Source organism: Streptomyces sp. NPDC006193 (assembly GCF_040613915.1).
In the GTDB taxonomy this organism is placed as follows: domain Bacteria; phylum Actinomycetota; class Actinomycetes; order Streptomycetales; family Streptomycetaceae; genus Streptomyces.
Map to the genome: position 1 here is coordinate 53,161 of NZ_JBEXTB010000025.1, position 49,058 is coordinate 102,218.

42 protein-coding genes (1 of these 42 running past the window's edge) are annotated in these 49,058 nt (G+C 75.9%); 28 read left to right on the plus strand and 14 right to left on the minus strand.

Annotation, left to right across the window (positions count from 1 at the left end):
* A protein-coding gene (gene dhaK, locus ABZ261_RS21815) for a dihydroxyacetone kinase subunit DhaK (RefSeq protein WP_356861564.1) crosses the window boundary here: on the minus strand, nt 1-410 show its start. Its footprint begins 583 nt before the window's first position; only the first 410 of its 993 coding nucleotides appear in the window; it begins with the start codon at nt 408-410; the stop codon falls past the left edge of the window.
* Between the two features lie 454 nt (nt 411-864).
* Here dhaK and ABZ261_RS21820 point away from each other — a divergent pair, with 454 nt between their 5' ends.
* Nucleotides 865-1,215 (plus strand): DUF3040 domain-containing protein, encoded by a 351-nt coding sequence (locus ABZ261_RS21820; protein ID WP_356861566.1) that lies wholly within the window; start codon nt 865-867, stop codon nt 1,213-1,215.
* 60 nt (nt 1,216-1,275) lie between these two features.
* Here the strand turns inward: ABZ261_RS21820 and ABZ261_RS21825 are convergent, their stop codons facing one another.
* The gene (locus ABZ261_RS21825) at nt 1,276-1,839 is read right to left on the minus strand and encodes a hemerythrin domain-containing protein (protein ID WP_356861568.1); all 564 of its coding nucleotides are present in this window, start codon (nt 1,837-1,839) and stop codon (nt 1,276-1,278) included.
* 99 nt (nt 1,840-1,938) lie between these two features.
* Nucleotides 1,939-2,832, minus strand: coding sequence for a polysaccharide pyruvyl transferase family protein (locus ABZ261_RS21830; RefSeq protein WP_356861570.1), 894 nt, complete (start codon nt 2,830-2,832; stop codon nt 1,939-1,941).
* A gap of 281 nt (nt 2,833-3,113) precedes the next feature.
* Here ABZ261_RS21830 and ABZ261_RS21835 point away from each other — a divergent pair, with 281 nt between their 5' ends.
* The 14 genes from ABZ261_RS21835 to ABZ261_RS21900 all read left to right on the plus strand — a co-directional run bounded on the left by ABZ261_RS21835 (nt 3,114) and on the right by ABZ261_RS21900 (nt 19,063).
* Nucleotides 3,114-4,121 carry an NAD-dependent epimerase/dehydratase family protein gene (locus tag ABZ261_RS21835; protein WP_356861572.1) on the plus strand — a complete coding sequence of 336 codons (1,008 nt, stop codon included), beginning with the start codon at nt 3,114-3,116 and terminating at the stop codon, nt 4,119-4,121.
* A gap of 30 nt (nt 4,122-4,151) precedes the next feature.
* A complete protein-coding gene (locus ABZ261_RS21840) occupies nt 4,152-5,786 on the plus strand; it encodes a carbamoyltransferase C-terminal domain-containing protein (protein ID WP_356861574.1) in 1,635 nt (544 codons plus the stop codon).
* Nucleotides 5,783-6,778, plus strand: coding sequence for a glycosyltransferase (locus ABZ261_RS21845; RefSeq protein WP_356861576.1), 996 nt, complete (start codon nt 5,783-5,785; stop codon nt 6,776-6,778). The genes ABZ261_RS21840 and ABZ261_RS21845 overlap by 4 nt, the downstream gene beginning before the upstream one ends.
* The gene (locus ABZ261_RS21850; RefSeq protein ID WP_356861578.1) at nt 6,775-7,416 is read left to right on the plus strand and encodes an HAD-IIIA family hydrolase; all 642 of its coding nucleotides are present in this window, start codon (nt 6,775-6,777) and stop codon (nt 7,414-7,416) included. The genes ABZ261_RS21845 and ABZ261_RS21850 overlap by 4 nt, the downstream gene beginning before the upstream one ends.
* Nucleotides 7,413-8,423: a glycosyltransferase family 9 protein gene (locus ABZ261_RS21855; protein ID WP_356861580.1), complete on the plus strand. Its 1,011-nt coding sequence runs from the start codon at nt 7,413-7,415 to the stop codon at nt 8,421-8,423. Before ABZ261_RS21850 ends, ABZ261_RS21855 begins: the two co-directional genes overlap by 4 nt.
* Nucleotides 8,420-9,382, plus strand: a complete 963-nt coding sequence (locus ABZ261_RS21860) for a glycosyltransferase (protein WP_356861582.1) — start codon at nt 8,420-8,422, stop codon at nt 9,380-9,382. The genes ABZ261_RS21855 and ABZ261_RS21860 overlap by 4 nt, the downstream gene beginning before the upstream one ends.
* Entirely contained in the window at nt 9,379-10,611 is a 1,233-nt protein-coding gene (locus tag ABZ261_RS21865) for a glycosyltransferase (protein ID WP_356861584.1), read from the plus strand. Before ABZ261_RS21860 ends, ABZ261_RS21865 begins: the two co-directional genes overlap by 4 nt.
* Nucleotides 10,608-11,336 carry an SIS domain-containing protein gene (locus tag ABZ261_RS21870; RefSeq protein WP_356861586.1) on the plus strand — a complete coding sequence of 243 codons (729 nt, stop codon included), beginning with the start codon at nt 10,608-10,610 and terminating at the stop codon, nt 11,334-11,336. Before ABZ261_RS21865 ends, ABZ261_RS21870 begins: the two co-directional genes overlap by 4 nt.
* Nucleotides 11,333-12,757 carry a PfkB family carbohydrate kinase gene (locus ABZ261_RS21875; protein WP_356861588.1) on the plus strand — a complete coding sequence of 475 codons (1,425 nt, stop codon included), beginning with the start codon at nt 11,333-11,335 and terminating at the stop codon, nt 12,755-12,757. The genes ABZ261_RS21870 and ABZ261_RS21875 overlap by 4 nt, the downstream gene beginning before the upstream one ends.
* Before the next feature lie 1,039 nt (nt 12,758-13,796).
* Complete coding sequence (locus ABZ261_RS21880) at nt 13,797-14,792, plus strand: glycosyltransferase family 9 protein (protein WP_356861590.1); 996 nt, start codon at nt 13,797-13,799, stop codon at nt 14,790-14,792.
* Nucleotides 14,782-15,723: a glycosyltransferase gene (locus ABZ261_RS21885; RefSeq protein WP_356861592.1), complete on the plus strand. Its 942-nt coding sequence runs from the start codon at nt 14,782-14,784 to the stop codon at nt 15,721-15,723. The genes ABZ261_RS21880 and ABZ261_RS21885 overlap by 11 nt, the downstream gene beginning before the upstream one ends.
* Entirely contained in the window at nt 15,720-16,628 is a 909-nt protein-coding gene (locus tag ABZ261_RS21890) for a glycosyltransferase (protein ID WP_356861594.1), read from the plus strand. Before ABZ261_RS21885 ends, ABZ261_RS21890 begins: the two co-directional genes overlap by 4 nt.
* Nucleotides 16,629-16,915: 287 nt before the next feature.
* Complete coding sequence (locus ABZ261_RS21895) at nt 16,916-18,472, plus strand: ANTAR domain-containing protein (RefSeq protein ID WP_356861596.1); 1,557 nt, start codon at nt 16,916-16,918, stop codon at nt 18,470-18,472.
* Between the two features lie 135 nt (nt 18,473-18,607).
* Nucleotides 18,608-19,063, plus strand: a complete 456-nt coding sequence (locus tag ABZ261_RS21900; RefSeq protein ID WP_356861598.1) for an RpiB/LacA/LacB family sugar-phosphate isomerase — start codon at nt 18,608-18,610, stop codon at nt 19,061-19,063.
* Between the two features lie 98 nt (nt 19,064-19,161).
* Here ABZ261_RS21900 and ABZ261_RS21905 read toward each other — a convergent pair whose 3' ends face one another.
* A complete protein-coding gene (locus ABZ261_RS21905; protein WP_356861600.1) occupies nt 19,162-19,527 on the minus strand; it encodes a DUF6479 family protein in 366 nt (121 codons plus the stop codon).
* 172 nt (nt 19,528-19,699) lie between these two features.
* Between ABZ261_RS21905 and ABZ261_RS21910 the strand changes: the two genes are divergently transcribed.
* The 3 genes from ABZ261_RS21910 (at nt 19,700) to ABZ261_RS21920 (ending at nt 23,375) form a co-directional block, all read left to right on the plus strand.
* On the plus strand, nt 19,700-20,074 hold the full coding sequence (locus ABZ261_RS21910) for a ferredoxin (protein ID WP_356861602.1): 375 nt from the start codon (nt 19,700-19,702) through the stop codon (nt 20,072-20,074).
* A gap of 102 nt (nt 20,075-20,176) precedes the next feature.
* The gene (locus ABZ261_RS21915; RefSeq protein WP_356861604.1) at nt 20,177-21,739 is read left to right on the plus strand and encodes an NAD(P)/FAD-dependent oxidoreductase; all 1,563 of its coding nucleotides are present in this window, start codon (nt 20,177-20,179) and stop codon (nt 21,737-21,739) included.
* Between the two features lie 139 nt (nt 21,740-21,878).
* Nucleotides 21,879-23,375 carry an acyl-CoA synthetase gene (locus ABZ261_RS21920; protein WP_356861606.1) on the plus strand — a complete coding sequence of 499 codons (1,497 nt, stop codon included), beginning with the start codon at nt 21,879-21,881 and terminating at the stop codon, nt 23,373-23,375.
* A 117-nt stretch (nt 23,376-23,492) separates the two neighbouring features.
* Here ABZ261_RS21920 and ABZ261_RS21925 read toward each other — a convergent pair whose 3' ends face one another.
* On the minus strand, nt 23,493-23,825 hold the full coding sequence (locus ABZ261_RS21925) for a metalloregulator ArsR/SmtB family transcription factor (protein WP_356861608.1): 333 nt from the start codon (nt 23,823-23,825) through the stop codon (nt 23,493-23,495).
* A gap of 52 nt (nt 23,826-23,877) precedes the next feature.
* Nucleotides 23,878-25,182 (minus strand): phenylacetate--CoA ligase PaaK, encoded by a 1,305-nt coding sequence (paaK, locus tag ABZ261_RS21930; protein WP_356861610.1) that lies wholly within the window; start codon nt 25,180-25,182, stop codon nt 23,878-23,880.
* A gap of 228 nt (nt 25,183-25,410) precedes the next feature.
* Here paaK and ABZ261_RS21935 point away from each other — a divergent pair, with 228 nt between their 5' ends.
* From ABZ261_RS21935 to ABZ261_RS21950, 4 genes are all read left to right on the plus strand, one after another.
* Nucleotides 25,411-26,262 (plus strand): alpha/beta hydrolase, encoded by an 852-nt coding sequence (locus ABZ261_RS21935; protein ID WP_356861612.1) that lies wholly within the window; start codon nt 25,411-25,413, stop codon nt 26,260-26,262.
* 353 nt (nt 26,263-26,615) lie between these two features.
* Complete coding sequence (locus tag ABZ261_RS21940; RefSeq protein ID WP_356861614.1) at nt 26,616-26,858, plus strand: DUF397 domain-containing protein; 243 nt, start codon at nt 26,616-26,618, stop codon at nt 26,856-26,858.
* Between the two features lie 126 nt (nt 26,859-26,984).
* Nucleotides 26,985-27,884, plus strand: a complete 900-nt coding sequence (locus ABZ261_RS21945; RefSeq protein WP_356861616.1) for a universal stress protein — start codon at nt 26,985-26,987, stop codon at nt 27,882-27,884.
* A 395-nt stretch (nt 27,885-28,279) separates the two neighbouring features.
* Nucleotides 28,280-28,777: a hypothetical protein gene (locus ABZ261_RS21950; protein WP_356861618.1), complete on the plus strand. Its 498-nt coding sequence runs from the start codon at nt 28,280-28,282 to the stop codon at nt 28,775-28,777.
* A gap of 15 nt (nt 28,778-28,792) precedes the next feature.
* Here ABZ261_RS21950 and ABZ261_RS21955 read toward each other — a convergent pair whose 3' ends face one another.
* Both ABZ261_RS21955 and ABZ261_RS21960 read right to left on the minus strand, forming a co-directional pair.
* Nucleotides 28,793-30,760 carry a peptidoglycan recognition family protein gene (locus ABZ261_RS21955; RefSeq protein WP_356861620.1) on the minus strand — a complete coding sequence of 656 codons (1,968 nt, stop codon included), beginning with the start codon at nt 30,758-30,760 and terminating at the stop codon, nt 28,793-28,795.
* A 319-nt stretch (nt 30,761-31,079) separates the two neighbouring features.
* Entirely contained in the window at nt 31,080-32,225 is a 1,146-nt protein-coding gene (locus ABZ261_RS21960; protein WP_356861622.1) for an aminoglycoside phosphotransferase family protein, read from the minus strand.
* 330 nt (nt 32,226-32,555) lie between these two features.
* Between ABZ261_RS21960 and ABZ261_RS21965 the strand changes: the two genes are divergently transcribed.
* On the plus strand, nt 32,556-34,052 hold the full coding sequence (locus ABZ261_RS21965; protein ID WP_356861624.1) for a hypothetical protein: 1,497 nt from the start codon (nt 32,556-32,558) through the stop codon (nt 34,050-34,052).
* Nucleotides 34,053-34,143: 91 nt separating this feature from the next.
* Here ABZ261_RS21965 and ABZ261_RS21970 read toward each other — a convergent pair whose 3' ends face one another.
* Complete coding sequence (locus ABZ261_RS21970) at nt 34,144-35,574, minus strand: SpoIIE family protein phosphatase (RefSeq protein ID WP_356861626.1); 1,431 nt, start codon at nt 35,572-35,574, stop codon at nt 34,144-34,146.
* A gap of 361 nt (nt 35,575-35,935) precedes the next feature.
* Between ABZ261_RS21970 and ABZ261_RS21975 the strand changes: the two genes are divergently transcribed.
* From ABZ261_RS21975 to ABZ261_RS21985, 3 genes are all read left to right on the plus strand, one after another.
* Complete coding sequence (locus tag ABZ261_RS21975) at nt 35,936-36,349, plus strand: SsgA family sporulation/cell division regulator (RefSeq protein WP_356861628.1); 414 nt, start codon at nt 35,936-35,938, stop codon at nt 36,347-36,349.
* Between the two features lie 211 nt (nt 36,350-36,560).
* Nucleotides 36,561-37,388, plus strand: coding sequence for a hypothetical protein (locus ABZ261_RS21980; protein ID WP_356861630.1), 828 nt, complete (start codon nt 36,561-36,563; stop codon nt 37,386-37,388).
* A 372-nt stretch (nt 37,389-37,760) separates the two neighbouring features.
* A complete protein-coding gene (locus ABZ261_RS21985) occupies nt 37,761-38,198 on the plus strand; it encodes a flavin reductase family protein (RefSeq protein WP_356861646.1) in 438 nt (145 codons plus the stop codon).
* Nucleotides 38,199-38,227: 29 nt separating this feature from the next.
* Here the strand turns inward: ABZ261_RS21985 and ABZ261_RS21990 are convergent, their stop codons facing one another.
* The 5 genes from ABZ261_RS21990 to ABZ261_RS22010 form a co-directional block, all read right to left on the minus strand.
* Entirely contained in the window at nt 38,228-40,603 is a 2,376-nt protein-coding gene (locus ABZ261_RS21990) for a SpoIIE family protein phosphatase (protein ID WP_356861648.1), read from the minus strand.
* Nucleotides 40,604-41,273: 670 nt separating this feature from the next.
* Nucleotides 41,274-41,654, minus strand: coding sequence for a hypothetical protein (locus ABZ261_RS21995; protein WP_356861632.1), 381 nt, complete (start codon nt 41,652-41,654; stop codon nt 41,274-41,276).
* 464 nt (nt 41,655-42,118) lie between these two features.
* On the minus strand, nt 42,119-43,036 hold the full coding sequence (locus ABZ261_RS22000; RefSeq protein WP_356861634.1) for a MurR/RpiR family transcriptional regulator: 918 nt from the start codon (nt 43,034-43,036) through the stop codon (nt 42,119-42,121).
* A 77-nt stretch (nt 43,037-43,113) separates the two neighbouring features.
* Nucleotides 43,114-44,814 (minus strand): phospholipid carrier-dependent glycosyltransferase, encoded by a 1,701-nt coding sequence (locus ABZ261_RS22005; protein WP_356861636.1) that lies wholly within the window; start codon nt 44,812-44,814, stop codon nt 43,114-43,116.
* Between the two features lie 337 nt (nt 44,815-45,151).
* Complete coding sequence (locus ABZ261_RS22010) at nt 45,152-45,802, minus strand: nucleoside/nucleotide kinase family protein (protein WP_356861638.1); 651 nt, start codon at nt 45,800-45,802, stop codon at nt 45,152-45,154.
* Nucleotides 45,803-45,941: 139 nt separating this feature from the next.
* On the opposite strand from ABZ261_RS22010, the gene ABZ261_RS22015 reads away from it, so the two are divergent.
* Both ABZ261_RS22015 and ABZ261_RS22020 read left to right on the plus strand, forming a co-directional pair.
* The gene (locus ABZ261_RS22015; protein WP_356861640.1) at nt 45,942-46,682 is read left to right on the plus strand and encodes a beta-phosphoglucomutase family hydrolase; all 741 of its coding nucleotides are present in this window, start codon (nt 45,942-45,944) and stop codon (nt 46,680-46,682) included.
* A complete protein-coding gene (locus ABZ261_RS22020) occupies nt 46,679-49,015 on the plus strand; it encodes a glycosyl hydrolase family 65 protein (protein ID WP_356861642.1) in 2,337 nt (778 codons plus the stop codon). Before ABZ261_RS22015 ends, ABZ261_RS22020 begins: the two co-directional genes overlap by 4 nt.
* Nucleotides 49,016-49,058 lie beyond the last annotated feature (43 nt).

Consider the following 49,058-nt stretch of genomic DNA (forward strand, 5'->3'; position numbering starts at 1 on the left):
GCCACGTCGTCGTTGACCAGCACCTTGGCGACCTGGATCCCCTCGTCCTCGGCGAGTTCGGCCGCCATGTCGAAGTTCAGCACGTCGCCGGTGTAGTTCTTCACGATGAACAGCACGCCGGCGCCGCTGTCCACGGCCGCCGCGGCGCGCGCCATCTGGTCCGGCACCGGCGAGGTGAACACCTCTCCGGGGCAGGCGGCGGACAGCATGCCCGGGCCGACGAACCCGCCGTGCAGCGGTTCGTGCCCGGAGCCGCCGCCCGACACGAGCGCGACCTGCCCGGCCACGGGAGCGTCCCGGCGGACGATCACCCGGTTCTCCACGTCCACGGTCAGGTCGGGACACGCGGCCGCCAGACCGCGCAGCGCGTCCGCCACGACGGTCTCCGGCACGTTGATCAGCATCTTCATGCCCATCTCCTAGAAAGCTCGCGGGTGGGTCCGACCGGTGTTTCGCTGTCCGGGCCGGGTGCGGAAGGTCGTCGCCGCCGACGGTGCGGGCGCCCGGCCACGGGTTCCGGCGGAGCTGACGCCGGCGGGACGCCGACGTGGCGGACGGGTCATCGCATCCCCCAGGGCGCCTCGGGGCAGGTGGACGGGGCCTCGCCTCTCAGTATCGGCCTTGTGGCGGCGAAGGTCATGTGCGCCGTGGACGCGGCTTCCCGCCGGATCGCCGGTCACCACGGACGGTGACCGCGGCGGCGCGTCGCCCGACCGGGGGCGCGCGAGTGCCGGTGGGCGCTCGCCCCCCGGGGCGGCGGACCGGCGCCCCGTGCGTCCCCTCGGCCGGTGGGCGCCGCGTCGGCGGCGCCGTCCTGGGAACCCGGGGCCCGCAGGACGGGGGCGCGGAGGAGGTGCCATCGTCGTGGACGACCGGGAGGCGTGGGAGATGCACGACGAGATGCACGACGACGTAGAGCTGTCACCGCGTGAGCGCCGGGCGCTGCTGCGCATCGAGGCGGACCTGCGGCGGGACCGCCGGTTCGCACGCCGTACGGGCCGGCCGCGCCGGGAGAGGCGGCTGCCGCTCGCCGTTTCGCTGCTCGGCATCGCGTCGGCGTTCGTGGCCGTCATGGGCATCCGCACCTCCGACCCCGCGCTGCTGTGGTGCTTCGCGCTGCTGTGGCCGCTGACCCTCTGCCAGGGGTTCCGGCTGCTGTGCCGCATCTCCCGCCCCCTGCCCCGTTCCCGCGGCGGAGTGGCGCCGTGGCTGTGAAGCGCCGGCCGCAGGCGGCGTGAGGGGCCGGGCGCGCACGCCCGGCCCCCGGGGCCGACGTCAGCTCTCCTTGCCGCGTCCCGTCAGCGCGTCGCGCATCCGGTCGACCAGACCGGCGCCCGGGGCCAGCAGCTTGTTGGCCGGGGGCTTGTCCGGCGCCGCCGGGTGCGGACGGGTCGGCGCGGTCTTCTTCGCCCGGCGCACCTTGTCGCCGAGCTCCATCAGGGCATCGGCGGGGCAGGCCGCTTCCAGCTGCGGGAAGAGGTTCTGCTCCTCGTCCGCCACGTGGGACCTGATCTCGTGCATCAGCTGCGTGACGAGCATGTCGAAGCGCGGGTCGTCCGCCGCGCAGCCCTCCAGGTCCTTCATGATCTGTTCGGCCTTGGCATGGTCCTCGAGCTCCTTGTCCGCCAGGGCGTCCCCGCCCGTAAGGTGCTCGCGCACCGCCGGGTACAGGTAGGCCTCCTCCGCGACGGAGTGGCGGACCAGCTCGATCACGGCCTTCTCGGCCAGGTCCTTGCGCTCCCCGGAGCCGGGCGGCAGCGCCTCGATCCGGCCGAAGATCTCCTCGACCTCACGGTGGTCGGTGGTCAGCTCCTGGACGACGTTTCCGCCGTGACCCATCCTCGTCACCTCCTGCGTGAACGCGGCGGCCCGTGAACGGCCGGCCGTCGCCGCGCCGAGTGCCCCGGGCGCGGCCCGCTACACGGTCCGCCGCGCCGGTCAGCGCGTCGAGCGGCAGGCGGCGGCCGTCCGGCCCGCGCCGGACAGCGCCCACTCCCACCAGTGGTCCAGCAGCCGCGGGGTCAGCGCCTCCGCGGCCACCAGCGCGGGCCAGCCCGCGGCGCGGGCCTGGGCGGTGACCTTGGCGCCGCCCGCGACCGGGTCGACCGCGATCACCGGGGTGCCGGTGCGCAGGCCCAGCACCAGGCCGTGCAGGCGGGTGGTGACGAGGACGTCGAAGCGTGAGACGAGGGCGAGGAACTGCTCGGCGGTGGCGCACAGCCGCCAGTCGTCGGTGGCCAGCCGGGTGTCGGCCGGCACGCGGGCGCAGTCCTTGCCCGCCAGCCAGCCGGTGATCCGCTCGTTCACCTCCGTGTGCCGCCGGCGCGCGCCGTACTCGCCCTGCCCGCCGGAGAGGGCCACCCCCGCCACGGGGGGCAGCGGGCCGGCGGGGGCGGTGGCGGCGAGATCGCGCCGGGCCGGGGCGGCGGTGCCGTCCCGCGCGACGATCACGTGGAAGCCGGTCGCCGCGGGGTCGGCGGGATCCACCACCGAGACCCCGCCCGCCAGTCGTCTCAAGGTTCTGAACCTGGTGTGCAGGGCGGCCACCTGCGGCCCGTGCACCGGCCCGCACACGAACAGCAGCGTGTCGTACGCCTCCGGATCCGCGGCCTCCAGTGACAGTTCAGCGGGGCGGAAGCCCGGACTCCATGCCGTGTCGTGGGGGATGCCCGCACGGGTCAGCGCGGCCGACATGTGCTGCTGGGCGAGTACGTCCCCGGCCGTCGCCTCCCCGTCGCGGAAGCTGAACCAGCCGGTGAGCAGCACCCTTTCCGGGGGCCGCCCGGGCCCGCTCAGCGTGCGCAGCACCACTGCCGAGACGTCGTCGCGCATGGGCCTCTCCACCGTGCCGGTGCCGTAGAAGTCGCGCGAGTACCCCTCATTTCGGACAATAAGAATCAAAAGTGTGAAACCAACTGGCAGGGGAACTCAGATCGCGGTGCCGTCCAGCCAGCGGCGGCCCTTCAGCCGGTCCTCCGGTCAGCGGGGACCCGGCCCCTGCCCCTCTCTTCCCAGCGGGCCCGCCGACACCGGACCCGGCGACGCGGTGCGCGCCGAACGCCCAGGCAGGAGCGTTCCCAGGGCGCGGACGACGTGGACGAAGGAACAGCCCCATGACTGGTGACACACCGTTCTCCTGGCGACGCGCCCTCGTGACCGGCGGCGCCGGCTTCCTCGGCTCCCACCTGTGCGAACGACTGCTGGATTCAGGCGTCGAAGTCGACTGCGCCGACAACCTGTGCTGCGGGCGGCGGGAGAACGTCGCCCACCTGGAGGACCGTCCCGGTTTCCGGTACGTCCACTGCGACCTCACCGACCCCGGCTGCCCCGAACTGCTGCCGGGACCGTACGGCCTGGTGCTGCACTTCGCCTGCCCGGCCTCGCCCGCCGACTACCTGCGCATGCCCCTGCAGACCCTCGACGTGGGCAGCCTCGGCACCCGCAACGCGCTGGCGGTCGCCGAACGCGACGGCGCCCGCTTCCTGCTCGCCTCCACCTCCGAGGTCTACGGCGATCCCCTCGTCCACCCGCAGCACGAGGGCTACTGGGGCAATGTCAACCCGATCGGCCCGCGCAGCGTGTACGACGAGTCCAAGCGGTTCGCCGAGGCCCTGGTCACCGCCCACGCCGGCGCCCGGGACACGGACGCCGGGATCGTGCGCCTGTTCAACAGCTACGGACCGCGGATGCGGGCCGACGACGGCCGCGCGGTCCCCACCTTCATCCGCCAGGCCCTGGCCGGCGAGCCGCTCACCGTCACCGGCGACGGAAGCCAGACCCGCTCCCTGTGCTACGTGGACGACACGGTCGACGGGGTGCTGCGGGTGGCCGCCAGCAAGTCCGTGCGGCCGGTCAACATCGGCGGCAGCGACGAGATCACCATGGCCGACCTGGCCCGCCGGATCGTCGCCCTCACCGGCTCCCGCTCGCCCGTCGCGTTCATCGACCGCCCCGTCGACGACCCCGGCCGGCGCCGCCCGGACACCACCCTCGCGCGCGAACTGCTCGGCTGGTCGCCGCAGGTGCCCTGGGAGGAGGGCCTGAAGCAGACCATCGCCTACTTCACCGCCCTGCCGCCGGAACGGCTCCCGCGCGCGCAGCCGCCCGCCCCGCAGTCCTGACCCCGCCCGCCCCGGCCCTGGAGACAGCGCATGCACGTCCTCGGTATCAACGCACTCTTCCACGACCCGGCCGCCGCCCTGGTCACCGACGGCACGGTCGTGGCGGCGGCGGAGGAGGAGCGGTTCTCCCGCCGCAAGCACGGCAAACGGCCCGTCCCGTTCTCCGCCTGGGAGCTGCCCGAGCAGTCGGCCCGCTGGTGCCTGGCGCAGGCCGGCCTCACCCCGTCCGACCTGGACGCCGTCGCCTACTCCTACGACCCGGCGCTCGCCCGCCCCGCCGAGCTGATGGGCCTGCACGACCCCTGGGACCACCTGAGGCAGGAGTACGCCCGCCAGGCCCCCGGCTTCCTCGCCGAGGCCCTGCCCGGACTCGACCCGGCGAAGGTGAGGTTCGTCCCGCACCACGTGGCGCACGCCGCCTCCGCCGGAGCGGTCTCCCCGTACCCCGACTGCGCCGTCCTCGTCCTCGACGGCCGCGGCGAATGCGGCTCCCACCTGGCCGGCCGCTACACCGGCCGCGAACTGACCGTCCTCGGCGCCCAGGAACTGCCCGACTCCCTCGGCCTGTTCTACGAGGACCTCACCCAGCACCTCGGATTCCTGCGCAGCAGCGACGAGTTCAAGGTCATGGCCCTCGCCTCCTACGGCACCCCGCGCTTCGCCGGCCGGCTGCGCGCGTACGTACGCGCCGACGACGCAGGCGGCTTCCGGGCCCGGCCGGTGCCCTGGGCCGAACTCGTCCCGCCGCGCCCCGCAGGCGGCGCCTGGAACCAGGACCACGCCGACCTCGCGGCGAGCGCCCAGCAATGCCTGGAGGACGTCATGCTGGCCCTCGCCCGGTGGCTGCGCGAGCGCACCGGCGAGGACGCGCTGACCCTGGCCGGCGGTGTCGCCCTCAACTGCGTGGCCAACACACGGCTGTGGCGGGAGAGCGGCTTCCGGCACGTGTGGGTGCAGCCCGCCGCCGGCGACGCCGGCACGGCACTCGGCGCGGCGGCGCACGTCGCCGGGCAGAAGGACGCCCTGGCGCCGATGCCGACGGCCGCCCTGGGGCGCGGCTGGAGCGACGCCGAGCTCCGCGCGTGGCTCCAGCGGGCCGCCGTGCCGTACGAGGAGCCCGCCGACATCGCCGAGACGGCCGCCGAGACACTGGCCGGCGACGGCATCGTGGCCTGGTTCCAGGGGCGCAGCGAGTACGGGCCGCGCGCGCTCGGGCACCGCTCGCTGCTCGCCCACCCCGGCAGGGCGGAGAACCTGGAGCGCCTCAACGCGGTCAAGGGACGCGAGGAGTTCCGGCCGGTCGCCCCCATGGTCCTCGCCGAGCGGGCGGCCGAGATGTTCGACGGGCCGCTGCCCAGCCCCCACATGCTGTTCGTGCACGACGTGGCCGCCGAGTGGCAGGCCCGCATCCCGGCCGTCGTCCACGTCGACGGCACGGCCCGCATCCAGACCGTGGACCGGGCCCGGGAACCCCTGGTGGCCCGGATGATCGACGCCTTCGAGCGGCGCACCGGACTGCCGGTGGTGGTCAACACCAGCCTGAACACCGCCGGACGGCCCATGGTCGACGATCCCCGCGACGCCCTGGAGTGCTTCGGCTCCGCCCCCGTGGACCTGCTGGCGCTCGGCCCGTTCGCGGTCCGCCGCGGGAGGGCGTTCGCATGACCGGATCGCCCGCCTACACCGTCGTGGTCCCGACCGTCGGCCGCCCCTGCCTCGCCGAGTGCCTGCGCGCCCTCGCCGACGCCGACGGGCACAGCCCGCACGAGGTGGTCGTCGTGGACGACCGGCCCGAGCCCGACGGCGGCCTGCCGCTGCAGGCGGCCGGGCGGCTCCTGGACCGGGTCCGCACCCTGCGCACCGGCGGCAGGGGCCCGGCCGCGGCCCGCAACGCCGGCTGGCGCACGGTCCGCACGCCCTGGACCGTGTTCCTGGACGACGACGTCCAGGTGCTGCCGGACTGGTCCCACCGGCTCGCCGAGGACCTCCGGAGCGCCGGCCCCGGCGTCGGCGGCGTCCAGGGACGGCTGCGTGTCCCGCTGCCCCCGGACCGCCGGCCCACCGACTGGGAACGCACCACCAAGGGCCTGGAGAACGCCGCCTGGGCCACCGCGGACATGGCCTACCGCACCGAGGCCCTGCAGCGGACCGGCGGCTTCGACGAGCGCTTCCCGCGGGCCTTCCGCGAGGACGCCGACCTGGCCCTGCGCGTGCAGCGGGCCGGCTGGTCCCTGATCCGGGGCAGCCGGGTCACCCGGCACCCGGTCCGCCCGGCGCACTGGTGGGCCTCGCTGCCCGCGCAGCGCGGCAACGCCGACGACGCCCTGATGAACCGGCTGCACGGCCGCGACTGGTGGGACCGCGCCGAGGCGCCCCGCGGCCGGCTGCCCCGGCACCTCGCGGTCACCGGCGCGGCCCTGGCCGGCACCGCCTGCGCCGTGGCCGGGCGGCGCCGGGCCGCGGCCGTCTGCGCGGCCCTGTGGGCGCTGGGCACCGCCGAGTTCGCCCTCGCCCGGATCCTGCCCGGCCCGCGCACCGCCCGCGAGATCGCCGGGATGCTCGGCACCAGCGTGCTCATCCCGCCCCTCGCCGTCCGGCACTGGGTGCGCGGCGTCGTCCGCCACCGGGACGCCGAACCCCTGGGAGGTGCCGCGTGACCGGACTGTCCGCCGTGCTGTTCGACCGCGACGGCACCCTCGTGCGGGACGTGCCCTACAACGGCGACCCCGACCGGGTCCGGCTGCTGCCCGGCGCCGCGGCGGCCGTCGCGCTCGCACGGTCCGCGGGCCTGGCCACCGGGGTCGTCAGCAACCAGTCCGGCATCGGGCGCGGACTGCTCACCACCGGCCAGGTGCTCCGCGTCAACCGGCGCGCCGACGAACTGCTGGGCGGCCTGGACGCCTGGCTGTTCTGCCCGCACGCCCCCGACGCCGGCTGCGGCTGCCGCAAGCCCCGCCCCGGACTGATCCGCGCCGCCGCCGCCCGACTCGGCGTCGAGACCGCCGCGTGCCTGGTCGTCGGCGACATCGCCGCGGACGTGCTGGCGGCCCGCGCGGCGGGCGCCCGCGGCGTGCTCGTCCCGAACCCGGCCACGGCGCCCGCGGAGGCGGCGCGCTTCGCGGCCACCAGCGCCCCCGACGTCCTCACCGCGGTGCGCAGGGCCCTCGCGGACGCCGCCCTCCCGGCCGGCTGGGCCGGACGAGGCCCCTCCCCCCGGGCGGCCACGAGAGGCGCGGGCGGTGCGGGACGGCGGTCCCCGCGGCACGCCCCGGGACCCGGAGGGCGGTGCCGATGAGATCCCTCGTGGTACGTCTCGACAGCTTCGGCGACGTCCTGCTCGCCGGCCCCGCCGTACGCGCCGTCGCCGCCCGCTCCTCCCACGTCACCGTGGTCTGCGGCCCCCGCGGCGCCGACGCCGCCCGGCTGCTGCCCGGCGTCGACGAGGTGCTCGTGTGGGAGGCGCCCTGGGAGGGCTTCGACCCGCCCCCGGTGCGCCCGGCGGACATCGACGCCCTGCTCGGGCGGCTGCGCGACGGCGCCTACGGCACCGCGCTCGTCCTCACGTCCTTCCACCAGAGCCCGCTGCCCACCGCGCTGCTCCTGCGGCTCGCGGGCGTCGGCCGCATCGGCGCCGACAGCGTCGACCACCCCGGCCGCCTCCTCGACGTACGCCACCGCCGGCGGGAGGGCCGGCACGAGGTCGAGGCCGCCCTGGACACCGCCGCCGCGATGGGCTTCGCGCTCCCGCCCGGGGACGACGGCCGGCTGCGCGTCCTGCCTCCCCCGGACACCGCCGGCCTCACCGGCCGCGGCCCCTACGTCGTCCTGCACCCCGGCGCCAGCGCCCCCGCCCGCGCCTGGAGCCCGCACCGGTGCGCAGAGGCCGTCGCCCTGCTCGCCGACGCCGGGCACCGCGTCGTCGTCACCGGCGGCCCCGACGAGACCGCCCTGACCCGGCGGGTGAGCGGCGACGCGGCCGTCGACCTCGGCGGCCGGACCTCCCCGCGCACCCTCGCCGGCGTGCTGCGCACGGCCGACGTCGTGATCAGCGCCAACACCGGACCCGCCCACCTCGCCGCCGCCGTCGGCACCCCCGTCGTCTCCCTCTTCGCCCCGGTGGTCCCGGCCGGCCGCTGGGCGCCGTACGGCGTCCCCGTCATCCTGCTCGGCGACCAGTCGGCGCCCTGCGCGGACACCCGGGCCCTCACCTGCCCGGTGCCCGGCCACCCCTGTCTGGACGAGGTCACCGGGCAGGACGTGGTGCGCGCGGCCCACAAGCTCATCCAGGAGCGGCACTCATGAACATCCTCGTCTGGCACGTGCACGGATCGTGGCTCACCGCCTTCGTGCAGGGCCCGCACACCTACCTCGTCCCGGTCACCGAGGACCGCGGACCCGACGGGCTCGGCCGGGCGGTGACCTGGGACTGGCCCCCCACCGTCCAGGAACGCACCCCCGGGGAACTGCGGGACTGCGACATCGACCTGATGGTCCTGCAACGCCCGCACGAACCGGACCTGGCCCTGCGCTGGACCGGCCGCCGGCCCGGCAGGGACGTGCCCGCCGTGTACGTGGAGCACAACAGCCCCGACGAGTCGGCCGAGCGGCAACTCCACCCGCTGGCCGGGCAGTCGGCCATCCCGATCGTGCACGTCACCCACTTCAACCGGCTGATGTGGGACAGCGGCCGGGCCCCGGCGGAGGTCGTGGAGCACGGTGTCATCGACCCCGGCCCGCTGTGGACCGGCACCCTTCGGCGGGCGGCCGTCGTCGTCAACGACCCCGTCCGCAGGGGCCGTACGACCGGCACCGACCTGCTGCCCCGGTTCGCCCGCTGCGCGCCCCTGGACGTCTTCGGGATGCGCACCGAAGGACTCGCCGGGCACCTCGGGCTGCCGCCCGAGCGCTGCCGCGCCCGGGACCTGCCGCAGTGCGAACTGCACCGCGAGATGGCCCGGTGCCGCCTCTACCTGCACCCCGTGCGCTGGACCTCGCTGGGCCTGTCCCTGCTGGAAGCCATGTTCCTGGGCATGCCGGTGGTGGCCCTCGACACCACGGAGGCCCGTGAGGCGGTCCCCGAGGGCGCCGGGGTGGTCTCCAACCGCCTCGACGTCCTTCAGGACGCCGTACGGGCCTTCCTCGCCGACCCGGAACTTGCCCGCCGCACCGGGCGGTCGGCCCGGGCCGCGGCCCTGGCCCGCTACGGAGAGCGGCGCTTCCTCGACGACTGGGAGCGCCTGATCAAGGAGGTCACCCGATGAGCCGCATTCCGCACACGGCCGGGCGCGTCGCCATGGTCTCCGAGCACGCCAGCCCGCTGGCCGCGCTCGGCGGACCGGACGCGGGCGGCCAGAACGTGTACGTGGCGCAGGTCGCCCGGCAGCTCGCCAGGAAGGGATACCGGGTCACGGTGTACACCCGCCGGGACTCGGCGGGCCTGCCGGACCGGGTGACCCTCATCGACGGCGTCCAGGTGGTGCACGTGCCCGCCGGCCCGGCCGCACCCGTGCCCAAGGACGAACTCCTGCCCCACATGGACGAGTTCGGTGACTTCCTGGCCCGGCACTGGGCGAAGAACCCGCCCGACGTGGTGCACGCCCACTTCTGGATGTCGGGCCTGGCCGCCCTGGCCGGCGCCCGGGAACGGGGCATCCCCGTCGTGCAGACGTACCACGCCCTGGGCACCGTCAAGAAGCGCTACCAGGGCGCCGCCGACACCAGTCCGCCGCAGCGCCTCGCCGTCGAGGAGGCCATCGGCCACGAGTGCGCCCGCATCATCGCCACCTGCAGCGACGAGGTCGCCGAACTGAAGGCCATGGGGCTGCCGGAGGACCGGATCAGCGTGGTGCCCTGCGGCGTCGACCCCGACCAGTTCGCCCCGGTCGCCCGCCCCCGCCCGCCCGGCGCCCGCAGACGGCTGCTGGCCGTCGGCCGGCTCGTGCCCCGCAAGGGCTTCGACCGCGCCATCCGCGCCCTGGCCGGCGTGCCCGACGCCGAACTGCTGGTCGCGGGCGGCCCCGAGGCCGACCTGCTCGGCGCCGAACCCGAGGCCGCGCGCCTCTACGGCGTCGCGGCCGAGCACGGGGTCGCCGACCGGGTGACCCTGCTCGGCGGGGTCGGCCGGGCCCGCATGCCCCGGCTGATGTCCAGCGCCGACCTGGTGCTGTCGCTGCCCCGGTACGAGCCCTTCGGGATCGTCCCGCTGGAGGCCATGGCCTGCGCCACGCCGGTCGTCGCCACCGCGGTCGGCGGACAGCTCGACACGGTCGTGGACGGCACCACCGGCGTCCTGGTCCCGGCCGACGACGACCACGACCTCGCCGCGGTGATCCGCGCCCTCCTCGCCGACCCCGACCGGCTCGCCCGCTACGGCGCCGCCGGCCGGGAACGGGTGCTCGCCCACTACACCTGGGACCGGGTGGCCGACGGCGTGGCCGGGGTGTACGGCGCCGTGTCCTCCATCCCCTCGCTCTCGGGAGTCGTCCGATGAAGACCGTCACCGTCACCGGCACCACCCACTGCGACGATCTCGCCAGGGCCCTGGAGACGTTCCGCGACCGCGGCCCGCTCGTCGAACGCTGGGGAACCGAACTCGCCCGGCGGCTCGGCTCCGGCGCGCGGCTCCTCGTCGCGGGCAACGGCGGCAGCGCCGCCCAGGCACAGCACCTCACCGCCGAACTCGTCGGCCGCTACCGCGACGACCGGCCGCCGTTCTCCGCGATCGCCCTGCACGCCGACACCTCCTCCACGACCGCCATCGCCAACGACTACGGCGTGCAGGAGGTGTTCGCCCGGCAGACCGCCGCCCACGGCCGCCCCGGGGACGTGCTCATGCTGCTGTCCACCAGCGGCGCGAGCGCCAACCTCCTCGCCGCCGCCGAATGCGCCCGACGCAGGGGCATGACCGTGTGGGCGCTGACCGGACCGGCCCCCAACCCGCTGCAGCTCGGCGCCGACGAGGCCCTGTGCGTCGACGCCCCCGTCGCCGCCACCGTCCAGGAACTGCACCTCGTAGCGGTGCACATGCTCTGCGAAGCCTTCGACCGGGCCGTCGAACGCGGCGAGAGGGACCCGGCCGGCGGTACGGGCCGCGCCGACGGGAAGCCGGCGCCCGACGGCAGGCCGGGGGTCGTCGGCCGGCTGGTCGGCCGCGCCCGCACCGTCGGCCGGGCCGCGGCCGGCACGCCCGTCGCCCCGAGGAAGGGACCCGCATGACCACCCCGCACACGCCCCTGGTCGTCGTCGGCGACGCCCTCCTCGACCACGACCTGTGCGGCCGGGCCGAACGGCTGGCCCCGGACGCCCCGGTACCCGTCGTGCACGGTGCCCGGCGCAGCTCCCGCCCGGGCGGCGCGGCCCTCGCCGCCTGCCTCGCGGCCGGCGACGGACGCCCCGTCACCCTGGTCACCGCCCTCGGCGACGACACCGCCAGCGACACCCTGCGGGAGCTGCTGGCCGGCCGGGTCGGGCTGGTGGAGGTGCCGCTGGACGGCGCCCTCTGCAGCAAGACGCGCGTCCTCGCCGGGGACCGGCCGCTGCTGCGCCTCGACGACGGGGACGGACGCGCGCGCGAGGCCACCCGGCACGCGGTGGCCGCGATCGCGTCGGCCGACGGCGTCCTCGTGGCCGACTACGGCCGCGGCACCGCCGACGTCCTGCGGGACGCGCTCGCGCACACCGACGCCCCCGTCGTCTGGGACCCCCACGTCCGCGGCCGGCCCCCGGTCCCCGGCGTCCGCCTGGCCACCCCCTCGGCACAGGAGGCCCGCGCCTTCGCCCGGCGGCTCGACGACGGAGAGGAGACCGGCGGCACGGCCGGACTGCGCACGGCCGCCCGGGACGCCCGCACCCTGGTGCGGGCCTGGCAGGCCCGGGCCGTCGCCGTCACCCTCGGCGAACGCGGCGCACTGCTCTCGCACGGCGAGACCCCGCTGCTCGTGCCCACCCCGGCCGCCGCCCCCGGCGACCCGTGCGGCGCCGGCGACCGGTTCGCCGCCACCGCCGCCGGGCTGCTCGCCGACGGCCTCCTCACCGAGGCGGCCGTCCAGGGCGCCGTGCACGCCGCCACCCGCTACGTCGCCGAGGGCGGCGCCCGCGCGGTCGCCGCCCCGCAGCGGCCGGAGCCGGCCGCGCCGCCCGCGGCCGACGGCGACACCACCGCCGACGCCGTGCGCACCGCCGCCCGCGTGCGGGCCGCGGGCGGCACCGTCGTCGCCGCGGGCGGCTGCTTCGACCTGCTGCACGCCGGGCACGTCGCCCTGCTCCAGGCCGCCCGCCGGGCCGGCGACTGCCTGATCGTCTGCGTCAACTCCGACGACTCGGTCCGCCGCCGCAAGGGCGACGGCCGCCCCCTCGTCCCGGCCGTCGACCGGGTGCGGGTGCTGCGCGCCCTGGAATGCGTCGACGCCGTCGCCGTCTTCGCCGAGGACACCCCCGAACGCATCCTCGGCGAACTCCGCCCCCACATCTGGGCCAAGGGCGGCGACTACGCCCGGACCCGGCTGCCCGAACAGCCCCTGGTGGAAAGCTGGGGCGGACAGGTTCTGCTGCTGCCCTACCTCGACGGCCGCTCCACCACCGGCCTCGCCCGCCGCGCGGCCCGCACCCCCGCGCCCGCCCCGGGACACCCCGAATGACCCCGGCCCACCGCACGCACACCCGGCCCGGCCGAGCGCCCCGGGCACACCGGCCCGGCACCCGTCACCGGCCGACCCGCGCGGTGAGCGTGCCGGCGAAGGCGCCGGTCCGCGGTCCGGGGCGGCCGGTGAGTGTGCCGGCGGAGGTGCCGGTCCGCGGTCCGGGGCGGCCGGTGAGTGTGTCGGCGGAGGTGCCGGTTCGGGGTCCGGGGCGGCCGGGGGGCGTGCCGACGATGGCAGCGGGGGGCCGTCCGGGGCGGCCGGTGAGCGTGCCGGCGGAGGTGCCGGTCCGCGGTCCGGGGCGGCCGGTGAGTGTGCCGGCGGAGGTGCCGGTTCGGGGTCCGGGGCGGCCGGGGGGCGTGCCGACGATGGCAGCGGGGTGCCGTCCGGGGCGGCCGGTGAGTGTGCCGGCGGAGGTGCCGGTTCGGGGTCCGGGGCGGCCGGTGAGTGCGCCGGCGGAGGTGCCGGTTCGGGGTCCGGGGCGGCCGGTGAGTGTGCCGGCGGAGGTGCCGGTTCGCGGTCCGGGGCGGCCGGGGGGCGTGGCGGCGAAGGCCCCGGTCCGCCGTCCTGAGCCGGCCGGAAGCGCGGCCGTCCGGGCCCTTCTGTGCGCCTCGCGCGGGCGTGGCTGGTCGGCCGGCGCGGTGAGCGTGCCGGCGAAGGCGCCGGTCCGCCGTCCTGAGCCGGCCGGAAGCGCGGCCGTCCGGGCCCTTCTGTGCGCCTCGCGCGGGCGTGGCTGGTCGGCGGGCGCGGTGAGCGTGCCGGCGAAGGCGCCGGTTCGCCGTTCGGGGCAGCCGGGGAGCGCGGCCGCCCAATTCTTCACGCGGGCCCCGCGTCGGGGTGGCTGGCCGGCCGGGGCGGCGAGAGTCGAGGCGACGGCACCGGTTCACCCCGCCGAGCCGGCCCGTAGCGCGGCCGGGCCCGTGGCGCGGGCCCGGCGCCTCGGGGATCCGCCCGAGGGCGCGGGGGCCGCCGCGGAGCGGATCCCGGCCCGGCGGACCTCCCTCTCCGGGCGCTCCGTACGCACGTCAGGAGCCGTCCGGTGACCGCCGCCGCCCCGCACCCCCCGACCGTCCTCGTGCTGCGCGCGCTCGGGCTCGGCGATCTGCTGGCCGGTGTGCCCGCGCTGCGCGGAGTCCGCCGGGCCTTCCCCGGGCACCGGGTCGTCCTCGCCCAGCCGCCGGGCCTCACCGAGCTCGCCCTGGCCACCGGCGCGGTCGACGCCGTGTTCCCGGCCGAGGCGCCGCACCGCGCGGTGCCGTCCCTCGCCCACTGGCCGGGCCCGCCGCCCGACGTGGCCGTCGACCTGCACGGCGACGGCCCCGAGAGCCGCGACGCCCTGGCCGCCCTGCGTCCGCGCCGGCTCCTCGCCCACGCCTGCCCGGACGGACCGCCGTGGCAGGGGCGGCTCAACGAACGGGACCGCTGGTGCGCCTTCCTGCGCGGCTACGGCATCCCCGCCGACCCCCTGGACCTGCGGCTGCCCCGGCCCGCCACGCCGTCCCCGGCGCCGGGCGCGGTGGTCGTGCACCCCGGCGCGGCCTCCGGTTCGCGCCGCTGGCCCGCCGAGCGGTTCGCGGCCGTCGTCCGCAGCCTGCGCGCCGCCGGACACCGCGTGGTGCTCACCGGCGGCCGCGGCGAGGACGCCCTGGTCCGCTCGGTCGCCGAGCGCGGCGGCCAGCGGGCCGCTGACGTGCTCGCCGGCGGGCTGCCTCTCGGCGAGCTGTCCGCCCTGGTCGCCGCGGCGTCCCTGGTGCTGAGCGGCGACACCGGCGTCGCCCATCTCGCGGTGGCCCACGGCACCCGCTCCGTCACCCTCTTCGGCCCGGTCTCCCCGCGCCTGTGGGGTCCGCCCCCGGGCCCGGACCACCTCGCCCTGTGGCAGCCCGGCCCGCCCGGCGACCCGCACGGCCGCCTCCCCGACGCCCGCCTGCTGCGCATCCGCGCCGAGGAGGTCGCCGCGGCCTGCCTGACGCTGCTGCGCGACGCGCGCGGCCGGCGGCGCCCGAGCGGACCGGAGGCGGCGCATGTCCACTGAGCACGCCCCCCGCCGCAGCCGCGGACGCGCCGCCGCGGGCGATCCGAGGACGACCGTCGCCGTCATCACCCGCGACCGCCCCGCCAGCCTGCTGCGCACCCTGGACGTCCTGGCCGCACTGCCCGAGCGGCCGCCGGTCGTCGTCGTGGACAACTCCCGCGGCGACGCCACCCGCCGGGCCGTGGCCGGCCACCCGGCGGTCGCCCGCCTGGTGCTGCCCGCCGCCAACACCGGCGCCCTCGGCCGCAACCTGGCCGCCCGCCACGCCCGTACCCCCTACGTCGCCTTCAGCGACGACGACTCCTGGTGGGAGCCGGGCAGCCTCTCCCGCGCCGCCGACCTCCTGGACGAGCATCCCCGGCTGGGTCTGCTCGCCGCCCGCACCCTGGTCGGTGAGGAGGCCGCCGAGGACCCCCTCAACGCCGTCCTCGCCGCCTCGCCCCTGCCGCCCGAACCGGACCTGCCCGGCCGCCCCGTGCTGGGCTTCCTCGGCTGCGCCTGCGTGGTGCGCCGGGAGGCGTTCCTGGGCGTCGGCGGCTACCACCCGGTGCTCTTCTTCGGCGGCGAGGAGACCCTGCTCGCCTACGACCTGGCCGCCGCGGGCTGGGGCGTCGCCTACGAGCCCACCCTGTGCGCCCACCACCACCCCGAGGACCGCGGCCGCACCGGCCGTCCCTCCCTCGTCCGGCGCAACCACGTGCTCACCGCCTGCCTGCGCCGCCCCTGGCCGGTCGCCCTGCGGGCCGGCGCCGACCTGGCGCTGGCCGCCGCGGCCGGCCGCCCCGGCGCACGCCGCGCCCTGAAGGAGACCCTCGTCCGGTTCCCGGCCGCCCTGGCCCGCCGCCGGACCCTGCCCCCGCACGTCGAACACGCCGCCCGCCTGCTCGACCGGGAGGCGGCCGGACGCCCGGAGGGAGACACCGCCCGATGACCCGGACCGCCCCCGACGACCGCACGACCGTCGTCGTCATCACCCACAACCGCCGTGACGAACTGCTGCGCACCCTCGCCCTGCTGCGCCGGCTGCCCGAGCGGCCGCCCGTGATCGTCACCGACAACGCCTCCACGGACGGCACCGCCGAGGCGGTCGCCCGGGCGTTCCCGGAGATGACCCTGCTGCGCCCCGGCCGCAACCTCGGAGCCGTCGGCCGCAACCTGGCCGTCCGGCGGGTGCGCACGCCGTATGTGGCCTTCTGCGACGACGACTCCTGGTGGGAGCCGGGCAGCCTGCGCCGGGCCGCCGACCTGCTGGACGGGCGACCCCGGCTCGCGGCCGTCACCGCGCGGATCGTCGTCGAACCGGACGGCGTCGAGGACCCGGTCGTGCGGGAACTGCGCGAGTCGCCGCTGGCCGGCCCCGACTGGCTCCCCGGACCCGCCCTCGGCTCCTTCCTCGCCGCCGCCACCGTGCTGCGCACCGAGGCGTTCCGCGCCGGCGGCGGCTTCCACCCCGGACTGTGGCTCGGCGGCGAGGAGGAACTGCTCGCCTGCGACCTGCAGCGCCAGGGCTGGTGGCTCGCCTACGCCGAGGAACTCACCGTCCACCACCAGGCGTCCGTGCGCCGGGACAGCACCGCCCGCCGTGTCCTCGGCATCCGCAACACCCTGTGGTTCACCTGGCTGCGCCGCCCGCTGCTGCCGGCGCTGCGCCGCACCGGGTACCTCATCCGCACCGTGCCACGGGACGCCGCCTCCGCCCGCGCGATCGCCCACGCCACCGCCGGACTGCCGTGGGTGCTGCGCCACCGCGACCCCGTGCCGCCGCACCTGGAGCGCCGCCTGGCCATGCTGGAACGGGCCCGCAAGGACTCACCCGCACGGCGGTACATCGGCTGAACGGTCAGCGGTCACCGCCCGGGCGGCCCGAGCCGTCGGAGAGCGTGGGCCTCCCCCCGTCCACGTCCGCCCCGGCTCCCCGGCCGGCCGGCGCGGGGCCCACCGGACCCGGCCGGCGACCGCGCCCGGCCGGTGCCCCGCCCCGAGCGGTGGATGGCGCGCCCGAGGGCGGGGACCTACCGTGCGGAAAAGAGGGCGAAGGCCAGGCGGAGGCCGCACGACTCCGCCGACTCCGCCGACTCCTCCGACTCCTCCGTGACGTCCCGACGTCCTGTCTGGGTGATGCCATGAGACCCTCCCCCGGCCGGCCGGCCGCCCCGGCACCCGTCATCGGGTCCTCCGTCATCGGGTCCTCCGTCATCGAGTCCCCCCTCGTCGACGGGCTGCCCGCCGGAGGCGCCGTGCTGCTGCGCATGGCGGGCAGTCTGGACGCCGACGGAGCCCGGGCCTGGGCACAGGAGCTGCGCGGTCACCTGGAACGGGCGGACCGCGCGGGGCTGCGTCCCGTCCTCGACATGGCCCATGTGCAGCTCGGCGGCGCCGCCGTGCTGCGCACGCTCAGCGAGACGACCCGTGCCCGTGCCGGACTGCCGGACCTGATCGTCGTCCGGGCCCGGCCGGGCGTCCGCGAGGCGGTGCACCTGGCCCGCCTGGACGGCGTCCGGCTGTACGCCACCCTGGACGAGGCCCTGCACGAACTGGCGCGCGCCGCCTCCCCGGTGGAGGAGCTGCCCGCCTGGCAGTCCCGGATGGCGGACCCGCTGCGGCCCTCCTACGAGGACCTGCACAAGGAGGTCCGCGCGCTGCGCGCCCGCGTGCGCACCGCGCCGGTGATCGGCATGGCCCAGGGCGTGCTCATGGTCCGCTACGGCCTGCCGGACGGCGGCGCCGCCTTCCGGGCCCTGCGCGACGCCTCCCAGCGGTTCAACGTGCCGCTGCGCGTCCTCGTCTCCGCCCTGCTGGTGGCCCGGCCCCCGGACGGCGGGGTGTGGTTCCCGGGCCGCCGCCCGCCCGTGCCGCCGCTGCGGCTCCTGGCGCGCGACGGCCGGGACCCGCGCTGCCGCAGGCGGATGATCGACGCCGTGCTGCACGAGGCGCTGGCCGCCGGGCGGGCGCCCGGCGGCCTGGTGCTGGTCGTGGATCCGGCCGTGAACGCGCTGACGCCGGAGAGCCACCACGGCTGCGCGGACGCGCTCCTCGACCGGTTCTGGCGCGGCCGGGCCGGCGGCTCGGCCGAGGAGGCCTCCCGGATCCGGCGCCGCCCGGTCGGCGTCCCCGACGTCGCCACGGACGGGCAGCTGCCCGAGGACGCCCGGCGCGCCCTGCTGGCCTGCGGCGTCCGCGCCCTGCACAGCGTCCCGGCGCTGTCCTCGGCCGGTTCCTGCACCGGCGTGATCACCCTGCACTGGCCCGACGCCGGACACGTGCCGGCCCCCGCCCGGGCCGAGACGCTCACCCTGCTCGCGGCCGACACCGCGGCCTGGCTCGGCTGGTACCACCGCGCGGTGCTGCCGGACGCCCTGGAGCACGTGCACCGGCTGCTGTCCCGCGACGCGCCGCGCACCGGGTCCCAGGGGTGTGCGTCACTCGCGTCCGGCTGGGCACCCGTACCCCGCACGGATCACGTACCACCGGAGGGAGTGCGGCGCATGTCCGATCCGCAGCAGCCCGAACAGCGGCGCAGCGACAAGGGGGGCGCCACCCCGCAGGACAGCGGCGAGCTGAAGGCCCGCCAGTCGCCCGGCGGCGGCGCGGGCGCCCGCCCGCACGGCACGGACAAGGGAGCCAAGGGCGGGGGAGAGGGCGGCGGGGTGCCGCCGGCGCAGCAGCCCGATCACCCCTGACCGCACGCGGCGCCCGCCTTCCCGGACGGCCCCTCACCGGGGCCGTCCGGCACGTCCGGCACGTCCGGTGCGCCTGCTGCGCGGTGCGTCCGGGCCGTCTGCCGGGGTGCGCCCGCAGGCACTACGCTCCAAGGTATGCGGATCTCCGTCTCCTCCGACATGGACGAACCCGTGGCCCGTCTCCTGGTCGCGGAACTGCGACGCCGCGGCCACGACGTCCGCGAGCACGGCGCGCTGCGGCCCGGAGCCGACGCCCAGTGGGCATTCTGCTCCGAGGCCGCCGCCCGCGAGGTGGCCGGGGGAGCGGCGGACCAGGCGGTGGTGTGCTGCTGGACCGGCACGGGCGCGTCCATCGCGGCCAACAAGGTGCCGGGGGTGCGGGCGGCCCTGTGCACGGACGCAGCCACGGCGGACGGCGCCCGTCGCTGGAACGACGCCAACGTCCTCGCGCTGAGTCTGCGGCTGACCTCCGAGCCGGTGCTGAAGGAGATCCTCGACGCGTGGTTCGCGGCCGAGCCCAGCGAGGATCCGGAGGACCGGCGCAACCTGGCCCGCGTCGCCCGCCTGGACGCCTCCCGCGACGGCTCGTAGGGGCGTACGGCCGCCCGGCACGGGTCCGGGCGGGATGCGCGGTGGACGGGGGACCGGCGAGAGGGACCGGGGCGCGCGCGGAGCGGCGGGGCCGCGGCTCAGTGCGCGCCGAGGCCGCCGCCGCCGAACGAGCCGCTGGACCCCCTGCTCCAGCGCGGGCGCTCCTCGGACTCGCTGGGTTTGGTGTCCATGTTGGTCAGTTCGTACGGGGTGAGCGGGCGTCCGCCCTTGGGGATCTGCGGCACCTCCGCGGACTCCCGGTTCTGGCGTACCTCGTGGACGGCGCCCTCCGGTGGCAGCTGGGGCTGTTCCTCGGGGCGCGGACGCGGCGACTCGTGGTACTTGATGCGGGAGTTCATCCAGAAGCCGCCGGCGAGCAGCGCCAGCACGCCCACGGCCACGACGAACATACCGAGGCTGAGCAGACCGCTCGCCGCGGCGAGCTGCGTCGATGCGGTGTTCATAGCACTGGAATACCCCCCTGTAACGGGTCGAACCAGGACACTGTGGGTGCCCGGTGGGTGATGCACGGCGACCGCGCGCCGCCGGACCGGGGCCCGCGTCATCGGCCGGAACAGACCCCCGCCGGCCCGGCGCCAGGGGTTTGTGCCCGCGCGCCCCGGCTACCCGCACGGTGTGACACCGCCGACTTCGCAGCAGCTCTACCGGTTCCTGGAGGACCGTTTCTCCTGTGCGCAGGCGTGCACGGAGTGTGCCCGGGCCTGCGCGGTGCGGGCGAGCCTCGTCGACCCGGACGGCACCGAGCGCCAGGAACGCGTGCGCCGGCTCGGCATCATGTGCGCCGAGGTCTGCGACGCCACCTGCCGGGTGCTGTGCGAGGAGAACAACCAGGACGAGGAGGCGATCCGGGTCCGGGTGGAGTGGTGCCGCTCGGTGTGCCTGGAGTGCGCCCGCGCCTTCGACGAGCATCCCGGCGCCGAGTCCGCCGCGGCGACCTGCCGCGCCTGCGCCGACGCCTGCACGGCCTTCCTGGAGACCCTGCGGCGCTGAGGGGACACCCCCTGAGCGCGCCGGCCGGCCGCGCCCGCCGGAACCCCGGCCGCGCCGTGCCGCACCCTGGCCGCCGTGGATCACCGCGTGCTACGAAGGACCATGTCCGCGAACGAGGGAACCCGCGCGTACGACGCCGTCGTCGTCGGCGGCGGTCACAACGGCCTGGTCGCCGCCGCCTACCTGGCCCGGGCCGGCCGGTCCGTGCTGGTGCTGGAGCGGCTGGACCGCACGGGCGGCGCCGCCGTCTCCACCCGCCCGTTCGACGGGGTGGACGCCCGCCTGTCGCGTTACTCGTACCTGGTCAGCCTGCTGCCGCGGAAGATCGTGCGCGACCTGCGGCTGGACTTCCGCCTCCGCACCCGCGGCATCTCCTCGTACACCCCCGCGGAACGGGACGGGCGGCCCACCGGCCTCCTCGTCGGCGGAGGCGAGCAGCGCACCAGGGAGGCCTTCGCCCGGCTGACCGGCGGCACACAGGAGTACGAGGCCTGGCGGCGCTTCCACGGCATGACCGGCCGCGTCGCCCGGCAGGTCTTCCCGACCCTCACCGAGCCCCTCCCCACCCGCGACGAGCTGCGCCGCCGCATCGGCGACGACACCGCCTGGCGGGCCCTGTTCGAAGAGCCGATCGGGGTGGCCGTCGAGAAGACCTTCGCCGACGACCTGGTGCGGGGCGTCGTGCTCACCGACGCCCTCATCGGCACCTTCGCCGACGCCCACGACCCGTCCCTCGCGCAGAACCGCTGCTTCCTCTACCACGTCATCGGCGGCGGCACCGGCGCCTGGGACGTGCCCGTCGGCGGGATGGGCGCCCTCACCGACGCGCTCGCCGCCGCCGCCCGCGCGGCCGGGGCGGTCATCGCCACCGGCCACGAGGCGGTCCGGATCGACACCGACGGCGTCCGCGCCGAGGTCGCCTACCGCACCGCCGACGGCGAAGGCGCCGTCGCCGCCCGGCACGTCCTGGTGAACGCCTCCCCGCGGGAACTGGCCGCCCTCACCGGTGACCCGGCGCCCGAACCCGCCGAGGGAGCCCAGCTCAAGGTCAACATGCTGCTCACCCGGCTGCCGCGGCTGCGTGACCCCGACGTCGACCCGCGCGAGGCGTTCGCCGGCACCTTCCACATCGCCGAGGGATACCGCCAGCTGGCCACCGCCCACGCCCAGGCCGCCGCCGGCGCGCTGCCCGCCGAGCCGCCCTCGGAGATCTACTGCCACTCCCTGACCGACCCGACCGTCCTCGGCCCCGACCTCGCCGAACGCGGCTGCCAGACCCTCACCCTGTTCGGCCTGCACACCCCGGCCCGGCTCTTCGACCGGGACAACGACGCCGTCCGCGAGGAACTGCTGGCCGCCACGCTCGCCCAGCTCGACGCCCACCTCGCCGAACCCCTCGCCGACTGCCTCGCCACCGACGCCGACGGCCGGCCCTGCATCGAGGCGAAGACCCCCCTGGACCTCGAACGGGACCTGCGGCTGCCCGGAGGGCACATCTTCCACCGGGCCCTGTCCTGGCCGTACGCCCAGCCGGACACGGGCCGGTGGGGCGTGGAGACCCGGCACCCCAACGTGCTGCTGTGCGGAGCGGGCGCGGTGCGCGGGGGAGGGGTCAGCGGAGTACCCGGGCACAACGCGGCGATGGCCCTGCTGGAGCGGCGCTGACCGCGTCGCGGCGCCCCGCCGCGCACGGCGGGGAGCGTCCCACGGGGCCGGGCCCCGCCGGTGCGGCGGCCGGGTGCGCGCGGCGCCGGCTGCCCGGGGTGCTTGACCGGCCCGTGCGGCGGACCGAGGATCGGCTGTCATGACGCAGGGACAGGGCAGCACGGTCGACGGGGTGCTGCGGCGCAGCGCCCGCCGCACCCCGGCGCGCCTCGCGCTGGAGTACGGCGAGCGGACATGGACGTACGAGGAACTCGACGACGCCGTCTCCCGCGCGGCCTCGCTGCTGCGCGACGAAGGCCTCGCCCCCGGCGACCGGGTCGCCGCCTACGGTCACAACTCCGACGCCTACCTGATCGCCTTCCTCGCCTGCGCCCGCGCCGGCCTGGTCCATGTGCCGGTCAACCACCACCTCACCGGCGACGACCTCGCCTACCTCGTCCGCCAGTCGGGCAGCGCGCTGGTGCTCAGCGACCCGGACCTCGCCGGGCGGCTCCCGGACGGGGTGCGGGTGCTGCCGTTGCGGGACGCCGGCGACTGCCTGCTCACCCGGCTCCCGCGGGCGGCGCCGTACGCCGGTCCCGAGCCCCGCTCCGAGGACCTGGTGCAGCTGCTGTACACCTCCGGCACCACCGCCCTGCCCAAGGGCGCGATGATGACCCACCGGGCCCTGGTGCACGCGTACCTCAGCGCGATCACCGCCCTCGACCTGAGCGCCGGCGACCGGCCGGTGCACGCGCTGCCGCTCTACCACTCCGCGCAGATGCACGTGTTCCTGCTGCCCTCCCTCGCGGTCGGCGCGACCAACATCGTCCTGGACGCGCCCGACGGGGACCGGCTGTTCGACCTGATCGAGTCGGGCCGGGTGGACAGCCTGTTCGCGCCGCCCACGGTGTGGATCGGCCTGGTCGGCCGGCCCGACTTCGCCGCCCGCGACCTCGACGGCCTGCGCAAGGCGTACTACGGGGCGTCCGCGATGCCGGTGCCCGTGCTGGAACGGCTGCGCGAGCGCCTGCCGAAGCTCGCCTTCTACAACTGCTACGGGCAGAGCGAGATCGGCCCGCTGGCCACGGTCCTGGGCCCCGACGAGCACGAGGGCCGGCTCGGCTCCTGCGGCCGGACCGTGCTGTTCGTGGACGCCCGGGTCGTGGACGAGCACGGCGCGGACGTGCCGGACGGCACGCCCGGCGAGATCGTGTACCGCTCGCCGCAGTTGTGCGAGGGCTACTGGGACAAGCCCGAGGAGACCGCCGAGGCCTTCCGCGACGGCTGGTTCCGCTCCGGCGACCTCGCGGTACGGGACGCCGACGGCTACTTCACCATCGTGGACCGGGTGAAGGACGTCATCGATTCCGGCGGTGTGCTGGTGGCTTCACGCCAGGTCGAGGACGCGCTGTACACCCACGAGTCGGTCGCCGAGGCCGCCGTGATCGGCCTGCCCGACGAGCGGTGGGTCGAGGCGGTCACGGCGGTCGTCGTCCGGCGCGGCGAGGTGACGGAGGAGCAGCTCATCGACCATGTCAAGGAGCGGCTCGCACCGTTCAAGGCGCCCAAACGGGTCCTGTTCGTGGACGAGTTGCCGCGCAACGCCAGCGGCAAGATCCTCAAACGCGCACTGCGCGAGCGCTTCGGCGGCTGACGGGGCCTACGACGGCCCCGCCGACGGCAGCAGGGCCTCGGCCAGCTGACGCCAGTACGGCAGCGCGGAAGCCCCCGGCCGGGCGCCGGGCCGTGCGGGGCGCCGGGCGGCCGAGGGTCAGAGCGTCTGGCCCAGTTCGGCGACCAGGGCGGCGATGCGCTGTTCGTCGCGCTTGTAATGGGTCCACTTGCCCACCCGGGTCGCCCGGACCAGCCCCGCACGCTGCAGTTCGGCCATGTAGGCCGACACCGTCGACTGGGCCAGGCCCGCCTTCGCCTGGATGTGGCTCACGCACACCCCCACCTCGGCCGGGTCGGCGATGGCGGTCTCCAGCGGGAAGTGCCGCTCCGGTTCGCGCAGCCAGCGCAGCATCTGCAGCCGCACCGGGTTGGACAGCGCCCGCAGCGCGTTGACCAGGTCCGGGTCCGGAGTGGGGGCGGTGTCCGTCATGACTCGGAGTATAGGTGCCCCCGACGATTCGGGGTACGACGATACGAGCGCGTCAGCCGGCGTCCCGTGGCCGCAGGTCCACGATCCGGCGGATCTTGCCCACCGACCGCTCCAGCGACTCCGGCTCCACGATCTCCACGCCGACCGACACCCCGATGCCGTCCTTGACGGCCGCGGCGATGGAGCGGGCCGCCGCCTCCCGGGCCTCCGGCGGCGCGTCCGGGCGGGCCTCGGCCCGGACGGTCAGCGCGTCCAGCCGGCCCTCCCGGGTCAGGCGCAACTGGAAGTGCGGCGCCACCCCCGGGGTGCGCAGCACGATCTCCTCGATCTGGGTCGGGAACAGGTTGACCCCGCGCAGGATCACCATGTCGTCGCTGCGCCCGGTGACCTTCTCCATCCGCCGGAACACCCGGGCCGTGCCGGGCAGCAGCCGCGTGAGGTCCCGCGTCCGGTACCGGACGATCGGCATCGCCTCCTTGGTCAGCGACGTGAAGACCAGCTCGCCGCGCTCGCCCTCCGGCAGCACCTCACCGGTGACCGGATCGACGACCTCCGGATAGAAGTGGTCCTCCCACACATGGAGTCCGTCCTTGGTCTCCACACACTCCTGAGCCACGCCGGGACCGATCACCTCGGACAGCCCGTAGATGTCGACCGCGTCGATCGCGAACCGTTCCTCGATCTCCCGCCGCATCTGCTCCGTCCACGGCTCGGCGCCGAAGACGCCCACCCGCAGCGAGGTGGTCCGAGGGTCCACGCCCAGCCGCTCGAACTCGTCCAGCAGCGTCAGCATGTAGGAGGGGGTCACCATGATCACCGACGGTTCCAGGTCCCGGATGAGCTGCACCTGCCGGGCCGTCATCCCGCCGGAGGCCGGGACGACCGTACAGCCGAGGCGCTCGGCGCCGTAATGGGCGCCCAGGCCGCCGGTGAACAGGCCGTAGCCGTACGCCACGTGCACGGTGTCGCCGGGGCGCCCGCCGGCCGCGCGGATCGACCGGGCCACCATGTCGGCCCACAGCGAGAGGTCGTTGTCCGTGTAGCCCACCACCGTGGGGCGGCCCGTGGTGCCGCTGGAGGCGTGCAGCCGCCGGATCCGCTCGCGCGGTACCGCGAACATCCCGTACGGGTAGTTTTCCCGCAGGTCGGCCTTGGTCGTGAAGGGGAAGTGCGCGAGGTCGGCGAGCGAACGGCAGTCCTCCGGGCGGACACCCGCCTTGTCGAACGACTCCCGGTAGAACGGCACGTGCTCATAGGCGTGCCGCAGCGAGGCCCGCAGCCGCTCCAGCTGCAGTGCCCGCAGCTCCTCGGTCCCGAGCCGTTCACCCGCGTCGAGCAGATCCTTCGCATCCGCCATCGCGACGTCTCCCTTGCCAACCGCACATTACGGGCGACCGATCATTCGGTCGTTGTGTTCGGGGCCAGTAATGCAGGCCGACCCGGCCCGGGGCAAGGGCCCTGCGGGAATTTCCGCACGGTGAACCGCGCACGACCGGCCCGTGGCCTGCACAGGAGCCGCCGCACGGCGGCCACGGGGCGGGGAACGACGTTGCGGCCGGGCCCGGCCACCCCGCATGATCACCGCATGCCGACATTCACCACCGGCGACGGCACCCGGCTCGCCTACCACCTGCGGGGCGCCGGCGACCCCCTCGCCGTCCTGCCCGGTGGCCCCCTGCGCGCCTCCGCCTACCTCGCGGACCTCGGCGGGCTGACCGCGCACCGCCGGCTCGCCCTGCTCGACCTGCGGGGCACCGGCGACTCGCAGACGCCGGCGGACCCGGGGACGTACCGCTGCGACCGCATGGTCGACGACGTGGAACGATGGCGGGCCCACATGGGACTTGCCCAGATGGACCTGCTCGCCCACTCGGCGGGCGCCGCCCTGGCGATGCTCTACGCCGCCCGTCACCCGCAGCGCATACGGCGGCTGGTCCTGGTCACCCCCAACCCGTCCGCCCTCGGCATGCGGGCCACGGCCGAGGACCGGCTCGCGGCCGCCCGGCTGCGCGCGGACGAGCCCTGGTTCGCGCAGGCCTACCCCGCCTTCCGGGCCTGGCTCGCGGGCGAGGCCGGCTTCGACGACGTCTTCCTGCCGTTCTTCCACGGCCGCTGGGACGACACCGCCCGGGCCCACTCCGCCGCCGAGCCGGAGCAGACCAACGAGGAGGCCGGCGAGCGCTACTTCGCCGACGGCGCCTTCACCCCGGACGCGACCCGCGCCGCCCTCGCCGCACTGACCGCCCCGGTCCTCGTGTACGCGGGCGAGCTCGACGGCGGCCCCTGCCCCGCCCTCGCCCGCCGCACCGCCGAAGCCTTCCCCGACGCCGCGCTGACCCTCCAGCCCGGCGCCGGCCACTACCCCTGGCTGGACGACCCCGAGCGCTTCCGCGACCACGTCGCCGCCTTCCTCACCGAGCCCGCGCCCGGCCGCTAGACCCTCGTCGGAGCAGGCACGCGGCACGCCGTGCGGCGGGACCCCACGGAGCGGAGCCGAGGAAGTACGTCCGAGGAAGTCGTCGACCCCGCCCGGCATGCCGAGGGCGGCCGGCGGCTCGCGGGCCGGGGCGTCCGGGCGGCGGCCGTGCACGGGTGTGCGTGCCGTAGGCGTAGATCACCAGCGCCGGGCGTTCGGCCGGGATCTCCGCCGAGAGGGAGCCGCGGCGGCGGAGAGCCGCTCCCGCGGCGCAGCCCGGAGGCCGCCCGAAAGATCGCCCTCAGGTGCCCTGTCCGCCCTGGCGGCCGGTCGCTAGGCTGAGCCGCGGACGACGAACCGGGAGGAGCACGGACGTGGCCGACAGCACCACCCAGCAGTACCCGTTCGCGGGCTGGGACAAGCCGGAGCTGGACCTCAGCAAGGCGGAGTGGCAGTCCAGCAGCCGAGGTCTGGGCGACGTCCAGATCGCCTTCGTCGAGGGGTTCGTCGCGATGCGCAACAGCGGCCGGCCGGAGAGCCCTTCCCTGATCTTCACCCCGGCGGAGTGGGGCGCGTTCGTCAGCGGCGCACGGGAGGGCGAGTTCGACCTCACCTGAACCTCACCTGACCCGGGGGTGTCACGACCCGATTTCCGGACACGCGGCCAGCAGCGCCCCGCCGGGCCCGGATCCGAGCCGGGCCGGCCCCGCGCAAGGGGCGCCGTGTCGCCGGAGGTGAGAAGGATGAGCGCTGCGCCGGTCATCGCCGCGGTCGACGGCTCCGAGGGCAGCCTGCGCGCCCTGGACTGGGCCCTGGACGCCGCCCGCCGGCGCGCGGCGCCGCTGCGGGTGGTGCACGTACGGCAGTACACGGTGTGGGCCGCCGATGTGCCGGCCGCAGGTCCGCCCCGGCCGGAGGGCGACCCGGTGCTCGACGGGGCGCGCGCCCGGCTCGCCGGCCGCTCCGGAGCCCCGGTGGTGGAGTACGCCGCCCTGGAGGGCGTGCCGGGCGCGGTCCTGCCCGCCCTGGGCGCCGACGCCCAGCTGCTGGTCCTCGGCTCCCGCGGCCGCGGCGGCTTCGCCGGCCTGCTGCTCGGCTCCAACGGCCTCGCCGCCGCCCGTGACGCCGAGTGCCCGGTGGTCGTCGTGCCGCCGCCGGGCCGCACGGTGCACGGTGAGGGACCGGCCGAGCCGGGACCCCGCGTGGTCGTCGGCCTGCACGCCGACAGCCCCGACGAGGCCGTCCTCGCCTTCGCCTTCGCCGAGGCCGCCCGCCGCGGAGCCCGGGTGCAGGCGATCGCCGCCTACCCGTGGCCGGTGCAGACCTGGTCCGTTCCCGGTCAGACGGTGCCGCCGCCGGTCGACCGGGGCCCCGTGGAGAACGAGACCCGCGCCCTCGCCGAGGGCTTCCTCGCCCCGCACCGCGCCCGGCACCCCGAGGTCCGCGCCGACGCCGAGGCGCTCGCCGGCGACGCGGCCGGCCACCTGGTCGCCGCCTCCCGGGACGCCGACCTCGTCGTCGTCGGCCGGCACCGGCGGCGCCTGCTCGCCCCGGCCCGGATGATGGGCTCGGTCACGCAGGCCGTGCTGCTGCACGCGGCGAGCCCGGTCGCGGTGGTGCCGCCGGCGCCGCCCGAGGAGTGACACCGGGGGCGGAGCCGGCGCGGCGGACCGCGCAGCGCCCCGCGACCCGTCCGATGCCGACCGCAGTCCCCCCGGGGGCCGGCACCCGGGCACCCCCGGATCCGGGGAGCCCCCGCCGCCCGGCACACCCGCGCGCCCCTCGTCCGGCCGAGCGGCTCCGGCTCCGGCCCGGGCGTCCCTCCCCGCCGCCCGCGGACACCGGTCCGCCGGCCGCCGTGGCGCTGTCCGGCCGCACGGCCGCACGGCTGCACCCGGTGCGCCCGCACCCACGGCGACTCGCCCCGCGGCCGGCCGGCGCGGCCCCGGGGACCTGCCGGCGAACCGCCCCCGCGCCGGCCCGGTCCCCCCGTCGCCCGCAGGTCACCGAGCGCGGCGCGGGCACGTACCATGGCCGCATGTCGTTCCTCCGCCGCCGCAGCGCCACTCCTGCCGGACCCGACTTCGACGTGCTGGCCATGGACCCGGGCGACTGGCCGGGCAACCTCGGCGCGGGCCTGCTGCCCGCCCCCGACGGCACCTGCCAGGGTGTCTTCCTGCGCTACGACCTCTTCGGCGGACGCGGCCCCGCCATGATCATCGGCAATCTGCCGGAGGGCTCCCCGGCGCGCGACGTGGCCGAGGGCGAGATCCCCTTCGAGGTGGGCCAGTTGCTGCTGGCACTGGAGAACGACGAGGAGGTCACCGTCCTGGAGACCGAGGACACTCCGGTCCTCCAGGGCGACAACCTCCTCATCGTGCGGCGCCTGAAGCTCTCCGAGAGCCGGATCTCCTGCGTGCAGTTCGACCGCAGCGACGGCGTCCTCGTGACCATCGCGGCCTGGGACCGCCCCATCACCGACGACCTGTACGCCCTGCTGAAGCCGCTCCCGGCGGAGCTTTTCCAGCAGGGCTGAGACCGCGGGCCGCCGTCAGCCGGCGGAGTTGCGGAGCGTCACGTCCGCCGCCCGGACGAACCCGACCCGGTGGCCGTACTGGATCTCGTAGTACAGGTCGGCGCCCCGCACGACCCGGTGCGAGTCGGTGGTGAAGGTGACGGCGTAGTAGTACTCGCCCGGGACCTCGTCACCGACCACGTACTCCTGCCCGGCCGGGATGGTGTAGGGCAGCGGCACCACCGACTGGGTGGGGACGCCGGCCGGATAGGCCTCCTTCTCCGGGTAGGCCCTGCCGTACACCGGGACGCTCGCCAGACCGGCTCTCGGCGCGACCACCAGGCCCTTCGCGGGGACCGCCGTCGGGTTGCCGCGCGGGTTGCGGAACCAGGCCTTCTGCCCCAGGTACCAGACGGCCGTCCAGTCGCCCCAGCGGCCGGCGACCGCGTACTGCTGGCCGGTGGAGACCCGTGAGGACAGGTCGTTCACGCCGGTCGTCGGCTCCGTCCGCAGACCGATGTCCCTCACCAGCGGGGCGTTCTCGTCGTGGTCCGTGTACAGCCGCACCTCGCTGGAGCCGTGGTCGGCGCAGGGCTCGCCCTGGGCGGTGCAGCCGGTGTACACGGGCCGGTGGGAGGCGTAGTCCGGCAGGATCGTCACCACGCCGGAGTGCCGGCCCGCCGTGCGGGTGAAGGGGTGGCCCAGGAGCTGGAAGTAGTGCCGCCAGTCCCAGTACGGGCCGGGGTCCGTGTGCATGCCGGGTACGGCGGCGGCGGTGGGCCCGGGCACGTTGTCGTGGCCCAGGACGTGCTGCCGGTCCAGCGGGATGCCGTGGATCCTGGCCAGGTACCGCACCAGCCGGGCCGAGGACCGGTACATCGCCTCCGTGTACCAGGCGTCGGGGCTGGCGAGGAACCCCTCGTGCTCGATGCCGATCGACTTGGCGTTGAGGTACCAGTTGCCCGCGTGCCAGGCGACGTCCTTCGCCTTGACGTGCTGGGCGATGAGACCGTCGGTGGAGCGGATCGTGTAGTTCCAGGACACATAGGCCGGGTCCTGGATCAGGTTCATCACGCCGTCCCAGGCTCCCTCCGTGTCATGGACGACGATGTACTCGATCTTCTGGGAGGCGGGACGGTCGCCGAGGTCGTGGTTGCCGTAGTCGTCGCCGAACTCCTCGTACGGCGCCGGTACCGAGGTGCAGGAAACCGACCGGGGGCACTCGGTGCCGTCCGCGGGCAGCGTGCGCAGACCGGCCCGCCGCAACGGGGCGGTGTCCGGGGTCAGCCCCGGCCGGGCGGCCAGGGCGACCAGCTGGCCGTCGTCCGTGGTGCGTTCCGCGCCCGTGCGCAGCACCTCGTACACGTCGTCGGCGTAGGCCGCGGCGGTCGCGGTGTCGTCGGCGCCGGAGAAGCGGGCCACCGCGCCGTACCAGTCGGCGGGGTCGGTGCTCGCCGGCTCGCCCAGGTCCTTCTGCGCTGCCGCGAGCAGGGCGGCGCCGCCGGCGATGTTCGCCGCCGGGTCGGTGCGCAGTTCCCCGGCCGGGATGCCGGTCAGCGCCGCCGCCTTCGGCAGCGTTCTCAGCCGGGCCGGCACCGCCGACCCGGCCGGCGCCACGGCGCGGGGACGCAGCGCCGGCCGGGCGGTGTCGCCGCGTGGATCCTCCGTCCCCTCGGCGAAGTGCTCCGCGGCGGCGATCGCGGTCCGGGCGTCGGTGAGGTGCATCGGGCCGTAGCCGCCGGTCACGCTCGGCGCGCCGCCGTGCGCGTCCCAGCGGGACTGGAGGTAGGAGACGGCCAGCAGGACGCTCTGCGGCACGTGGTGCTCGGCCGCCGCGGCGGCGAACGCGTGCTGCAGCCGGTGCGCGGACGAGGCCGGGGCGCTGTGGGCGGGCGCCGCGCCCGGCGCGGACAGCAGCAGGGCCGCGGAGACGAGCGGGACGGCGGTGCGCCGCAGGCGTCTGTGGCCGGGTGCGGACGTGGGGTCGGTGGCGGGTCCTCGCATGGCGGCCTCCTGTGACGGGCGGGGCGTGGCGGGGCGTGGCGGGGCGTGCGGCACCGGGCTGGGTCAGTGGTACCGGTCTGCCGACGATCCGTCAATGATGCCGTCAGTGTGGAGATTTCCCATGTCATGGAGGGTTTCGGCGAGTTTCGCGGCGGCGGGGCGCGGGCCTGCGGGGCGTCAGTGGCGTACACCGGTGGACGGCGCGGGCGCATACGACGGTGCATGCCGGGCACGCACCGGCGGACGGCGCGCGGGCGGCATACGAAGGTCCGCGGTGCGCCGCCGCTCGGGCGCACCGCGGAACCCTCGCCCCCCCCGGTCAGCGCGTGCCGACCGCCGCCCGGACGGCACGGCGGGCCATGTGGCAGTCGTCGTGCAGCCGCCTGAGCAGCAGCCGCTGTTCCTCACCGGACGGCACAGCACCCGGGTGGGCTGCGCCGTGTGCCGCCGGCGCCGTGTCGTGCATCGAACGCTGCACGGCCGACTCGCACCTGCGGATCTCCCGGGTGAGCAGCAGCATCAGATTCACCAGGAAGGCGTCCCGGGAGGCCGGACCCGCCGACTGGGCGATCTGGCTGATCTGCCGCCGGGCCGTCGGCGCCTGACCGAGGATCAGCCACAAGGTCGCCAGGTCGTACCCCGGCAGATACCAGCCCGCGTGCTCCCAGTCCACCAGCACCGGGCCGGCCGGTGAGAGCAGGATGTTCGACAGCAGGGCGTCGCCGTGGCAGAACTGGAGCATGCCGTGCCGGCCGACCTCCTGTGCGATCCCGTGCAGCAGCTTCTGCAGGTCGCCGAGGTCACGGTCGGTGAGCAGGCCCAGCTCGTGGTACCGGGAGATCTGGGCCGCGTAGTCCAGCGGCACGTCGAAGATGCCGGCCGGGGGCCGCCAGGCGTTCACCCGGCAGATCGCCCCGAGCGCGGCCCGGACGTCCGCGCGGGGCGGAGCCTCCCCGGGATGCCGCTGTAACGCCGCCGTCCGGCCCGGCATCCGCTCGATCACCAGGGTGCAGTTGTCCGGGTCCGCCGCGATGAGCCTCGGCACCCGGACCGGCGGCCGGTGCCGGACGAACGAGCGGTATGCGGCTATTTCCTGACGGCTGCGCTCCGCCCACGTGGCGGAGTGGTCCAGCAGGCACTTGGCGACCGCCGTGCTGCGTCCCGTCGTCCCCACGAGCAGGACGGACCGTCCGCTGCGCCGCAGGATCTGCACCGGCGCGAACTCCGGGCAGATCCGGTGCACCGAGGCGATCGCGGTGCGCAGCTGGGCGCCCTGCGGACCGGACAGGTCCAGTCGCCCGCTGAGCGGCGGCGTCCCGGGCGCCCCCGGTACGCGCCGGGGCCGGGCCGCGCCCAGCACGGGACCGCCCGGACGCGCCGCCGGGTCGAGGTACGGCCCGCCGCCCGCCGGGCGGGAGCGCAGCGGCCGGGGCGGGGCGGACACGGAGGACGATGCTGCGTACATGGGAAGAACAGATCCCTTCGTGTGCCTGCGGTGCCTGCCTGTACGTCCGTGCTCCGCGGCCATGCTCCGGGTGGTGCCCGGTGAGCGTGGTCCGGGAGCGTGCGCCCACCCGGCCCGTCCGCCCGGGCACACCCTGGGGAATGTGCCCGTCATATGCCGCTGGGGAGCCGTCGTATGAGGGCGGCGACCAGGTCGGGGTGGCGCGTTCCTACCTGACACCCGATGACCACTGGCACACCATCTGGCGAACCCTGGCGAAGCGTGGCGAATAGTCGCCCGGCAACCTCCGCCCGGCTAGTGTCAACTCAGCCGAGAACCTGGGGGCTTGATGTGAGCGGACAACCCAACACCCGCCTCGCGGACCTGTTCGGCCTGGCCGGCTGGTCGAAGGGCGAACTCGCGAGACTGGTCAACCGGCAGGCGGCGGCCATGGGCCACCCCCAGCTGGCGACCGACACCTCACGGGTGCGGCGGTGGATCGACATGGGAGAGATCCCGCGCGATCCGGTGCCGCGGGTGCTGGCGGCCCTGTTCACCGAGCGTCTCGGCCGTGTCGTGACCATCGAGGACCTCGGTCTGGTGCGGCACGGGCGTGCAGGGAGACGGCCGGGCGTCGGGATCGAGGAACACCCCGACGGAGTGCCGTGGGCGCCCGAACGGACCGCCGCGGTCCTCACCGAATTCACGGGAATGGACCTCATGCTCAACCGACGCGGCTTGGTGGGCGCGGGTGCCGCGCTCGCCGCGGGATCCACACTGAGCACCGCCATGCACGACTGGCTGCACACCGACCCGGCCCTGAAGGCCGACGCCCCCCTCCTCCACGACCCCCTGCACGCCGACCCCGCGGGGTTCGACCGCTACGAGGCCGCCCCCATCGGGTCGCAGGAGATCGAGGAGCTGGAGCGCTCGGTCGAGGTGTTCCGCGCCTGGGACGCGGCCCGCGGCGGCGGGCTGCAGCGCAAGGCGGTCGTGGGACAGCTCAACGAAGTGGGCGGCATGCTCGCCTACCGCCATCCCCCCCATCTGCAGCGGCGCCTGTGGGGCGTCGCCGCCAACCTCGCGGTCCTCGCGGGCTGGATGTCGCACGACGTCGGCCTGGAACCCACGGCGCAGAAGTACTTCGTCATCGCGGCCCACGCGGCCCGGGAGGGCGGTGACCGGCCGCGCGCCGGTGAGGCGCTGTCCCGGGCGGCCCGGCAGATGGTGCACCTGGGCCGGCCCGACGACGCCCTGGACCTGATGAGACTCGCCCAGTCCGGCGCAGGCGACCGCCTGCAGCCGCGCACGAAGGCGATGTTCCACACCATCGAGGCCTGGGCGCAGGCGTCGATGGGCAAGGGCCAGGCGATGCGGCGCACCCTCGGCCAGGCGGAGGACCTCTTCGCCGGGGACCGGCAGGACGCCGAGACGCCGGACTGGATGCAGACCTTCAAGGACGAGGACCTGTACGGCATGCAGGCCCTCGCCTACCGGACCCTCGCGGAGTTCGACCCGGGCGCGGCCGTGCACGCCCAGTACTACGCGGAGAAGGCCCTGGCCCTGCGCGTGGACGGCCGTGAACGGTCGAAGATCTTCGACCATCTGTCCATGGCGTCGGCCTGTTTCATCGCCGACGATCCCGAACAGGCCGACCGCTACGCTCGGCTGGCCCTGATGTCGATGGGTTCGAACTCCTCCCGCCGCACCTGGGACCGGCTGCGGCAGATGTACCGGCTGACCGCGCAGTACGCGGGCTACCCGAAGATCCACGAACTGCGGGAGGAGATCAGACTGGCCCTGCCCAAGCCGCGGGGCAAGGGGGACGGCCAGCTCGCGCAGACCTGAGCGCTCGGGCGCGACCGCTCGGGGGGTGGTCGTCCCGTCAGGGCGTCCGCGCACGGCCCGGCCCGGCGGGTCGGCTCATGCGGTGTCCCGCTCACGCGGTGACCCTGGCGACGAGCACGCACGCGTCGTCCTCGCGTCCGGTCCCGCCGAACTCCTCGACGACCGTGCGCACGCACTCCTGCGCGGTGCGCGCCGCGCCGAGCCGTGGCGCGAGGGCGAGCAGCCGTTCCGCCGCCGGGGCCCTGCCGCAGTCCGCCGTCAGCCCGTCGGTGTGCAGGAGCAGCAGGTCGCCCGGCTCCAGGGTGACGGTGGCCTGCCCGTACGCCGCGCCCGAGGCGGCGCCGAGGAGGACGCCGTCCGGTGGGTCCAGCACGCGCCCCGTCCCGTCGCGGTACAGCACCGGGGCGGGGTGTCCTGCCTGTGCCCAGACCAGGGTGCGGGTCTCGGGGCGGTAGCGGCAGCAGACGGTGGCGCCGAGGGCGGGTTGCACGGTGGCGTCGAGCAACTGGTTGAGCATCGTGAGCAGTCGACCGGGTTCGACGCCGGCCATCGCCATGCCGCGGACGGCGCCGAGCAGCATCGCCATGCCCGAGGCGACAGCCGCGCTGTCTCCGGTGAGGTCGCCGACGCCGAGCAGGATCCCGCCGTCGGGCAGGGGTAACGCGTCGTACCAGTCTCCGCCGAACGGCGTGGCGCCGGCGGCCGGCAGGCGGTGGGCGGCGAGGTCGAGGGTCCCCGGGCCCTGGTGCGGGAACCGCCGGCAGCCGCGCCAGGGCGGCACCACGGCGTCCTGCAGCTCGGCCGCGATCCGGTGCTCGGTCTGCTCCTGCCGGCGGTGGCGGTGCAGCGAGTCACGGGTCTCGCTCACCGTCTGCCGGCTGTGGCGCAGTTCGCTGACGTCCCGCAGCACGGCCCACATGGAGGCGGTGCCGCCGTCGGCGCCGAGCACGGGCTCGCCCATCATGTGCACGGTCCGCACGGACCCGTCGGGCCGTACGACGCGGAACTCGCCGTCGATCGGCTTGCCGTCGACGAGGCAGCCCGTCACCATCGCGGTCAGCTTCGGCCGGTCCTCCTCCGCGACCAGCGTGGGCAGTTCGTCCAGGGTGAGGGCGGGGCGGCCGGGGTCGAGACCGAGGATCCGGTACAGCTCCCCGGACCAGGCGGCCTCGTCCGTCAGCAGGTTCCACTCGGCGCTGCCGACGCGGCCGGGCAGCGCACCGCGCGGGGCGGCGGGCGGGGCGGTCCGGACGGCCGGCGTCTCGGCGGTGTCCGCCGCCGCGGGGGCCGGGCCGTCCCGCAGCTGGGCCAGATGAGCGTCGAGGTCGTCCAGCTGGTGCAGGGCGAGGTCGCAGAGGGCACGCTGCCAGCGCTCCTCGGGGCCCGCGCCGTCGCTGCGGGTGTCCCGCCGTACGGCGTCCACGCCGCCCTTCAGCCGCCGCGCCTGCCTTATCAGCGACTCGACCGAGCCGCGCCCTGGCGGCTGGGCGGCTGATCGGTCCGCGGAGACTGGGGACGGCATGACGCACTCCGGAGGGGGGACGGTACGGCGAGGACGACCGGGGGGACCGTCACGACTGTCGCACAGCCGGCGACTCGCTGTAAGGGATTTGGCACCACACGATACGGTGGTGCTTCCGGCATATGCCAGAGTCTTCCCGGAGCGATCCGCGCGTACGGACGACGTAGACGCGGCCGCGGCCGAGTCGTAGGTGGTGTACGCGCTTCGGAGTGCGTGCGGCCGCTGCTCACGGCGCTCATCCACCAGTTCGACGCCCCTGTGTACGCCCTGCCGTCCGCCCGGTGCGCGGAGGGGCCGGTACCTGCCGAAGTCTGACCGGATTTGGCGGCATGCGAGGGCCCCGCCCGGACTCCTTAAGGGCATGGACACCATCGTCGAACAGATCGCTCAGGCACGGCTGGTCGCCGCCGCGGACCGCGAGGTCGAGGTCCGCGCCACGCTCCGTTATCTCGCCGCCGATCCCCTCGCCGTGTTCGTGGACTTCCCGGCCGAGGCGGCCCTGCACGGCGAGGAGGTCACCTGGACCTTCGCCCGCTCCCTGCTCGACCAGGGGCTGCGCACCCCGGCCGGCTGCGGGGACGTGCGCATATGGCCGTACGGCCGCACCCGCACGGTGCTGGAGTTCCACTCCCCGCACGGCATGGCGCTGCTGCAGTTCCAGGCCTCGGCGCTGCGGCGCTTCCTGGTGCGCACCTACGCGGTGGTGGCGAACGGGCAGGAGGACGTCACGGGTGTGGTCGAGCGGGGGCTGAGCGCGCTGTTCGGCGGGGTGTGAGCCGGCGCGGAGCGCTGCGGGGGCGTTCCGGCCCGGCTTCGACGTCCGTACCCTCCGCCGCCGGGCGGCGCGGGCACCGGCATCCGTGCCGCGGGCGCACGCACGGCCCGCGGGCGGCCGACGGGGGCGACCGAAGACGCCTCCACCCTGCGGCGTAACCTTTCTGCACCGCCGTCGGCACGGCGCCCGCACCGCCCCGAGGAGACCTCCCATGTCCGCCGCCCGCCCCCGCCTGCTCTACGTCACCGACCTGGCGTACCAGGCACGCGGGCGCCGCTACTGCGACGAGGACATCCTCCTCGCCTCCCGGCTGCGCGCCCACTTCGACCTGGCCCTGTGCCATCCGCTGGACGCGGCGGCGCTGATGGACCATCACGACGCGGTCGTGGTCCGCAACAGCGGGCCCGTCCTCGGCTACCAGCGGGAGTACGACGCCTTCCGCGCCCGGGCCCTCGCCCGCGGGACCCGGGTCTACAACCCGCTCACCGGCAAGGCGGACATGGCCGGCAAGCAGTACCTGCTCGACCTGTCCGCCGCCGGTTTCCCGGTCATCCCGACCGTGGGCAGCGCCGAGGACCTGCACCGGCTGCCGCCCGTCCGGCGGTACGTCGTGAAGCCCCGGTTCGGCGCGGACTCCCTCGGCCTGCGGATCGTTCCCGAGAGCCGGGTCGCCGCGCTCGCCGTCGGCGACGTCCTGATCCAGCCCTGCGTCGACTTCTCCTACGAGGTGTCCTTCTACTTCGTGGACGACGACTTCAGCCACGCCCTGTACGCCCCCGACCCCAGGCGGCGCTGGGAGCTGAAGCCCTACCCGGCCACCGCCGCCGACCTGGAGTTCGCCCGGCGCTTCATCGACTGGAACGACCTCGGGTACGGCATCCAGCGCGTCGACGCCTGCCGCACCCCCGACGGCGGGCTGCTGCTGGTCGAGCTGGAGGACCTCAACCCCTACCTGTCCCTGGACGCGCTGCCGGAGGAGGGCCGGGACGCCTTCGTCGCCGCGTTCACGGCGTCCCTGAGCCGTTTCCTGTCGCTGTAGCCGCCCACGCGGGCCGGGTCCCCACCGGCCGTCACGACCGCACGACGCGGCGCCGACCGGGGCCGTGGCCCGTTTCCGGATCCGACACGGCGTCAGCGGGGACGGGAGCGGCGGCCACGGCGGCGGCACGCGCCGGGCGCCGCAGTCGCGGACCGGCGCCGGCGACGCTTCATGAGCGGCACACCGGGCAGGGGGAGGATGACGGCCCCCGCCGCGCCCGGCGCGGGCGGCGCAGGCCGGCACCGACCGGACCGCGGAAGACGGGAGCGGAACAGCATGGCGGAGGTCAGCGACATCCACCGGACGGACGGCACGCCCCAGTCGGGCGGGCAGGCCGGACCGGACGGCTTCTTCGACCGCCTCAACCCCGACATGTGCGTCGTCACGGCGGCCGCGGACGGCGAGCGGTCCGGCTGCCTGGTCGGCTTCGCCTCCCAGTGCTCCCTCCGGCCGGCCCGGTTCGCCGTCTGGCTGTCCAAGGCCAATCGCACCTACCGGGTCGCCCGGGCGGCGCAGTGCCTCGCCGTGCACCTGCTCACCCGCGAGCAGCGGGACCTCGCGGAGCTGTTCGGCGGCCGGACCGGCGACGAGGTCGACAAGTTCGCGCTGGTCGACTGGGCGGAGGCGCACGGCGGCGCCGCCGTGCTGCAGGACGCGGCGGCCTGGTTCGTCGGCTCCGTCCTCCACCGCACCGACGGCGGCGACCACGTCGGCTTCGTGCTCGACCCGGTCCAGTGGGGCGGGGGACGCGAGGGTCCGCTGCTGCGGCTCTCCGACGCCCTCACCATCGAGGCCGGCCACCCGGCGTGACGGCAGCGCCCCCGGCCGCTGCCGGCCCGTCAGGCGTCCGCGGCGCCCGCCGCGTCGTGCACGTCCTCCACCGGCATCCGGATGTCCAGCACGCACACGTCGTCCCGGCGTTCGTCCGCCAGCATCGTGGCGAGCAGGGCGTCCAGGCTGCCGGACCCGCCGCCGCCGTGGGCGCGCACCGCCTCGGCCAGCCGGTCGAACCCCGCGTCGATGCCCTCGCCGGTGCGCTCCACCAGGCCGTCGGTGTAGAGGAGCAGCCGGTCACCGGGCTCCAGGCGCAGCTCCGCCGACTCGTAGACGGGGGTGGCGGTCGCGCCGAGGAGCATGCCGCCGGGCCGGTCGAGGTAGCGCACCTCGCCCCGGCGGACCAGCAGCGGCGGCGGGTGCCCGGCCTGCGCCCAGGCCAGCACGTGCCGGTGCGGGTCGTAGCGGGCCAGGACCATGGTGGCGGTGGTCTGACCGTCGCGGGAGTGCAGCAGCAGCCGGTTCAGCCGCGCCAGCGCCCCGGTCAGCGAGGATCCGGTGCTGACCATGCCCTTCGCGGTGAACCTGAGCTGGGCCATGGTGGCCACGGCGCCGATGCCGTGGCCCGCGACGTCACCGACCACGAACAGCGCGTCGGAGTCCGGCAGTTCGATGGCGCTGAACCAGTCGCCGCCGACGTGGATGCCGGCCTGTGCGGGCAGGTAGGCGACCTCGACGCGCAGCCCGGCCAGCTGCACCGGTTTGCTGGGCAGCGGCAGCAGGGCGTGCTGCAGCCGGGCCGCCAGGGCCCGCTCGGCCTGCAGGATGCCCCGCTGCAGCAGCATCGCCCGCTCGCTCTCCACCAGCGCCAGCTCCGCGCTGCGCTGCGCGGTGAGGTCCTGCACGAAGCCGTGCACCTCGACCGCGGTGCCGTCGGCCGCCGTGACGGCCTCCGCGACCATCCGCAGGTGCCGGACGCCCGTGGGCGTCTCGACGCGGAACGGCACATCGAACGGGCGGGCGTGGCGGACCAGCCCGGTGATCGCCCGGGCCAGCGGCCCCGCGTCCTCCGGCAGCGCCAGGTCGGGCAGCCCCTCCAGCCGGACCGGCCCCTGCCCGGGGCCGAGGCCCAGCACGGCGTACGTCTGCGCGGCCCAGGAGATCTCCTGGGTGATCAGGTTCCAGTTGGCCCAGCCGAGGTTGCCGAGCCGCTGCACGTCGGACAGGCGCTGCTCCTGCCGGTCCGCCCCGTCGTGGCGCAGCCAGCTCACCAGCAGGCCCTCGCCCAGCCGGGCCGCCCGCACCGAGTAGGTCGCGGTCGTCGGCACCTCGCCGACCACGTCCTGGTAGGCGAACGGCTCGCCCTCGAACGGCAGGCCGGTCTCCAGCGCCTGCAGGTAGCCCTGCCACAGCGGCTCCCCGGCGACCGACGGGTAGCTCTCCAGCACGTGCTTGCCGACCATGCCCCGGCCGGTGCGGCCGAACACGTCCACGGCTTCCGGGGTGGCGGCGTCGATGCGGTAGTCCACCACCTCGCCGGAGGCGCCCCGCAGCGGGGTCAGCAGGATCACCGCGCCCGGCAGCGCGTCGAGCACCGTCTGCACGGTCCGGCAGACGCCGTCGGCCGCACGCTCCTGCGGGCCGTCGAAGGCCCGCAGCCGGCCCGCGCAGAGCCGGGCCACCGCGCGCAGCAGCTCCCGCTCGCGGGGCGTGAACGGCTCGCCGCGCCCGCGCAGCACGCCGAGGGCGACGCTCGCGGCCTCCCCGGCGGGCAGCGGCAGCCAGGCCCGGGTGAGCCAGCGCTCCGGGGGGTCGCCGATCAGCAGGCGCCGGGTGCGGTCGGCGGCGAGGTCCTCCAGCCAGCAGGGTTCGCCCGACCGGAGGACGTCCAGTGCGGCCACGCCGCTGACCGGTGGCACCTGACGCCACTGGGCGGCGAGGGTGGCGTCGATGCCGGCGTGCCCGATCAGCATGAGGCCGCCCTCGGGCAGCCGCCCGTACAGCAGCACCGCGTCGGCGCCGGCCTCGGGCGCCAGGTGCTCCAGCAGGGTCGCGGCCAGCTCCTGCGGTGAGCCGACCCCGACCAGTTCCCGGCCGACGTGCCCCAGCACCTCCGCGAGGTCCGCGGCCCCGGCGGGCGGGGCCGTCCGGCCGCCTGCGGCGCCCGGGGCCGCCGTGGCGGGGGAGTGCTCGCTGGGCGGGAGGGCGCCCAGGGTGAGCCAGCACTGTTCCAGGAGGGTGCGGTTGCCCTGCTTGGCGCGCTGCACCAGTTCCTCGTGCGCGGCGTCCGGGGCGCAGCCGGCGACGGCCATGAGCACGCCCTTGGCCCGCTCCAGGACGGCGGTGGTCGCGGCCAGGTCGCGCAGCCGTTCGATCTCGGCGCGCTGCCGGGCCACGACCTTCGCCAGCGCCGCGAGATCGGCGCCGGTGCCGGGGTCCACGGGAGGCACGGGCTCGCTCGTCACGCGTCGAGCATGGCACACCGGGACCCGTTCGATCACTCGTCTGCCGGGTCCGGCTCCCCTCGATGCCCGTGGCCGGGCGGACGGGGCGGACGAAGACGTTCCGTTCGGCTGCCCGCCCCGGCCGCCCGCCGACGCGGCGGCGCGGTCCCGTGGGCGCTGTGCAGGGGACGGGGGCGGGCCCGGGCCGGCCGGGCCGCGGAGGGACGGCGGCGGAGGGCGCGCGCCGCTCGCCGGGGCGGTGACGTGCGGAGAAGGACCGCCGAGCCGGCGAGGCGGGCGGGGGCGGGGACGCTCGCCCCGCGGCGAGGCGGGCAGGCACGGATGTGCGGCCCTGCGGCGAGGCGGGGCGGGGGGGGAGCGCCCGGTCCTGCGGGGAGGCGGGCGGCCGGCGCGCCCGCGCCGCGGCCGGCCCGGTGTCCGGGGCCGGGAGGATCCGTTCGAAGCAGGCCTCGTTCCGGATCAGCCCGGGGCGGCAGCATCCCGTCCGAGGCGAACCCCGGCGCCCGTCAGCGCATCGCGCGCCGCCGGCATGCGGTCCGGGGGGCGCGGCGGCGACGACCGTCCGCCGAGCCCGCCGCGCGCGGTGACGGCGGTGAGCAGCACCTGGCCGCCGCCGCCGAACACCGCCCCGCGACGCCCCGGGCGGTCAGCGGCCCGTGCTGCGGCCGGCCAGCGCCTCGCTCACCACACGGACGCTGCGGGCGATGTGCTGGAGCTGCAGCACCTCGGCCGCGTACATCTTGATGGTGTGTTCGATCACCGACTCCGGCAGCCCGAGCACCGGCAGTTCGGCCCGCGCGGTCTGCAGGGCGGTCCGCGCGACCCGGATCTCCTGCTGCACCTGGATCTGCGCGTGCCGGGCGAGGAGCACGGGATGCCGGATGAGCGCCGGATAGCTGGCGTACCGCGCGGGGATCAGCTCGCGCAGCCACTTGGCGGCTGAGCGCTCCCAGTCGTACGAACCCGGCGTCTTGACCTGACAGGGCCAGTCGGGGCTGATGCGCGTGCTGGTCAAAGGCATGATCATCGCTTCCGGTGTGCGGCGTCGTGGGGATGTCGACGGGTTCGGGGCGGCCCCGGCCTAGGGGATGGCCGGGGCCGCCCCGGGCGCGCCGCGCAGGCGACGGGCCCCGGAGCACCCCGTGCGCCGCCGTGGGTACGGGACGGCGGCGGGGGGTGTCCGTGCGGGACCCCGGGCGACGGGGACCGGCGCTGCGTGGCGGCTTGCGTGCGCATGGACGGTCCGTCGGCTTTCTCGGGGCGGGGTGCGAGTGGTGGGTCCGCGGTGCGGACCGTGCCGGAGGGGGCCGGGCGCGGTCCCTGAGCAGTATTTATATATGCCGACTCGTTTGCAAGACGTATGAAAAAATTCATGCACCCTCTGGGGTGGATCGTCCCCGTCTGCGGGGGTGGGGCACCGCAGGATCTTCACGGCCGGTCCACGGGCGCGGAGGGATCCACCGCCGGTGACGCACCTCGCCGGGAGGCCGGTCAATCCCTCAGGAAGAACTGGTGCTGGTCCGAGAGCTGCTCGTACTTCTCCAGCCGGGCCTGGGTGCGCTCCGGATCGGCGTCGGTCATGGCCTGCAGCAGCGCGGCGGCCAGCACCCCGGGCGCGGCGTAGGAGTCGAACACCAGCCGGGAACCGGTGCCCGTAGCGAAGACGACGTCGGCCTCGTCGGCCAGCGGTCCGAGCGCCAGGTCGGTCACCAGGGCGACCTGCAGACCGGCGTCGCGCGCCACCCGGACGGCGTGCAGCGTCTCCTGGGAGTGCCGGGGCATGGCGAAGGCCAGCACCCAGGTGCCGCCCGCCTCGCGGGACTGCAGCAGCGCGTCGTAGGCCACGCTGCCGCCCCGGGTCACCAGCCGGACGTCCGGGTGGATACGGCGGGCGGCGTAGCCGAAGTACTCGGCGAGCGAGACCGAGATGCGCAGGCCGAGCACGGTCAGCGGGGTGGAGCGGGACAGCTCGCGGCCGACGTGGATCACCCGGTCGGGGTCGGCGAAGTCGCGCCGCAGGTTCTCCAGGTTCTGGATCTCCGCGTCGACGGCCGCCTGCAGCTCGTTGGCCCGGTCCTCCTCGCCGGGGCCGCCCGCGAGGCTGCTCAGCGCGATCGACTGCAGCCGCTCCCGCAGCGCGGGGTACCCGCTGAAGCCGACCGCGGCGGCGAAGCGGGTGACGGAGGGCTGGCTGACCCCGACCCGGTCCGCCAGCTCGGTGATCGACAGGAACGCCGCCTCGGTGATGTGCTCGATCAGGTACTGGGCGATGCGCCGCTGGCCCGGCGACAGACGGGGGCCGTCGAAGAGTTCCCGCAGCCGGGAGGTCGGGGCGGCCTCGCCCTCGGGCGCGGTCCTGCCCGACGTGATCGCTGATGCCTGTGCGCGGGCCTGCTGCGGCGAGGGCACCGGTCGGCCTCCTTTGTCTGCCACGAGCACTCAACATAGCTCACCGGCCGCGGTGACCAGCGGGTTGAGCGGCGGGCTCAGCGCCGGAACAGACTGATCGAATGACCGACCTCGCCGACCGGCCGGCTGCCGTCGATCAGCGCGGCGAGCCGCCCGCGCGCCTTGGCGGCCGCGGAGTCCGACACCGCCAGCAGCCCGTGCACCCGCTCCGGGGGCGCCGTCAGCGGATCGGCGGCGCGGATGCCGTAGTACGACGGCACGCCGCTGCCCTTGTACACCAGCCACACCCGCTCGCCCGGGTACCGCTCCCGGAGCCGGTCCGCGAGCCGGCCCAGGTCCTGCCCCCAGTCCACGTTGGAGTCGTGCAGCAGCCGGTGCGTGTGCGCGGGGCCGCCGAACGCCTCGTTCGCGTACGGCAGGTAGTACGGGAACGTCCGCAGCGAACTGACCGCCGCGAACAGCACCAGCGCCCCGGTCGCCGGCCCGCTCCACCGCGGCCGCAGCGCGAGCGCGCACGGCGCCGCCACCGCGAGGAACACGGGCACGAACAGCGCGTACCGGGTGCCGAAGTCGCGCGAGCCCGCCATCGCCGCCGCCAGCAGCGCCGCCGGCGGCACCAGCAGGTACGGCGCCGCGGGCCGCAGCCGCCGCACCGCCAGGAGCGCCGCGGCGCCGGCCGCCCCCAGGGCGAGCAGCCCGAGCGGCGTCTTCACCAGCAGGGCGGCCGGCAGGTAGTACCAGAGGGAGCCCGTGTAGAGGCGTCCGAACAGGTAGCCCTGCCAGGGGTAGTCCTCCAGGCCGAACTGGAGCCGCATCCCGGCCCGGTACGCCTCGGGCACCGGCAGGAGGTCCACCAGTCGCCCGCGCAGCCCGTGCACCACCGGCACCGGCTCGGCGGGCACGAACCGCAGACGCGGATCGACGGCCAGATACGCCGCCCACACCACCGCCAGGGCCGCCACCGCCACGACCGCGGCGCCCGCGAGCGCCTGCGCCGACCTGCGCCGCCGACCGCCCCCGAGCCCGGGGAAGGCCGCACGGGCGGACAGCGCCCCCAGCGCCATCAGCACCGGCACCGCCGGCAGCGCGCTCATCTTCGTCGCGACGGCCGCCCCCAGCGCCGCCCCGGCGAGCGGCAGGCACAGCACCGGCCGCCGCCGGGCCCGCCACACCAGCCAGACCGACGTCAGCACGAAGCCGGCCGCCGGCACGTCCAGCGTGGCCAGCGCACCGTGCGCGACCAGATCGGGGGAGAACGAGTACAGGGCGAGCGCCACCAGCCCGCCCACCGGGCCCGCCACCTCACGGGCGAACGCGAACACGGCCAGCCCGCACAGCAGGGTCAGCGCGATCACGGGCAGTCTGGCCCACAGCATCACCCGCCAGGGGTCGTTGCCGGACTCGTACAGCAGGTGCCGGCCCACGTCCCCCTGGGTGCCGGGGTACGCGGGGTCGTAGCGCGGGTGCACCACCGCCACCCCGGCGGCGATCAGCAGCTTCCCCAGCGGCGGATGCTCGGGGTTGTAGCGCAGCCGGTGTTCGCGCAGGTAGTCGGCGGCGGTGGCGACGTACACCGGCTCGTCGATGGTGGGCGTCTGCTGGACGGCCGTGGTGACCATCGCCGCGGCCATCTGCGCCAGCAGCAGCACGACCAGGAGCGGCAGCAGACGGCGCCGGTGCCGGCGCAGCCGGGCGCACGGGCCGGCGGGCGCCGGCCGTGCCGGTCCCGGGACGGGAGCCTCGGGTGTGAGGACCAGGTGCCGTTCGCTCGCCATCATCCGCCCCGCTGCGGCACCCGCCCCGCGGCGGGTGCGGCCGGGGCCGGACCCTGGCCCCGGCCGCCCTGCCGAACCCGCCGCCGCGGGCGCCACCGCCGCACACGCCGTACCGGCAGACCCTCTGCCGTGCACACTCGTACGGCCCGCGGCCGTCCGCGGTTCACCTGCGCCCACGACGGCCGCCGGCGCGGTCCGGGCAGCCCGGACCCGGACCCGGCGCCCGGCACGGCCCCGCCCGGCACGCACCCGGCACCGGCCTCGACGGCCCGGCCGCCGTGCGCGGTGACCCGTGCGGCGGCGCACGCGGCGCCCCGGACCGGGCCCCGGCGGCGCGGCGTCAGCGCTTCGGGGGCAGCGCGGAGGCCGGCACCACCAGGTCCGCCCGCTCCCGCGTCGCCGCGACCAGGTCGGCGTTGCGCTGGTCCGTGCCCAGCACCCACGCCTCCGCCGCCGTGCGCTCCTTGCCGAACTGCTCGTGCCGGGCGACCAGCCGGCGGATCCGCTCGTCCTCGGGGACCTCGCAGAACCACACCTCGTCCAGGCAGCACCGCACCCGCGCCCACGAACCCTCCCGCAGCAGCAGGTAGTTGCCCTCGGTCACCACCAGCCGGGCCGACGGCGGCACCGGGATCGCCCCCGCGAGCGGCTGCTCCAGCACCCGCTCGAAGCCCGGCGCGTACACCACCTCGTCGCGCTCCTCGCGCAGGCGACGCAGCAGCGCCGCGTACCCGCCGGCGTCGAAGGTGTCCGGGGCGCCCTTGCGGTCCCGGCGGCCCAGCCGGTCCAACTCGGCGTCGGCGAGATGGAATCCGTCCATGGGCACATGCACCGCCCAGGGCGGCCCGTCCCCGTTCAGGGCGTCCACCAGGCGCTCGGCGAGCGTCGTCTTGCCCGCTCCCGGGCTGCCCGCGATGCCGAGCAGGGCACGCCCGCCCTCCCGGGCCAGGGCACGGGCGCGGACGAGGAGGTCGTCGAAGGTCGAAGGCACGGAAAGCTCGGAAAGCTCGGAAGGCACGGAAGGCACGGAAGGCTCGGAAGGCACGCAGAACAGTGTGTCATCGCCCGCCGGACGAGCGTGTGGTGTGCGCCACCCACTGGAGCGCCCCCGACGGGGAACAGGTTCGGGTATGACTCAGCTCGGTCTGCCCGACACCATCCAGGCCTGTCTCTTCGACCTCGACGGGGTCGTCACCAAGACGGCCGTCGTGCACGCGGCGGCCTGGAAGGAGACGTTCGACGCGCTCCTGCGCGACTACGAGGGCGAGCAGGGACGGCCGTTCGACTCCGGCGCCGACTACGACGAGTACGTCGACGGCCGCCCCCGCGCCGACGGCGTCCGCGCCTTCCTCGCCTCACGCGGCATCCACCTGCCCGAGGGGACCCCCGACGACCCGCCCGACGCCCGCACCGTCCACGGCGTCGGCAACCGCAAGAACGAGCTGCTGCTGGAGAAGATCCGCACCGGCGGAGTGGAGGCCTACGAGGGCACCCTGCGGTATCTGGAGGCGGTGCGCGCCCAGGGGCTGCGCACCGCGATCGTCTCCTCCAGCGCCAACTGCCGGGACGTGCTGCGCTCCGTCGGAGCCGAGCACTTCTTCGACGTGCGCATCGACGGCGTGGTCGCCGCCGAGCGGGACCTGCCGGGCAAACCCCACCCCGACACCTTCCTCGCCGCCGCCCGCGACCTCGGCGTCGAAGCGTCCCGGGCGGCCGTCTTCGAGGACGCCCTGGCCGGGATGGACGCCGGCCGCGCGGGCGGTTTCGGGTACGTCGTCGGCGTGGACCGGGTGGGCCAGGCCGACGCGCTGTACGCGCACGGGGCCGACACCGTCGTCGGCGACCTCGCGGAACTGGGAGGCAAGCAGTGATCACCGACCGCTCGTACGCCGTCGAGCCGTGGACCGTCCGGGAGACCGCCCTCGACCTCGACGTCCTCGCCCAGAGCGAGTCGGTGTTCGCCCTGTCCAACGGGCACGTCGGCTGGCGCGGCAACCTCGACGAGGGGGAGCCGCACGGCCTGCCCGGCAGCTACCTCAACGGCGTCCACGAGGTGCACCCCCTGCCGTACGCCGAGGCCGGGTACGGCTATCCGGAGTCCGGGCAGACGGCCATCAACGTCACCAACGGCAAGGTCGTGCGCCTGCTGGTGGACGACGAGCCGTTCGACCTGCGCTACGGCCGGCTCGTCGCCCACGAACGCGTCCTGGACCTGCGCCGCGGGGTGCTGGAGCGGACCTGCGAGTGGACCTCCCCGGCCGGTTCCACGGTCCGGGTGCGCTCCACCCGGCTGGTGTCGCTGACCCAGCGGGCGGTGGCCGCCGTCGCGTACGAGGTGGAGGCCGTCGACAGCCGCAGCCGCGTCGTCATCCAGTCCGAGCTGGTCGCCAACGAGAGCCTGCCCCAGCCCGACGGCGACCCGCGCGCGGCGAAGGCCCTGAAGTCGCCGCTGGAGCAGGAGGACGGCTTCGCCTCCGGCAACCGGCTGCGGCTGGTGCACCGCACCCGGCACAGCGGCCTCCGGGTCGCCGTGGCCGCCGACCACGTCGTCACCGGCCCCGAACACACCACCTGCCACAGCGAGAGCGGCATCGACGTCGCCCGGCTGACCGTCACCTCCGTCCTGGAGCCCGGGCAGACGCTGCGGGTGGAGAAGCTGGTCGCCCACGGCTGGTCCGGCGCCCGGTCGCTGCCCGCGATGGCCGACCAGGTCGACGCCGCGCTCGCCGCCGCCGGGCACGACGGCTGGCCGGGCCTGCTCGCCGACCAGCGGGACTGCCTGGACGACTTCTGGGCCCGCGCCGACGTCGAGGTGGAGGGCGACGAGGAGATCCAGCAGGCCGTCCGGTTCGCGCTGTTCCACGTCCTCCAGGCGGGGGCCCGCGCCGAACAGCGCGCGATCCCGGCGAAGGGACTGACCGGCTCCGGCTACGACGGGCACGCCTTCTGGGACACCGAGATGTTCGTGCTGCCCGTGCTCACCCACACCGCGCCCAAGGCCGTGGCGGAGGCGCTGCGCTGGCGGTACAACACCCTGGACGAGGCCCGCGAACGCGCCGCCCAGCTCGGCCTCGCCGGCGCCGCGTTCCCGTGGCGGACCATCGCCGGGCCGGAGGGCTCCGCGTACTGGCCGGCCGGCACCGCCGCCTTCCACGTCAACGCCGGCATAGCCGACGCCGTCGTCCGGTACGTCGAGGCGACCGGCGACACCGCCTTCGAGCGGGAGACCGGCGTGGAACTGCTGGTGGAGACGGCCCGGCTGTGGCGGTCGCTGGGCCACCACGACCGGCACGGCGTGTTCCACCTCGACGGCGTCACCGGCCCCGACGAGTACAGCGCGGTCGTCGACGACAACACGTACACCAACCTGATGGCCCGGCAGAACCTGCGCGCCGCGGCCGACGCCGTCGAACGCCACCCGCGCGAGGCGCGGCGGCTCGGTGTGGACGAGGAGGAGAGCGCGGCCTGGCGGGACGCGGCCGACGCCATGCACATCCCGTACAACGAGGAGCTGGGCGTCCACGAGCAGCACGCCGGGTTCACCCGCTACCAGCGGTGGGACTTCGCACGCACCCGCCCCGACCAGTACCCGCTGATGCTCCACTTCCCCTACTTCGACCTCTACCGCAAACAGGTCGTCAAGCAGGCGGACCTGGTGCTCGCCATGTACACCTGCGGCGACTACTTCGAGCAGGATCACGACGAGGAGCAGATCGCCCGCAACTTCGCCTACTACGAGCCGCTGACCGTCCGCGACTCCTCGCTGTCCGCCTGCTGCCAGGCCGTCATCGCCGCCCAGGCCGGACACCTGGACCTCGCCTACGCGTACACCACCGAGGCCGCCTTCATGGACCTGCGGGACCTGGAGCACAACACCCGCGACGGGCTGCACATCGCCTCCCTCGCCGGCACCTGGATGGCGCTGGTGGCCGGCTTCGGGGGGATGCGCCGCGACGGCGACCGGCTGCGGTTCGCGCCCCGCCTGCCCGAGCGGCTGCGCCGCCTCGCCTTCCACCTCCAGTTCCGCGGGCGCCGGCTGCGCGTGGACATCGGCGCCGACAAGGCGACGTACTCGCTGCTGGACGGGCCCCCGCTGACGATCCGCCACCACGGGGAGCCGCTGACCGTCAGCACCGACGAACCGGCCGTGCGCCTGCTCAACGAGGGCCTCGACATCATCGAGCAGGCCTTCGCCGGCGTCTGACCGCGCGACCGGCGCCGGACCCCGCACAGCCGAGCGAGTGGTC

What these genes read in the sequence shown, in the direction of transcription:
- ABZ261_RS21920 (WP_356861606.1), top strand. Translation starts at nt 21,879, where the DNA reads ATGACGCAGGGACAGGGCAGCACGGTCGACGGGGTGCTGCGGCGCAGC.
- paaK (WP_356861610.1), bottom strand. Translation starts at nt 25,182, where the DNA reads ATGGCGGATGCGAAGGATCTGCTCGACGCGGGTGAACGGCTCGGGACC.
- ABZ261_RS21975 (WP_356861628.1), top strand. Translation starts at nt 35,936, where the DNA reads ATGGACACCATCGTCGAACAGATCGCTCAGGCACGGCTGGTCGCCGCC.
- ABZ261_RS21950 (WP_356861618.1), top strand. Translation starts at nt 28,280, where the DNA reads ATGTCGTTCCTCCGCCGCCGCAGCGCCACTCCTGCCGGACCCGACTTC.
- ABZ261_RS21895 (WP_356861596.1), top strand. Translation starts at nt 16,916, where the DNA reads ATGAGACCCTCCCCCGGCCGGCCGGCCGCCCCGGCACCCGTCATCGGG.
- ABZ261_RS21860 (WP_356861582.1), top strand. Translation starts at nt 8,420, where the DNA reads ATGAACATCCTCGTCTGGCACGTGCACGGATCGTGGCTCACCGCCTTC.
- ABZ261_RS21900 (WP_356861598.1), top strand. Translation starts at nt 18,608, where the DNA reads ATGCGGATCTCCGTCTCCTCCGACATGGACGAACCCGTGGCCCGTCTC.
- ABZ261_RS21935 (WP_356861612.1), top strand. Translation starts at nt 25,411, where the DNA reads ATGCCGACATTCACCACCGGCGACGGCACCCGGCTCGCCTACCACCTG.
- ABZ261_RS21970 (WP_356861626.1), bottom strand. Translation starts at nt 35,574, where the DNA reads ATGCCGTCCCCAGTCTCCGCGGACCGATCAGCCGCCCAGCCGCCAGGG.
- ABZ261_RS21890 (WP_356861594.1), top strand. Translation starts at nt 15,720, where the DNA reads ATGACCCGGACCGCCCCCGACGACCGCACGACCGTCGTCGTCATCACC.
- ABZ261_RS21960 (WP_356861622.1), bottom strand. Translation starts at nt 32,225, where the DNA reads ATGTACGCAGCATCGTCCTCCGTGTCCGCCCCGCCCCGGCCGCTGCGC.
- ABZ261_RS21825 (WP_356861568.1), bottom strand. Translation starts at nt 1,839, where the DNA reads ATGGGTCACGGCGGAAACGTCGTCCAGGAGCTGACCACCGACCACCGT.
- ABZ261_RS21840 (WP_356861574.1), top strand. Translation starts at nt 4,152, where the DNA reads ATGCACGTCCTCGGTATCAACGCACTCTTCCACGACCCGGCCGCCGCC.
- ABZ261_RS21855 (WP_356861580.1), top strand. Translation starts at nt 7,413, where the DNA reads ATGAGATCCCTCGTGGTACGTCTCGACAGCTTCGGCGACGTCCTGCTC.
- ABZ261_RS21830 (WP_356861570.1), bottom strand. Translation starts at nt 2,832, where the DNA reads ATGCGCGACGACGTCTCGGCAGTGGTGCTGCGCACGCTGAGCGGGCCC.
- ABZ261_RS21980 (WP_356861630.1), top strand. Translation starts at nt 36,561, where the DNA reads ATGTCCGCCGCCCGCCCCCGCCTGCTCTACGTCACCGACCTGGCGTAC.
- ABZ261_RS22015 (WP_356861640.1), top strand. Translation starts at nt 45,942, where the DNA reads ATGACTCAGCTCGGTCTGCCCGACACCATCCAGGCCTGTCTCTTCGAC.
- ABZ261_RS21865 (WP_356861584.1), top strand. Translation starts at nt 9,379, where the DNA reads ATGAGCCGCATTCCGCACACGGCCGGGCGCGTCGCCATGGTCTCCGAG.
- ABZ261_RS21870 (WP_356861586.1), top strand. Translation starts at nt 10,608, where the DNA reads ATGAAGACCGTCACCGTCACCGGCACCACCCACTGCGACGATCTCGCC.
- ABZ261_RS21945 (WP_356861616.1), top strand. Translation starts at nt 26,985, where the DNA reads ATGAGCGCTGCGCCGGTCATCGCCGCGGTCGACGGCTCCGAGGGCAGC.
- ABZ261_RS21835 (WP_356861572.1), top strand. Translation starts at nt 3,114, where the DNA reads ATGACTGGTGACACACCGTTCTCCTGGCGACGCGCCCTCGTGACCGGC.
- ABZ261_RS21985 (WP_356861646.1), top strand. Translation starts at nt 37,761, where the DNA reads ATGTGCGTCGTCACGGCGGCCGCGGACGGCGAGCGGTCCGGCTGCCTG.
- ABZ261_RS21925 (WP_356861608.1), bottom strand. Translation starts at nt 23,825, where the DNA reads ATGACGGACACCGCCCCCACTCCGGACCCGGACCTGGTCAACGCGCTG.
- ABZ261_RS21905 (WP_356861600.1), bottom strand. Translation starts at nt 19,527, where the DNA reads ATGAACACCGCATCGACGCAGCTCGCCGCGGCGAGCGGTCTGCTCAGC.
- ABZ261_RS21875 (WP_356861588.1), top strand. Translation starts at nt 11,333, where the DNA reads ATGACCACCCCGCACACGCCCCTGGTCGTCGTCGGCGACGCCCTCCTC.
- ABZ261_RS21995 (WP_356861632.1), bottom strand. Translation starts at nt 41,654, where the DNA reads ATGATCATGCCTTTGACCAGCACGCGCATCAGCCCCGACTGGCCCTGT.
- ABZ261_RS22005 (WP_356861636.1), bottom strand. Translation starts at nt 44,814, where the DNA reads ATGATGGCGAGCGAACGGCACCTGGTCCTCACACCCGAGGCTCCCGTC.
- ABZ261_RS21845 (WP_356861576.1), top strand. Translation starts at nt 5,783, where the DNA reads ATGACCGGATCGCCCGCCTACACCGTCGTGGTCCCGACCGTCGGCCGC.
- ABZ261_RS21955 (WP_356861620.1), bottom strand. Translation starts at nt 30,760, where the DNA reads ATGCGAGGACCCGCCACCGACCCCACGTCCGCACCCGGCCACAGACGC.
- ABZ261_RS21915 (WP_356861604.1), top strand. Translation starts at nt 20,177, where the DNA reads ATGTCCGCGAACGAGGGAACCCGCGCGTACGACGCCGTCGTCGTCGGC.
- ABZ261_RS21885 (WP_356861592.1), top strand. Translation starts at nt 14,782, where the DNA reads ATGTCCACTGAGCACGCCCCCCGCCGCAGCCGCGGACGCGCCGCCGCG.